This window comes from Thalassospira sp. MBR-102 (assembly GCF_040549275.1).
Taxonomy (GTDB): domain Bacteria; phylum Pseudomonadota; class Alphaproteobacteria; order Rhodospirillales; family Thalassospiraceae; genus Thalassospira; species Thalassospira xiamenensis.
Map to the genome: position 1 here is coordinate 112,221 of NZ_JBEPTC010000006.1, position 57,347 is coordinate 169,567.

General features: G+C 54.4%; 55 protein-coding genes (2 of these 55 cut by a window edge). 41 read left to right on the plus strand and 14 right to left on the minus strand.

Going from position 1 to position 57,347, the window contains the following annotated elements; translation table 11 throughout:
- Both ABIE64_RS12340 and ABIE64_RS12345 read left to right on the plus strand, forming a co-directional pair.
- Nucleotides 1-189, plus strand: the 3' portion of a protein-coding gene (locus ABIE64_RS12340) for a LysR substrate-binding domain-containing protein (RefSeq protein WP_063092219.1). Its footprint begins 729 nt before the window's first position; 189 of the gene's 918 nt are visible here — the last part of the coding sequence; the start codon falls outside the window, past its left edge; it ends in the stop codon at nt 187-189.
- Nucleotides 190-289: 100 nt separating this feature from the next.
- Nucleotides 290-823 (plus strand): MgtC/SapB family protein, encoded by a 534-nt coding sequence (locus ABIE64_RS12345; RefSeq protein ID WP_063092218.1) that lies wholly within the window; start codon nt 290-292, stop codon nt 821-823.
- Nucleotides 824-833: 10 nt separating this feature from the next.
- Here the strand turns inward: ABIE64_RS12345 and ABIE64_RS12350 are convergent, their stop codons facing one another.
- Both ABIE64_RS12350 and ABIE64_RS12355 read right to left on the minus strand, forming a co-directional pair.
- On the minus strand, nt 834-1,874 hold the full coding sequence (locus tag ABIE64_RS12350; RefSeq protein ID WP_063092217.1) for a LacI family DNA-binding transcriptional regulator: 1,041 nt from the start codon (nt 1,872-1,874) through the stop codon (nt 834-836).
- A 53-nt stretch (nt 1,875-1,927) separates the two neighbouring features.
- Complete coding sequence (locus ABIE64_RS12355; protein ID WP_063092354.1) at nt 1,928-3,259, minus strand: GH1 family beta-glucosidase; 1,332 nt, start codon at nt 3,257-3,259, stop codon at nt 1,928-1,930.
- A 229-nt stretch (nt 3,260-3,488) separates the two neighbouring features.
- On the opposite strand from ABIE64_RS12355, the gene ABIE64_RS12360 reads away from it, so the two are divergent.
- The 4 genes from ABIE64_RS12360 to ABIE64_RS12375 all read left to right on the plus strand — a co-directional run bounded on the left by ABIE64_RS12360 (nt 3,489) and on the right by ABIE64_RS12375 (nt 7,677).
- Complete coding sequence (locus ABIE64_RS12360) at nt 3,489-4,733, plus strand: ABC transporter substrate-binding protein (protein ID WP_354377592.1); 1,245 nt, start codon at nt 3,489-3,491, stop codon at nt 4,731-4,733.
- 156 nt (nt 4,734-4,889) lie between these two features.
- The gene (locus ABIE64_RS12365; RefSeq protein WP_063092353.1) at nt 4,890-5,741 is read left to right on the plus strand and encodes a carbohydrate ABC transporter permease; all 852 of its coding nucleotides are present in this window, start codon (nt 4,890-4,892) and stop codon (nt 5,739-5,741) included.
- Between the two features lie 2 nt (nt 5,742-5,743).
- Nucleotides 5,744-6,598 carry a carbohydrate ABC transporter permease gene (locus tag ABIE64_RS12370; protein WP_354377593.1) on the plus strand — a complete coding sequence of 285 codons (855 nt, stop codon included), beginning with the start codon at nt 5,744-5,746 and terminating at the stop codon, nt 6,596-6,598.
- 5 nt (nt 6,599-6,603) lie between these two features.
- On the plus strand, nt 6,604-7,677 hold the full coding sequence (locus ABIE64_RS12375) for an ABC transporter ATP-binding protein (protein WP_354377594.1): 1,074 nt from the start codon (nt 6,604-6,606) through the stop codon (nt 7,675-7,677).
- A gap of 58 nt (nt 7,678-7,735) precedes the next feature.
- Here ABIE64_RS12375 and ddpX read toward each other — a convergent pair whose 3' ends face one another.
- Entirely contained in the window at nt 7,736-8,293 is a 558-nt protein-coding gene (gene ddpX / locus ABIE64_RS12380; protein WP_007088442.1) for a D-alanyl-D-alanine dipeptidase, read from the minus strand.
- Nucleotides 8,294-8,312: 19 nt separating this feature from the next.
- Between ddpX and tsaB the strand changes: the two genes are divergently transcribed.
- Both tsaB and ABIE64_RS12390 read left to right on the plus strand, forming a co-directional pair.
- Entirely contained in the window at nt 8,313-9,131 is an 819-nt protein-coding gene (gene tsaB / locus ABIE64_RS12385) for a tRNA (adenosine(37)-N6)-threonylcarbamoyltransferase complex dimerization subunit type 1 TsaB (protein WP_341365255.1), read from the plus strand.
- Nucleotides 9,128-9,667 (plus strand): GNAT family N-acetyltransferase, encoded by a 540-nt coding sequence (locus tag ABIE64_RS12390; protein ID WP_354377595.1) that lies wholly within the window; start codon nt 9,128-9,130, stop codon nt 9,665-9,667. The genes tsaB and ABIE64_RS12390 overlap by 4 nt, the downstream gene beginning before the upstream one ends.
- 103 nt (nt 9,668-9,770) lie before the next feature.
- On the opposite strand, the gene ABIE64_RS12395 is transcribed toward ABIE64_RS12390, so the two are convergent.
- Entirely contained in the window at nt 9,771-10,016 is a 246-nt protein-coding gene (locus tag ABIE64_RS12395) for a sulfurtransferase TusA family protein (protein ID WP_007088439.1), read from the minus strand.
- A gap of 195 nt (nt 10,017-10,211) precedes the next feature.
- On the opposite strand from ABIE64_RS12395, the gene ABIE64_RS12400 reads away from it, so the two are divergent.
- From ABIE64_RS12400 to ABIE64_RS12545, 30 genes are all read left to right on the plus strand, one after another.
- On the plus strand, nt 10,212-10,634 hold the full coding sequence (locus ABIE64_RS12400; protein ID WP_007088438.1) for a Fur family transcriptional regulator: 423 nt from the start codon (nt 10,212-10,214) through the stop codon (nt 10,632-10,634).
- A 165-nt stretch (nt 10,635-10,799) separates the two neighbouring features.
- The gene (locus tag ABIE64_RS12405; RefSeq protein WP_007088437.1) at nt 10,800-11,591 is read left to right on the plus strand and encodes a GNAT family N-acetyltransferase; all 792 of its coding nucleotides are present in this window, start codon (nt 10,800-10,802) and stop codon (nt 11,589-11,591) included.
- On the plus strand, nt 11,588-12,490 hold the full coding sequence (locus tag ABIE64_RS12410; protein ID WP_063092211.1) for a lysophospholipid acyltransferase family protein: 903 nt from the start codon (nt 11,588-11,590) through the stop codon (nt 12,488-12,490). Before ABIE64_RS12405 ends, ABIE64_RS12410 begins: the two co-directional genes overlap by 4 nt.
- 144 nt (nt 12,491-12,634) lie before the next feature.
- Complete coding sequence (gene miaB, locus ABIE64_RS12415; RefSeq protein WP_354377623.1) at nt 12,635-14,020, plus strand: tRNA (N6-isopentenyl adenosine(37)-C2)-methylthiotransferase MiaB; 1,386 nt, start codon at nt 12,635-12,637, stop codon at nt 14,018-14,020.
- Complete coding sequence (locus tag ABIE64_RS12420; RefSeq protein ID WP_063092210.1) at nt 14,017-15,111, plus strand: PhoH family protein; 1,095 nt, start codon at nt 14,017-14,019, stop codon at nt 15,109-15,111. Before miaB ends, ABIE64_RS12420 begins: the two co-directional genes overlap by 4 nt.
- A complete protein-coding gene (gene ybeY / locus ABIE64_RS12425) occupies nt 15,095-15,697 on the plus strand; it encodes an rRNA maturation RNase YbeY (protein WP_341365258.1) in 603 nt (200 codons plus the stop codon). The genes ABIE64_RS12420 and ybeY overlap by 17 nt, the downstream gene beginning before the upstream one ends.
- On the plus strand, nt 15,694-16,674 hold the full coding sequence (locus ABIE64_RS12430; RefSeq protein ID WP_082242524.1) for a hemolysin family protein: 981 nt from the start codon (nt 15,694-15,696) through the stop codon (nt 16,672-16,674). Before ybeY ends, ABIE64_RS12430 begins: the two co-directional genes overlap by 4 nt.
- Entirely contained in the window at nt 16,667-18,247 is a 1,581-nt protein-coding gene (gene lnt, locus ABIE64_RS12435; protein ID WP_354377596.1) for an apolipoprotein N-acyltransferase, read from the plus strand. The genes ABIE64_RS12430 and lnt overlap by 8 nt, the downstream gene beginning before the upstream one ends.
- Before the next feature lie 99 nt (nt 18,248-18,346).
- Nucleotides 18,347-18,817 carry a helix-turn-helix domain-containing protein gene (locus tag ABIE64_RS12440; protein WP_037989098.1) on the plus strand — a complete coding sequence of 157 codons (471 nt, stop codon included), beginning with the start codon at nt 18,347-18,349 and terminating at the stop codon, nt 18,815-18,817.
- 310 nt (nt 18,818-19,127) lie between these two features.
- Nucleotides 19,128-20,300 carry a methionine adenosyltransferase gene (gene metK / locus ABIE64_RS12445; RefSeq protein WP_063092207.1) on the plus strand — a complete coding sequence of 391 codons (1,173 nt, stop codon included), beginning with the start codon at nt 19,128-19,130 and terminating at the stop codon, nt 20,298-20,300.
- Nucleotides 20,301-20,432: 132 nt separating this feature from the next.
- Nucleotides 20,433-21,149 carry a tRNA (guanosine(46)-N7)-methyltransferase TrmB gene (gene trmB, locus ABIE64_RS12450; protein WP_063092351.1) on the plus strand — a complete coding sequence of 239 codons (717 nt, stop codon included), beginning with the start codon at nt 20,433-20,435 and terminating at the stop codon, nt 21,147-21,149.
- Nucleotides 21,150-21,382: 233 nt separating this feature from the next.
- Nucleotides 21,383-21,892, plus strand: coding sequence for an RNA polymerase sigma factor (locus ABIE64_RS12455; protein WP_065701880.1), 510 nt, complete (start codon nt 21,383-21,385; stop codon nt 21,890-21,892).
- A 104-nt stretch (nt 21,893-21,996) separates the two neighbouring features.
- Entirely contained in the window at nt 21,997-22,923 is a 927-nt protein-coding gene (locus ABIE64_RS12460; protein ID WP_063092206.1) for a FecR family protein, read from the plus strand.
- A gap of 195 nt (nt 22,924-23,118) precedes the next feature.
- Nucleotides 23,119-25,845, plus strand: coding sequence for a TonB-dependent receptor (locus ABIE64_RS12465; protein WP_063092205.1), 2,727 nt, complete (start codon nt 23,119-23,121; stop codon nt 25,843-25,845).
- A gap of 182 nt (nt 25,846-26,027) precedes the next feature.
- Nucleotides 26,028-26,756, plus strand: a complete 729-nt coding sequence (locus ABIE64_RS12470; RefSeq protein WP_063092204.1) for a heme acquisition protein HasA — start codon at nt 26,028-26,030, stop codon at nt 26,754-26,756.
- A 116-nt stretch (nt 26,757-26,872) separates the two neighbouring features.
- Nucleotides 26,873-28,621 (plus strand): type I secretion system permease/ATPase, encoded by a 1,749-nt coding sequence (locus ABIE64_RS12475; protein WP_354377597.1) that lies wholly within the window; start codon nt 26,873-26,875, stop codon nt 28,619-28,621.
- The gene (locus ABIE64_RS12480) at nt 28,618-29,955 is read left to right on the plus strand and encodes an HlyD family type I secretion periplasmic adaptor subunit (RefSeq protein WP_037989103.1); all 1,338 of its coding nucleotides are present in this window, start codon (nt 28,618-28,620) and stop codon (nt 29,953-29,955) included. Before ABIE64_RS12475 ends, ABIE64_RS12480 begins: the two co-directional genes overlap by 4 nt.
- Nucleotides 29,956-30,055: 100 nt before the next feature.
- The gene (locus ABIE64_RS12485; RefSeq protein WP_354377598.1) at nt 30,056-30,658 is read left to right on the plus strand and encodes a biliverdin-producing heme oxygenase; all 603 of its coding nucleotides are present in this window, start codon (nt 30,056-30,058) and stop codon (nt 30,656-30,658) included.
- A gap of 156 nt (nt 30,659-30,814) precedes the next feature.
- The gene (gene rimP / locus ABIE64_RS12490) at nt 30,815-31,354 is read left to right on the plus strand and encodes a ribosome maturation factor RimP (RefSeq protein WP_082822658.1); all 540 of its coding nucleotides are present in this window, start codon (nt 30,815-30,817) and stop codon (nt 31,352-31,354) included.
- A 9-nt stretch (nt 31,355-31,363) separates the two neighbouring features.
- Entirely contained in the window at nt 31,364-32,923 is a 1,560-nt protein-coding gene (gene nusA / locus ABIE64_RS12495) for a transcription termination factor NusA (RefSeq protein ID WP_037989105.1), read from the plus strand.
- 19 nt (nt 32,924-32,942) lie between these two features.
- Nucleotides 32,943-33,533 carry an RNA-binding protein gene (locus tag ABIE64_RS12500; RefSeq protein WP_007088418.1) on the plus strand — a complete coding sequence of 197 codons (591 nt, stop codon included), beginning with the start codon at nt 32,943-32,945 and terminating at the stop codon, nt 33,531-33,533.
- An 80-nt stretch (nt 33,534-33,613) separates the two neighbouring features.
- On the plus strand, nt 33,614-36,274 hold the full coding sequence (gene infB, locus ABIE64_RS12505; protein ID WP_354377599.1) for a translation initiation factor IF-2: 2,661 nt from the start codon (nt 33,614-33,616) through the stop codon (nt 36,272-36,274).
- Between the two features lie 17 nt (nt 36,275-36,291).
- The gene (rbfA, locus tag ABIE64_RS12510) at nt 36,292-36,711 is read left to right on the plus strand and encodes a 30S ribosome-binding factor RbfA (protein ID WP_007088416.1); all 420 of its coding nucleotides are present in this window, start codon (nt 36,292-36,294) and stop codon (nt 36,709-36,711) included.
- Complete coding sequence (gene truB / locus ABIE64_RS12515; RefSeq protein ID WP_354377600.1) at nt 36,711-37,637, plus strand: tRNA pseudouridine(55) synthase TruB; 927 nt, start codon at nt 36,711-36,713, stop codon at nt 37,635-37,637. The genes rbfA and truB overlap by 1 nt, the downstream gene beginning before the upstream one ends.
- Nucleotides 37,638-37,654: 17 nt before the next feature.
- The gene (gene rpsO, locus ABIE64_RS12520; RefSeq protein WP_007088414.1) at nt 37,655-37,924 is read left to right on the plus strand and encodes a 30S ribosomal protein S15; all 270 of its coding nucleotides are present in this window, start codon (nt 37,655-37,657) and stop codon (nt 37,922-37,924) included.
- Nucleotides 37,925-38,146: 222 nt separating this feature from the next.
- Entirely contained in the window at nt 38,147-40,273 is a 2,127-nt protein-coding gene (pnp, locus tag ABIE64_RS12525) for a polyribonucleotide nucleotidyltransferase (RefSeq protein WP_354377601.1), read from the plus strand.
- A 106-nt stretch (nt 40,274-40,379) separates the two neighbouring features.
- Nucleotides 40,380-41,774 carry an NAD(P)H-dependent flavin oxidoreductase gene (locus tag ABIE64_RS12530; RefSeq protein WP_354377624.1) on the plus strand — a complete coding sequence of 465 codons (1,395 nt, stop codon included), beginning with the start codon at nt 40,380-40,382 and terminating at the stop codon, nt 41,772-41,774.
- 219 nt (nt 41,775-41,993) lie between these two features.
- Entirely contained in the window at nt 41,994-42,431 is a 438-nt protein-coding gene (gene irrA, locus ABIE64_RS12535) for an iron response transcriptional regulator IrrA (RefSeq protein WP_007088411.1), read from the plus strand.
- A 247-nt stretch (nt 42,432-42,678) separates the two neighbouring features.
- Entirely contained in the window at nt 42,679-43,116 is a 438-nt protein-coding gene (locus ABIE64_RS12540; RefSeq protein WP_063092199.1) for a rubrerythrin family protein, read from the plus strand.
- 62 nt (nt 43,117-43,178) lie between these two features.
- Nucleotides 43,179-44,147: a serine hydrolase domain-containing protein gene (locus tag ABIE64_RS12545; RefSeq protein WP_082822648.1), complete on the plus strand. Its 969-nt coding sequence runs from the start codon at nt 43,179-43,181 to the stop codon at nt 44,145-44,147.
- Nucleotides 44,148-44,165: 18 nt separating this feature from the next.
- Here ABIE64_RS12545 and ABIE64_RS12550 read toward each other — a convergent pair whose 3' ends face one another.
- The 3 genes from ABIE64_RS12550 to ABIE64_RS12560 are packed head-to-tail and all read right to left on the minus strand — an operon-like array spanning nt 44,166 to nt 47,157.
- A complete protein-coding gene (locus ABIE64_RS12550) occupies nt 44,166-44,972 on the minus strand; it encodes an ABC transporter ATP-binding protein (protein ID WP_063092198.1) in 807 nt (268 codons plus the stop codon).
- The gene (locus ABIE64_RS12555; protein ID WP_063092197.1) at nt 44,966-46,027 is read right to left on the minus strand and encodes a FecCD family ABC transporter permease; all 1,062 of its coding nucleotides are present in this window, start codon (nt 46,025-46,027) and stop codon (nt 44,966-44,968) included. Before ABIE64_RS12555 ends, ABIE64_RS12550 begins: the two co-directional genes overlap by 7 nt.
- Nucleotides 46,028-46,032: 5 nt before the next feature.
- The gene (locus tag ABIE64_RS12560; RefSeq protein ID WP_063092196.1) at nt 46,033-47,157 is read right to left on the minus strand and encodes an ABC transporter substrate-binding protein; all 1,125 of its coding nucleotides are present in this window, start codon (nt 47,155-47,157) and stop codon (nt 46,033-46,035) included.
- A gap of 188 nt (nt 47,158-47,345) precedes the next feature.
- Here ABIE64_RS12560 and ABIE64_RS12565 point away from each other — a divergent pair, with 188 nt between their 5' ends.
- On the plus strand, nt 47,346-48,134 hold the full coding sequence (locus tag ABIE64_RS12565; RefSeq protein WP_063092195.1) for a class I SAM-dependent methyltransferase: 789 nt from the start codon (nt 47,346-47,348) through the stop codon (nt 48,132-48,134).
- A 133-nt stretch (nt 48,135-48,267) separates the two neighbouring features.
- Here the strand turns inward: ABIE64_RS12565 and ABIE64_RS12570 are convergent, their stop codons facing one another.
- From ABIE64_RS12570 to ABIE64_RS12580, 3 genes are all read right to left on the minus strand, one after another.
- Nucleotides 48,268-48,723, minus strand: a complete 456-nt coding sequence (locus ABIE64_RS12570) for an OsmC family protein (protein WP_063092194.1) — start codon at nt 48,721-48,723, stop codon at nt 48,268-48,270.
- Nucleotides 48,720-49,352, minus strand: a complete 633-nt coding sequence (locus ABIE64_RS12575; protein ID WP_063092347.1) for a GntR family transcriptional regulator — start codon at nt 49,350-49,352, stop codon at nt 48,720-48,722. The genes ABIE64_RS12570 and ABIE64_RS12575 overlap by 4 nt, the downstream gene beginning before the upstream one ends.
- A gap of 221 nt (nt 49,353-49,573) precedes the next feature.
- A complete protein-coding gene (locus ABIE64_RS12580; RefSeq protein ID WP_065702165.1) occupies nt 49,574-51,925 on the minus strand; it encodes an alpha/beta fold hydrolase in 2,352 nt (783 codons plus the stop codon).
- Nucleotides 51,926-52,208: 283 nt separating this feature from the next.
- Between ABIE64_RS12580 and ABIE64_RS12585 the strand changes: the two genes are divergently transcribed.
- Complete coding sequence (locus ABIE64_RS12585; protein WP_063092192.1) at nt 52,209-53,486, plus strand: MFS transporter; 1,278 nt, start codon at nt 52,209-52,211, stop codon at nt 53,484-53,486.
- Nucleotides 53,487-53,576: 90 nt separating this feature from the next.
- The gene (locus ABIE64_RS12590) at nt 53,577-54,140 is read left to right on the plus strand and encodes a CHAP domain-containing protein (RefSeq protein WP_007088400.1); all 564 of its coding nucleotides are present in this window, start codon (nt 53,577-53,579) and stop codon (nt 54,138-54,140) included.
- 146 nt (nt 54,141-54,286) lie between these two features.
- Here the strand turns inward: ABIE64_RS12590 and bioB are convergent, their stop codons facing one another.
- The 4 genes from bioB to ABIE64_RS12610 form a co-directional block, all read right to left on the minus strand.
- A complete protein-coding gene (gene bioB / locus ABIE64_RS12595; protein WP_063092191.1) occupies nt 54,287-55,279 on the minus strand; it encodes a biotin synthase BioB in 993 nt (330 codons plus the stop codon).
- Nucleotides 55,279-55,854 (minus strand): biotin transporter BioY, encoded by a 576-nt coding sequence (locus ABIE64_RS12600; RefSeq protein ID WP_063092190.1) that lies wholly within the window; start codon nt 55,852-55,854, stop codon nt 55,279-55,281. The genes bioB and ABIE64_RS12600 overlap by 1 nt, the downstream gene beginning before the upstream one ends.
- A 287-nt stretch (nt 55,855-56,141) precedes the next feature.
- On the minus strand, nt 56,142-56,780 hold the full coding sequence (locus ABIE64_RS12605) for a GntR family transcriptional regulator (RefSeq protein ID WP_223304939.1): 639 nt from the start codon (nt 56,778-56,780) through the stop codon (nt 56,142-56,144).
- A gap of 99 nt (nt 56,781-56,879) precedes the next feature.
- Nucleotides 56,880-57,347, minus strand: partial view of a proteasome-type protease gene (locus ABIE64_RS12610; RefSeq protein ID WP_063092188.1) — the 3' portion only. Its footprint extends 279 nt past the window's final position; the window shows 468 of its 747 coding nt (coding positions 280-747); its start codon lies off the right edge, out of view — the gene reads right to left on this strand; its stop codon occupies nt 56,880-56,882.

Consider the following 57,347-nt stretch of genomic DNA (forward strand, 5'->3'; position numbering starts at 1 on the left):
TTGCCGCTGGTTTATGATGATCTCGTGGCTGGCCGATTGGTTGCGCCGCACGGTATGGCACCTACCGGCTATGACTATGTCCTGATTACATTGGATAGACCGGGGCGCGACCCGCGGATTTTGCGCTTCTTTGACTGGATGATGGTCGAAGCCAAGGGAATTGAAAGTGGAGTCGTGCCGCAAGACTGATTGATATCGGGCTGCCCGATTGACCGTTGGTGGAACAATGCACGAACAGGGTGCGTTTCGGTCTGTATATCAAACAGATTAAGCGCGAACTGGAAGCGGCATGACCAATCTTTCCTATCTTGCAACCGTCGAAGGCTATTTCGATATTGCGGTAATCGACATGATCCTGCGGCTGTGCGCGGCAACCGTCATTGGCATGCTGATCGGGTTAAACCGGGATGTGAATGGCAAGCCGACCGGCATGCGCACATTGGCATTGGTAGCACTTGGTGCGGCGGTTGTGTCGGTGGTTGCTGTACATTTCGAGGATTTGATCGATCACCCTGATGCACTATCGCGCGTCGTGCAGGGGATTTTGCAGGGCGTTTTAACCGGCATCGGCTTTATCGGGGCGGGTGTTATTCTGCGCCATCCAAAGGATATGTCAGTCAGCGGCCTGACGACGGCGGCAACCGTCTGGATCACGGCGGCACTTGGCATCGCATGCGCCCTTGCGGCCTGGCATATCGTGGTGATCGCGACGGTGTTGACGTTGATTGTCCTGATTGTTTTAAAACCGGTCGAACTGATGCTGGTTCGGCTTCTGGGTAGCGACGAAACGGTGGAAGATATCAGGAAAGACAACGAAGGCTGATTGCCATCGATCAGAAATCCTCCCCCTCCCGGAAGGCGGCGAGGTCATCAATCCGCCGATAAGGCAGCAGCGTTTGCAGTTCTTCGGCGGGTGTGCCGGTCATCAGGCTGTGCAAATGTTCTGACAGGACTTTTCCAACCTTGCGTTGCGGCTGGTAGTAATAGGCAAGTTTCTGTTTTGAAAGCATACGGAACGGCATGCCGCCAAAGCCGACAACACCAATTCCGTCACGGATCGTATCCATGTCCAGTTCCAGCAATGCTTCGAGTGCACCAATCATTGTCATCTGACTTGCGCAGACCACGGCAGTAGCATCGCGCTGATCAGTCAGCAGGCGGATGGTGGCTTCGCGGGCCGCGCGGACGGAAACATCCGAAGTCATCCAGATCAGGCTTTCTGGATCAAGTCCTGCCTCGATCATGGCGCGGCGCGCACCGCGTTTGCGATATCCGAAAAAGGTCAGGTCTTCAGGCGGATCAATCATGCCGATTTTGCGGTGGCCGTCATCAATCAGGCGTTTGACCGCATCATATGCCGCCTGTTCATCATCGTGATCGACAAAGGCATGCGGAGTTAAAAGTTCGGTACGGCCAAAGCTGACAAAGGGAAAGTCATGTTGCAGGCAGTATTTGGCGCGGCTGTCCTGCAATGTGGTGCGCGAAAAGACAACCGCATCGGCCATGTGTTGCGTATGTACGCGGCGAACGGGTTCAAGTGGATCTTCGCTGCTGGTCTGGGCCAGGACAACCAGTGAATAGTGATCGGCCTCCAAACCTTTTGCCAGGCTTTCAACCTGGGCCAGAAAGCCCGGGTCGCCATAATCACCAACTTCGGGGGAATACAGGATCGAACAGACCTGCATGGTTTTGCCGGTGCGCAGCATGACGCCACGGGCATCGGGGTGATAACCGATTTCGGCCGCCGCGGCTTTGACGCGTGCGACCGTATCAGGTTTGACCTCCGGCCCGTCTTTCAATGCACGAGAAACCGTTGTGACCGACAGGCCAAGACGGTCAGCAATAGTGCGAAGGTTCGGGCGGGAGGCTGACATACACAGGTCCGTTCATCTATTCTTTGGCGGACAATCTAATCGCCCGTTTGTGGTTAAGGCAATGCGTTGCTTTCGATCACGCGCCGCATGAAGTCATAAGACGCCTTTGGCGTCCGTTTCTGCGTGTTGTAATCGACATGCACCAACCCGAACCGCTTTTCATAGCCATATGCCCATTCGAAATTATCAAGCAGGGACCAGGGCATATATCCTTGCACATTTGCGCCTTCGTCAACGGCGCGCAAAAGAGCCGAGAGATATTCACTGTAGTAGGCAATGCGATCCTGATCTTCGATATAGCCGTCATGACCGGGAAGATCGATGAAGGCACCGCCATTCTCGGTCACGAAAACCGGCGGATTGCCGTAGTTCTCCTGCAGGATTTTCATGGTGCGATAGAAGCAGTCACCATCAATCGCCCACCCCATTTCTGTGCGACGGAAATATTTTGGCGGTTCGGCGTGTTTGAACGGCCATGCGCGTCCTTCAGTGGCTTCTATATAGCTTGGAAAATACTGGTTCAGGCCCTGAAAATCGACTTTGGTTTTGATCGCTTCAAGGTCTCCATCCTGAATATGGGGTTCCATGCGATCAATAATCAGCTCGGGATAGCGGCCGAAATAGACCGGATCAAGGAAGGTGCCATTCCATTTGGCTTCGAACAGATCGACCAGATGGGCGTCCTGTTCGCGCCGATGCGGCAATGTATAGGCCTTGTGCATCGGCAAAACGAATCCGACCGGTGCATCGGGATAATGATGCTTGATCACGCGGGTCGCCCGCGCATGGCACATATTCAGATGATGGGCGACGCGCATCGCCGCGCGTGGATCGGTAATGCCCGGTGCGTGGCGGCCTTCTTCGTGACCGACCCATGCAACCACGTTGGGTTCGTTAAATGTAACCCATGATTTGACCCGGTCGCCAAACCGCTTCACCAGCAATTCGGTGTAATCGCCAAACCAGTCAACGATATCGCGATTCGCCCAGCCCCCGCGATCCTGCAACGCCTGTGGCAAATCCCAGTGATAAAGACAAAGCCAAGGATCAAGACCGCGTTCGCACATTCCGTCAATCAGCCTGTCGTAAAACGCCATGCCGACTTCATTAACTTCGCCGGTGCCATTCGGTATGACACGCGGCCACATTACCGAAAATCGATAATGTTTCGCGCCAAGCCGGCGGATCAGGTCAAGATCCTCGGCCCAGCGATGGTAATGATCGCAGGCGACGCTGCCGTTGTCGCCATTGGCAACCCGGCCGGGTGTGGCGCAGTAGGTGTCCCAGATGCTGGCGCCGCGCCCGTCGTCGCTCGCGCCGCCTTCAATCTGATAGCTTGAGGTCGAGACACCCCAGCGGAAACCGTTGGGAAAAGGTTTAATCATGATTGCTTCCTTGCCCTGTCGCGGATCACATTCGTTGGCAGATCCAAAATCGTAACGTTTCGGAAATTTCGGCAAAAAAATAATGCCGGATCGATTTCGCCTTATTATGGCCGGGTTTTCTTGATTGACAAGAGTGAATAAAGCGCTTATCAAAAAAATCGAAACGTTACGAATTTTCGACCATTTAAGAAGTCGGGCGCGAACGTATCCATTAGGGAGGACATCCGTTATGAAGAAATTTTCAAGGGTTGCAGCACTTGCGACATTTCTGAGCGCCGGTGTTTCTGCCGGTGCGCTTCACGCCCAGACTGCCGAAGTTCTGCATTGGTGGACATCGGGCAGCGAGCAGGCTGCTTTGGGCGAAATCCGTACCGTTTTCGAAGCACAGGGCGGTAAATGGGTCGATACACCGATTGCGGGTGGCGGCAATGCCCGCGCGGCTGCGGTTAACCGCATGCTGGGCGGCGACCCGGCGACTGTTTTCCAGTTTTCCATCGGGCAGCAATTGCGTGAATTGGCCGATCAGGGGCTTCTGGCCGATGTAAATGCGGTGGCCGAGGAAGAAAACTGGGATGAAAAGCTGCCGCCACTTATCGTTCAGGCTGCAAAATATGATGGTGATTATATCGCCGCCCCGATCAACATCCATGGTGAAAACTGGATGTTCTACAACAAGGACGCGCTTGAAAAAGCCGGAATCGAGGTGCCGAAAAGCTGGCCGGAATTCGTTGATGCGGCGAAAAAGCTTGAAGATGCCGGTGTGATTCCGATCGGCCTTGGCGGGCAGCCGTGGCAGGAACGCATCCTGTTTAACAGTGTCCTTCTCGGCGTTGGCGGGCGTGAATTCTACGCCAAGCTATACAGCACGCTGGATGATGAACTTCTGGCATCCGACACCATGCGCAAGGTGTTTGAAACCTTTGCCGCACTCAAGCCCTTTGTCGATGAAGCGAGCCCGGGTCGTAACTGGAACGAAGCGACCAATATGGTCATCCGCGGCGACGCCGCGTTTCAGTTTATGGGTGACTGGGCCAAGGGTGAAATTATTGCGGCCGGTGTCGAACCGGGCACAACGGTCGGCTGTGCCTTCGCCCCGGCCATCGATACCGCCTATATCATGACGGTTGATGCCTTTGCCTTTTCCGCGATGGATAGCGAAGAAGCACAGGCGGCCCAGGAAAAAATGGCGCATGTGATGCTGGAGCCTGATGTCCAGATTGCGTTCAATAAGAAAAAGGGTTCGATCCCTGCCCTTCTTGATGTGCCGGGTGATAGTTTTGATGTCTGTGCACAAAAGGCCATGGCGACATTGCAGGACAAGAAAACCCATCTGGTCAGTACCGGTCTGTTTGGTGTTCCAAGTGCCGTTTCCGGGGCAATTGATGACAGTATCTCCAATTTCTGGAACAGTGCTGACATGAGTCCGGAACAGGGGCAGGAAGAATTCCGTCAGGCGATTTCCTACGCCAAGTAAGGCAGAGGGAATGACACGGCTTTGCAGGTGTGCCGCTGCTTGATGCAGCGGCACCTTTACAAAGAAGCGAGATTACTTATGGCCGAACCGGCACAGGGTGCGTTGAAAACTTCGCAGAACGGCAGACGGCGCTGGCGTCCGCAATGGACGGCAAGAATGGCGCTGATCCCTGCCATGACGATTACCATCGTCTGCTTTTATGGCTTTATTATCTGGACCTTTGTGATTTCGCTGACGCGGTCGCGTCTGTTGCCGGTCTATAAATTTACCGGCTTTGACCAATATGTGCGCCTGTTCGCCAATGAACGTTGGTGGACGGCAATGCAGAATATTGCCATTCATGGCTTCCTGTTTATAGGTGGATGTATCGTTTTCGGTTATTTGCTGGCGATTCTGATTGATCGCGGGATCAAGGCCGAGGGCATGTTTCGCACGGTTTTCATGCTGCCGCTTTCGATGTCTTTCATCGTGACAGGTGTCATCTGGCAATGGGTGATGAATCCGGGTTTGGGGCTTCAGGATGCTGTGCGCGAACTGGGCTGGACCACATTTGAATTCAACTGGATCGTGCGTCAGGACCGGGCGATCTATACCCTTGCCATTGCCGGAATCTGGCAGCAGGTCGGGCTGTGCATGGCGCTATTTCTAGCAGGGCTGCGTAATGTCGATCCCAATATCTGGAAGGCATCAAGGGTGGATGGCATTCCGGTCTGGCGGGTCTATCTGCATGTGATTACGCCGATGATGCGCACCGTATTCTTTACCGTATTCATCCTAATGAGCGCGATTGTCATGAAGGCCTATGACCTTGTCGTTGCCCTGACCGGCGGCGGGCCCGGCTTTTCATCGGATTTGCCGGCGAAATTTGTGGTCGATCATATCCTGAACCGGCAGGAACTTGGCCTTGGTGCGGCCGGTGCATTTGTATTGCTTTGTACCGTGATTGCAGTCATTTCGCCCTATATCCATTTTGAACTGCGCAAAGCACGCGACGGTGGGGGGCATTGACCATGCGATTTAACCGTCTTGCGCTTTATGGACTGCTCGGGATTGCTGCCCTGATGATTTTGGCGCCGGTTTTTATCATGGTGTCGACATCGCTTAAACCGATGGATGAAATTCGTGATGGCAGCATCTTTGCCCTGCCGGTGGAACCAAGTTTTGACGCGTGGCGCGAAGCATGGTCTGGCGATTGTAGCCAAACCGCAGGCGGAAATTGCGGTGGTCTGTCATCCTCCTTCCTGACATCAGTCAAAATCGTCATTCCGGCGCTTTTCCTTTCGGTCGGACTTGGTGCGGTTACCGGTTATGCCTTGGCAGCGTGGAAAATGCGCGGGGCCAATCTGATGTTTGCTGCCCTTCTGGTTGGCATGTTCATCCCGCCACAGGTAACACTTTATCCCCTGATCATCATGGTGCGCGAACTGGGAATATTCGGATCCATTCCGGGATTGGTTCTGGTGCATGTCATATGGGGCGTTGCCTTTACCACCATGATGTTTCGTAACTTTTTCAAAACCGTTCCACAAGATCTGCTGAAAGCCGCCCGCATTGACGGAGCCGGTTTCTGGCCCTTGTTCTGGCATGTCATGTTGCCCCTTTCGTTGCCGATACTCGGTGTCGCGATGATTTTGCAGTTCACATATATCTGGAACGATTTTCTGTTGGGCCTGACCTTTGGTGGGCGATCCGGACAACCGATGACGGTTGCGCTCAATAACCTTGTCGGATCGCAGTTCGGCGAGAAGGAATATAACGTGGATATGGCTGCCACCATGCTGACGGCGTTTCCGACATTGGCTGTTTATCTGCTGTCGGGGCGGTTGTTTGTTCGCGGAATTGCGGCTGGTGCAGTGAAAGGATAACGGACATGAACGGCGTTGAATTACGTGGTGTGACCAAGGCCTATGCCGGTCTGACTGTGATGAAGGATATCAATCTCGAAATCGAGGATGGTGCGTTTCTGGTCCTGTTAGGGCCGTCGGGGTGCGGCAAATCGACGATCTTGAACATGATTGCCGGTCTGGAACCCGTCACCGGCGGATCAATCCACATCGCCGGGCGGGATGTCACGGAACTGGAGCCTGATGAACGCGATATCGCGATGGTGTTTCAGTCCTATGCGCTCTATCCGACCATGTCGGTGCGCAGGAATATCGGTTTTGGCCTTAAAATGCGTGGCATGCCCAAGGCCGATATCGAAAAGCGTGTCGATGACATTGGTGAACTTCTGCAAATCACCACGCTTCTGGATCGCAAACCGTCGCAATTGTCCGGCGGGCAGCAGCAACGCGTGGCGATCGGCCGTGCGCTGGTGCGCGAACCATCGGTTTTCCTGTTTGACGAGCCTCTATCGAACCTTGATGCCAAATTGCGTGCCGATATGCGTGTCGAATTGAAACGTCTTCATGAACGGCTTGGCCGGACCATTGTCTATGTCACCCACGATCAGATCGAAGCCATGACGCTGGCAACCAAGGTTGTGGTGCTGGACAAAGGGTCTATCCAGCAGGCTGATACACCGGAAAATGTTTATCGCCGACCGGCCAACCGGTTTGTCGCCAGCTTCGTTGGTGCCCCGACCATGAATTTCATTGATGGCAAACTGGTTCAGGTGGGTGACGGAATTGCGTTTGACGGGGGATCGGGCCAATTGCCATTGGTAGATTTGCCCGGCCGCGCCCGTGAACTTATCAGCTGCCCCATGACATTGGGCGCGCGGCCGGAACATCTTGTATTTGATGATTTTGGTGCAAATGCCCGGGTCCTTCTGGCAGAGCCGACCGGGCCTGATCAATATGTCCGTCTTGCCGTCGCCGGGGCAGAGGTTACGGCCCGTACAGGCCCCGAACAGCATTTCAGTTCCGGCAGTGATGCCCGGATCATGATTGATGGTGCGCGTGTATCGCTGTTTGATCCGGAAAGTGGTCAGGCCGTACTATAGAAACCGGGCCGACCGCGTGCTTATTACGGTTGGTCCGGCAACTTTGTTGCCCAATCAATTATTTCATCATGCTTTGCGGCAGGGAACTGTCGGAAAACAGGGGATAATTGCTGCGTGCGTTAGGCAGTTGATAATGCCACCATTCGTGGCTGTAATATTCGAAACCCGCACTAACCATTATGCCCAGAAGCAGCAAACGGTTGGCCTCGGCGTCTTTTGAAAGCCCGTCCGCTCCATGATAGGACCGGATATGCATTTCATCAAACCCTGCCCCCATATCCAGTTCCTTGCCGTTTGCGTCCAACAGCGTTAGATCAATGGCAACACCACGGCCATGTGGCGATCCAAGATCGGGATTGGCGATGAAATCGGGATTGGGTGTATGGTTCCAAAGAGCCCGCTGGGCTTCTTGTGGGCGGAAGGCATCCAGAATACGAATGCGTTTACCGTGACGTCGCGCCATGGCGACAGCCTTTTTCAGGCAGTCCGCCGCATCACGATGAAGATAGCAGGCAGGCCGTGAATAAATCGGTGCCCCGGTGAAATTGCGATCCGTGGCATAAACAATATCAATTTCGACATCATATTCTTGTGGCGTAATTTCGACCAGCGCCATTGCCGGAGGCCCCCTGTTCTTGTCGTTTACCGATTACATCAAAAAAATGCTGACCGGTCAGTTGCGTAACAATCCCCATAGCGCAGATCAGATCGCACCGCAAACGTCATCCGGGGCCATTGAAAAAACGGGCCCAACGCTTTTGGCTATCGACACCGCGTCAACGTCACTTTCAACTGCCGTGCTGGTCAATGGCGAGGTCAAGGGCGAGCTTTATGAGGATATGGAACGCGGGCAGGCAGAAAACCTGATGAGGTTTATTGCCGAAAGTCTGGATCAGGCGGGAATCACCTTTGACGAGGTTGATGGTGTCGCCGTCACCGTCGGACCGGGCGCTTTTACCGGTATGCGGATCGGCCTTGCGACCGCGCGTGCGCTTGGGCTAGCACGTAAAATTCCGGTGGTTGGTGTCAGTTCGCTTGAGGCGGTGGCCTATGGCGTTTCCGAACGTGATCAGCAGGGACGAAATATTCTGGTGGCACTCGACAGCAAGCGGAACGAAATTTTTGCCCAGGCCTTTGATGGCAAGAAGCGCCCGCTCAGTGCGCCGGAATGTGTCGCACCCCGACAGGCTCTGATGATGGCCCCACCGGGCGATACGCTTCTGGCCGGCGATGCTACTCCACGCCTTTTGACTGCGGCTGCCCACGCGCCGGATGCGTTTTATGACTGCACGGCGCCGGGGCTACCGCGAGCCGGAAATGTGGCGCGTATTGCCGCGGCGCGCTGGGGAACGGATGAAAACCTGCCGCCTGTGCCAATGTATCTGCGTGCACCCGATGCGCGCCGTATCGAGGATCAGGGACCGGCAAAAAACAAGCCGGTACATGAGGAATGAGTGCTTCATCCCACCAGCCGGAAGTTGAAGACGGGATTGAAGTCGTTCCCCTGACTGCGGCGTTTTGCAATGTTGCAAGTGCGCTTCATGCTGAAGGGTTCGAAGATCAGGATTGCTGGTCGGCGGATGAGATGATCGCACTGCTTGATGTGCCTGGGGCCTTTGGGTTTCTGGCCTTTGCACCGGGGAATGAGGCGGAAAACCGCCTTGATATCCCACTTGGTTTTATCCAGATGCAGGCAGTGCTGGACGAGGCGGAAATCAACACCATCGTTGTCGCCAAGGAAGCGCGTAAACGCGGCGTTGCGAGAAAGCTGCTGTCTGCGACCTTTGATCGCTTGCGCGAAACCGGTGTCGGGCGGATTTTACTGGAAGTGGCCGATGATAACGCACCGGCGATTGCGCTTTATCGTGATTGCGGCTTTGTCGAGATCGGGCGGCGCAAGAGATACTATCGCCGGAAGTCCGGGCGTGAGGTCGATGCGCTGGTTATGGAGCGTGATCTTGGTGCTTGTGTTTTGGGCTGGGGCGATTAATGCAAGCTGGATGCATTCTATTTCGCTATATCCACATCAAATGTGTGGTTTTGACCGTCAAGCTGTTATAGTCTAGACCTTGATGACGACGCGCGGGATTTGTTCAACCTTTTCGTATCGTTAAACGGTATGTGTTCGGTGCGTCGGCAAGTTCGACAAGGTCAATGACGGTGTCGCCCATTTCGGTGACAGAACGCGGAACGTTTTTTAACGGTTCGCCAGCGCCTAGTGTTACTTCGAGAACCTGACCCTGTGTCATGGTTTCAAGTTTCAGTCGGGTGCGAACAAATGTCATCGGGCAGACATCCTTTGTGATGTCGATCTTATGATCGGGCGTGATGTCGTCCATATGCTGTCTCCTGATTGGGCACCGGAAACGTGAAGTAGCGTTTCATCGGGCTGGAGGCAAGCTGGAGAGAACAAATTATCGCTATTTGTACCTTGCGATATGTGACAGTTTTCTCGATATTTAGCCCACATGAGAGCAAAAGCCTGGGAGCATCCTGGCTGGGGACAGGCGGAACCGGAAACGAGAAACAAGACTATGCTTACAGAATCAACCATCGAGCAGAAGTGCATCGACGCGGGTTTGAAAATGACCGGCCAACGCCGGGTGATTGCCCGGGTCCTGTCGGAATCAGAAGATCATCCCGATGTGGAGCTCGTTTATCGCCGGGCGACCGAAATTGACCCGAAGATTTCGATTGCAACCGTTTATCGGACCGTTCGCCTGTTTGAAGAGGCGGATATTCTTGAAAAACACGATTTCGGTGATGGCCGTGCACGTTACGAGGAATTGACCGAGGAACACCACGACCACCTGATTGATATGCGATCAGGTAACGTGATCGAGTTTTCGAACGAAAAAATCGAAAAGTTGCAGGAAGAGATCGCCAGAGAGCTTGGTTACAAGCTTGTCGGTCATCGACTGGAGCTTTACGGCGTTCCGATGAAGGACGAAAAGTAACCGATTTCTGACAATACGATTGCGAAAATCGCAGATTTCAAGCCACCCGTTCATGCCGAGCGGGTGGTTTTTCATATTCCTGTTACGCGTTCTTAACAAAGCCTTCACTCGCCCCTGACGCGAAACTTGCGCAAAATCTGCGCAGATGAACGAAAGGGAGTTGCGATGAGCGACGATCGACAGCAGCGGTTAGAGGTGCGCCTCGCCGAAACCGAGGACGAAATCCTCGCCAGTCAGAAACTTCGCTACAAGGTGTTCTATGAGGAACGCGGGGCAAAGCCCAGCGCGGAAATGGCTGCGGCCGAGCGCGACTTTGACAATTATGATCCTTTATGTGACCACCTGCTGGTAATCGATCACAATCGCGGTCAGGGACCAGACGGTGTTGTCGGAACCTATCGCCTGCTGCGTCAGTCGGTTGCCAATCAGCACGGCGGCTTTTACAGCGCTGATGAATACCACATCCAGTCAATGCTTGATGCGGCACAAGGCAGCGGCGAGATCATGGAACTTGGTCGTTCCTGCGTTGAAGAAGCCTATCGGACGATGCCGACCCTGCAACTTCTTTGGCAGGGAATTGCTGCCTATGTTTTCAAATACGATATCAAGCTGATGTTTGGCTGCGCATCTTTCCATGGCACCGATCCGGATGCCTTTGGCGATGTTCTGACCTATCTGCATCACAATCATCTGGCACCCGAAGAAATGCGACCACGCGCAGTCGAAGGCCGGTACGAGCCGATGGCGCGCACGACGATTGATGCAATTGATGCACGACAGGCGCTTCGCGATCTGCCGCCATTGATCAAGGGCTATCTGCGATTGGGTGGTTTCGTCGGTGACGGTGCGGTGGTTGATCATCAGTTTAATACCACCGACATTTGCATCGTGTTACCGACGGAAAAGGTAACGGATCGTTACTACAAGCATTATGAGCGGACCGCGAGGGTATCGTGAACTGTTATGCGTGTGCAGCCATCCGGCTGTTGGCCTATGCCCTGCTGACTTTGATCCTGATCCCGGTTCAGGTGATGGCAATTGCATTTCGACTGCGATTGGCCGATGATCTGCCGCGGTTTTATCATGCGCTTTGCCTGAAAATCCTTCATATTGAGCTTCGCGTTTCCGGGGCAGAGTTGATGGACGGTCCGGGTATTATTGTGGCCAACCACGCGTCCTATCTCGATATTCCGGTGCTGGGGGCCTTGGTTCGCGGTAGTTTCATTGCCAAGACCGAGGTCGCCAGCTGGCCGATCTTCGGAACGCTTGCCAAGTTGCAGCGATCCACTTTTGTCGAGCGTCGCCCGGCCCGCGCTCGCGAGCAGAATGACCAGATTTCCCGGCGTCTTGCTGATGGGCACAAACTGATCCTGTTCCCGGAAGGCACCAGCAACGACGGCAACCGTGTGCTGCCGTTCAAATCGACTTTGTTCGGTGTTGCCGAACGCACCCTGCCCGATGGATCGCAGGTAAAAGTCCAGCCGGTTTCGATTGCGGCTACCCGTCTTGATGGAGCACCGATCGGACGCGATTTGCGTGCTTTCTATTCCTGGTACGGTGATATGGACTTGGCGCCGCATTTGTGGCAGTTTCTGGCTCTTGGCAAAGTAACGGTTGAGCTGGTTGTTCATCCGCCTGTGACCTTGGCCGATGCCGGGTCGCGCAAGGAACTTTCCCGGATGTGTGAAACAGCTGTTGCGCGTGGACATCATGCAGCACTGACCGGCATGCATCAGGGGGTTCCGGTTCCGCTGATTGATAATGGACGTACCGGTGATCTGATTGGCTTTTCGCCGCTGGCCATTGTTTCCGAAGATTTTCGTCTGTTCGGACCGGATCGTCAGTTCGGCTCCTGACCGTTTTGCCGTATGATCCGATTGCGTGAATTGGGTTTCATGTAACCGGAATTTCAGATATCGAAGATGTCCGGTCTGCGGTGTGAGCTTTCACACCGCTTTTCGGCGTATTCGAGAAAGCAGAAAACGGATCCAGAAGTGAGTGTGACGAAAAAGCTTTTTGTAAAAACCTATGGCTGTCAGATGAATGTTTATGACAGCCAGCGCATGCAGGACGTATTGGCGCCGCTGGGTTACCAGCCGGTCGACGATGCCGCAGGTGCCGATATGGTTATCCTCAATACTTGCCACATCCGCGAAAAGGCTGCTGAGAAGGTCTTTTCTGATCTTGGCCGTATTCGTAAACACAAAAAAGCCAAGGAAGCCAATGGCACGGACAAGATGATTGTCGCTGTTGCCGGTTGTGTTGCGCAGGCCGAAGGTGCGGAATTGATGCGTCGCGAACCGATGGTCGATATGGTGTTCGGGCCGCAGACCTATCATCGTTTGCCGGAAATGGTAGCGCGCGCCAATCGCGCAGTCGGGCGTGATCGCATCATTGATACCGATTTCCCGGCCGAGGAAAAGTTTGACCACCTACCCCAACAGGTTTCAAGACGGGGTTATTCGGCCTTTCTGGCGATTCAGGAAGGTTGCGATAAATTCTGTACCTTCTGTGTTGTGCCTTATACCCGCGGTGCCGAATATTCCCGACCGGGCATGGATATCATCAATGAAGCCCGCCAGCTCGTTGAAAAGGGCACCCGTGAAATCACTTTGTTGGGTCAGAACGTCAATGCGTATCACGGGGACGGCCAGAATGGCGGCGAATGGACGCTTGGTCGTCTGTTGCGCGAATTGTCCGAGATTGATGGACTTGATCGCATTCGTTACACAACCTCGCACCCGCGCGATGTTGATGATGACCTGATTGCAGCCCATCGTGACCTTCCCAAACTGATGCCGTTTTTGCATCTTCCCATTCAGGCAGGGTCGGATCGTGTGTTGCAGGCGATGAACCGCAAGCATGATGGCGCATCTTATCGCGAAATCGTTACAAAACTCAAAGATGCCTGCCCTGATCTTGCGCTGTCGTCTGATTTTATCGTGGGTTTCCCCGGCGAATCCGACAAGGATTTCGAAGACACGATGCAAATGGTGCGCGATATCACCTTCATTCAGGCGTTCAGCTTTAAATACAGCCCGCGCCCCGGCACTCCGGCATCGGCCATGGAACTGCAGGTTCCCGAGCCGGTAAAGACCGAACGGATCATGCGTCTTCAGGCGCTTCTCGCCGAGCAGCAGCTTGAATTCAACCGAAACTGTCTTGGTCGGGAAATGGATGTCCTGCTGGAACGCCACGGCAAACTTGAAGGACAGCTTGTCGGAAAAAGCCCTTATATGCAGCCGGTTCACGTCAGCGGTTTACCAGAATCCGCATTGGGACAGATCGTAAGGTTGAAAATCACCGAAGCACTGCCTAATTCCCTTGGCGGTGAACTGGTCGATGCCCCGGTTCAAAACCGGGATTCTGAAAGGAAAATTGCGTGACTGCCACTTCAGCCAAGGCAAAAAACACGGCAAAAGCCAAGTCTTCGACCAAAGACACCGACCAGATCGAATTTGCAGATAATGCACTTGCCCAGCTTTTATATGGGCCGCAGGCCGAAAACCTGACCCGCCTTTCCGAAGGTACCGGCGTTCAGGTTTCCAGTCGTGGATCGGTTGTGACCCTAGCCGGGCAAGGTCCCAAAGTAGCCCAGGCCAAAAAGGTTCTTGGTCAGCTTTATGCGCGCTTGCGCGACAAGGAAATAGATCATGTCGATGTCGAAACGGTTGATGGTGCCATCCGTTTGTCCGAACCCGACGAAGCTGACCCCTGGACCGGGCAGACCAAAGATATGTTTGGCGGGTCGCGTCTGACCATCCAGACCAAAAAACGGCGGATTTCGCCGAGATCCAAACGCCAGAAGGATTATGTAGAGGCAATGCTTGATCACGAGCTGGTCTTTGGCATTGGTCCGGCCGGAACCGGCAAGACCTATCTGGCGGTCGCCATGGCGGTTCAATCGCTTATTCAGGGACAGGTTGATCGTATCGTCCTGTCACGTCCTGCGGTCGAGGCCGGCGAACGGCTTGGTTTCCTGCCGGGTGATCTGAAGGACAAGGTCGATCCGTATCTGCGTCCGCTTTATGATGCGCTGCATGACACCTTGCCTGGCGACGTCGTGATCAAGCGAATGGAAAGTGGTGAGATCGAAGTTGCCCCGCTTGCCTTTATGCGTGGCCGTACTTTGGCACATGCCTTTGTCATTCTGGACGAAGCACAGAACACGACAGCCATGCAGATGAAAATGTTCCTGACCCGTCTCGGCGAAGGATCGCGGATGGTGGTGACGGGTGACCTGACTCAGGTCGATTTGCCCGATGGCACCAAATCGGGTCTGCGGGATGCGCTTGAAACCATCGCGGATGTCAAAGGTGTCGCGACGATCAAGTTTGATCAGCGCGACGTTGTTCGCCATGCGCTTGTCACCAAGATTGTTCAGGCTTATGACGCGGCAGATGCATTGCGGGACAGACTGAAAAAAGGCTATCGCGGAATCAAGGACGAGGATCAGGGCGATGACAGCACCGCTTGATCTGGACCTTGATGTTGAAGCGGGCAATTGGACCAAGGCCGACATTGATGCGATTGAAAATGCTGTGCGTGCCGCCCTTGATGGCGCTGTGCGTGACGGTGCGCTTTGGGAAGAAGATGCGGCTCCAGCCGATGGCACACCCGACCAAGGAGATGGTGCATCGCTTTTAAGTATTGCGCCGGTGGTTGAGGTCGGTGTTCGGTTATCCGATGATGCGTCTGTCCGGATATTGAACCGTGATTATCGCGGCAAGGATAGTCCGACCAACGTTTTATCGTTCGCAGCCCTCGAAAGTGCGGATGATACAGCAGCTTTCATGATGTCATCCGATATGCCCCTGATGCTGGGTGATATCGTCATTGCACGTGAAACATGCGAACGTGAAGCCTCGGAACAGAATAAGACACTGATAAATCATCTTGTTCATCTGACTGTACATGGCACGCTGCATCTTGTCGGCTATGATCATATGGTTGATGATGAAGCCGAAGAGATGGAAGAACTTGAACGGCAAATTCTTGCCGCACTGGGGATCGATGATCCCTATGAACCGATTGAAGATCAAGATATCGAAACAGGACAATGAACGAGAATAGTCAGCGCGACGACGACCACGAGAGTACGAGCCCTCGCCAGGGCGGGGAGAATGGTCAGGATTCCGATAACGGATCCTTGTGGGGAAATGTCGCATCGGCATTAGGCCTTAAGCGCGGCAAGCCAAGGAATGGCGAGGCATCGCTTTCCGACACACTTGAAGAACTTGCCGAGCGCAGTGAAGAGGATGACGAGCCCGTCTCGCTTCACGAACGGTCACTTTTTGAAAATATCATCGCACTCCGCGATATGACGGCCGAGGATGTGATGATCCCGCGGGCCGATATCGTTGCGGTCGAAAAAAGCATCACGCTTGACGAGCTTGTTGACGTGATGGTGAAAAAAGCTCATTCACGCCTACCGGTTTATGGCGAGTCCCTCGATGAAATTGCCGGTATGGTTCATATCAAGGATGTGCTGGGCTGTGTTGCTGCCGGCAAGGAATTCAAGCTGCAATCCCTTTTGCGTCGGGTGTTGTTCGTATCGCCCGCCATTCGGGTGCTTGATCTTCTGTCCGAAATGCGTTTGTCGCGAACGCATATGGCATTGGTCGTCGACGAGTTTGGCGGCATTGACGGGCTGATCACTATCGAGGATCTGGTCGAGGAAATCGTTGGCGAGATTGATGACGAACATGACATTGATCAGACACCGAAACTGATCCGGCTTTCCGATGGCTGTTATATCGCCGATGCCCGCTACGAGGTCGAAGACCTTGAGGAAAAGCTGGGATTCGGCCTGTTGGATGAAGACGAGGACGAAGATATCGATACATTGGGCGGGCTGGTCTTCTCGCTTGCGGGGCGTGTGCCTGCGCGCGGGGAACTGATCGAACATCCGTCCGGTATCCAGTTCGAAGTCCTTGATGCCGACCCGCGCCGAATTCGGCGTTTGCGTATTCATCTGGTCCGGACCGAACCGGCCGAGATTAGTGACGAAAGTTCCAAACAGGGATCATCGAATGATTGACAGACTGGCGGCGCGCCTCGCCAACCTTTCGGGTTGGCGCAGGCGCTTCCTGTGGTTGGTGTCTGGGGCGGTTGCGGTTTTGGCGTTACCGCCTTTCTTCTTTTTGCCGGCCTTGCCAGTGGCTTTTGCCATACTGCTCTGGTCGCTTGAGGGGGTTAAGTGCAACAAGGGGGCGCTGTCCGCCGGTTGGTGGTTTGGTACCGGGCATTTTGCCGCTGGGTTCTATTGGATCAGTCATGCGTTTCTGGTTCAGCCGGAAATCTATGGATGGATGATTCCATTTGCTCTTTTGGGGCTAGGCGGCGGGCTGGCAATTTTCCCGATGGTCGCCGTTTGGGCAAGCTGGCGGTTGACGCGGCAAATCATTGGTCGTGCCATAATGCTGGCAACTCTTTGGGCTGTGGCGGAATTCCTGCGGGGCCATGTATTGACCGGATTTCCTTGGAATTTGCTGGCGCATGTCTGGGCTTTTGATCCAGCACCAATGCAGTTTGCCTCGATTGTCGGTGTTTACGGTCTATCCGTGTTCACGGCTTTGTTTGCGACCCTGCCGGCAACGTTTATTGCCGGGCGCGTGGGCAGAATAAGTGCCATTGCTGGCATTATGATTGCAGTTCTGCTGTGGGGCGGTGGTGCCATTCGTTTGTCGCTGGTTGGTCCCGCGACAGCCGACGCAACGGTTTCTGATGATCTGCCCGTCATTCAGGTTGTTCAACCCAATATTCCTCAACGTGAAAAGTGGATTCCCGAACTTCAGGATCAGCATTTCGCAAAATTGCTGAGATTGTCGCGTCGCCCGGTTGATATGGCGCCAGATCTAAAACGTATCGTGATTTGGCCAGAAACGGCTGCAACATTCTTTGTGGAAGCCCAACCTGTTCGTAGGTTGCAAATGGCATCGGTTCTTGGACCTGATGATATCCTGATTACCGGGGCACCTAGGACCTATCCGCGGGATACGAATGAATTCAAGGTTTGGAACGCCGTTCAGGTTCTTGACAGCAACGGGGAAATTGTTGCGAGTTTTGACAAGTTTCATCTTGTGCCATTTGGCGAATATGTACCTCTCAGAGAATGGATTCCGATCCCTAAGCTGACTGCTGGCCGCACAGATTTTTCATTTGGTGAAGGGCCACAGACCCTTGAAGTGGCCGGGATGCCAAGCTTCTCGCCGTTGATATGCTACGAGGTCATTTTCCCGGGCGCTGTTATTGACGATGCAAATCAGCCTGACTGGCTGCTCAATGTTACCAATGACGGGTGGTTTGGCAAAAGTGCTGGTCCGTATCAGCATCTGGCAGCAGCACGGTTCCGCAGCATCGAAGAAGGCCGACCGCTGGTGCGCGCGGCCTATACAGGCGTATCGGGAATGTATGACGCCTATGGTCGGGAACTGGCAAAACTCCCCTTAAGAACAGAGGAGATCATGGTTCACCCCCTTTCGGGGGTGTATAACCATACCACAGTATATTATTTGTGGCGCGATATTCTATTTTACGGTATTGTAACCTTTCTAGCCGTTCTCGTTTTGGGATATAGTAGGTCATTCAAATCCCTTAAAGCGGCTGTGTGAAGCACCGAACCGCTCCCTGATTGTCCCACCAAAAATAAGAGCGGGTAGGTCGGAGTGAGAGAAGGACAACACAAAATGTCGCCTAAGGATGAAAACACGATGGTCAAGAATACTCGTGGTAGAGGTCGGGGCCGGACCGCAAATGGCAAGCCTAACCCCGTCGACATTCATGTCGGTGCACGTGTTCGGTTGCGCAGAACCCTTCTTGGTATGAGCCAGGAAAAACTGGGTGAGGCCATTGGGCTGACATTCCAGCAGGTCCAGAAATACGAACGCGGTGCAAACCGTGTCGGGGCTTCGCGCCTTTATGATTTGTCGCGCGTTCTGGAAGTACCGGTTTCATTCTTCTTTGATGATATGCCTGACGAGATTTCGACGAAATCCGTGCATGAGCGTCGCGAAATGTCGGAAAGCCCGGATCCGTTCGATAATGATCCGATGAACCGCCGTGAAACCCTTGAACTGGTACGTGCATATTATCGGATCACCGATCCGACCCAGCGCAAGCGTGTTTTCGAGCTGGTTAAATCGATGGGCATTCTTGTTGCCGATAACGAAAATGCGAAATAGAAGACACCCGAAATTATGATTTCAAAAAGCGCATTTGCCAGAAAGTTGCAGATGCGCTTTTTCTTTGTTTCCTTCGAGTTTCTGGCCGAAATGCGTCAGGCGCGTTACGCTTATGCGTCGATCTTTCTTGACCCTAAAATGTCATTGGGGCAAAACCGCAGCTTGGGTGATAAGCCCGATTGAATACGTGGACGGATTTGGACCGCTTGCCACCACGTTAAAAAAGGCTAAGTGGGCGCAATTGGTGCAAACTTGTACCGATGCCCTCCGGTCCAGTTTTGGAACTCCTTTTTTACCGGAGAAGGTTTTAATGTCTCTTTCCGAATATCTTTTTACCAGTGAGTCGGTTTCCGAGGGTCACCCGGACAAGGTCTGTGACCGCATTTCCGATTCCATCGTTGATGCGTTTCTGGCCGCCGATGAAGATTCGCGCGTTGCCGTTGAGACTCTGGCAACCACCAATCGTGTGGTTCTGGCTGGCGAAGTTCGCGGTCCTGAAAGCGTTTCCAAGGAAGTCATGGTCGAAGCTGCACGCGAAGCCATTCGCGCCATTGGCTACGAGCAGGAAGGTTTTCACTGGAAGACTGCTGAGATTGAGTGCCACGTCCACGAACAGTCTGCAGATATCGCTCAGGGTGTCGACTCCGCTGGTGAAAAAGACCTCGGCGCGGGAGATCAGGGCATTATGTTCGGTTATGCTTGCAACGAGACGGACGAGCTGATGCCGGCTCCGATCCAGTTCTCGCACCGTATCCTGCGCAAAATGGCCGAAGACCGCCATTCTGGAAAATCAGCCGAGTTCGGTCCGGATGCAAAAAGCCAGGTTACCTTGCGCTATGTAGATGGCAAGCCGGTTGGGGCGACGTCGGTTGTTGTTTCGACCCAGCACGCAGATGGCCTTAATCAGGCCGATGTGCGCTCGCTTGTTATGCCCTATATCCAGAACATTCTGCCGGAAGGCTGGATGCCAGCCGAAGACGAGATTTACATCAACCCAACGGGTCGTTTTGTTATTGGTGGCCCTGATGGCGACGCCGGTCTGACCGGTCGTAAAATCATCGTTGATACCTATGGTGGCGCTGCACCGCATGGCGGTGGTGCATTCTCGGGTAAAGATCCGACCAAGGTTGACCGCTCGGCTGCTTATGCTGCTCGTTATCTCGCGAAAAACGTTGTTGCCGCTGGTCTTGCTGAACGTTGCACCATTCAGGTTGCCTATGCGATCGGTATTTCCAAGCCGCTGGCTCTTTATGTGAATAACCATGGCACCGGTAATGTGGATGAAATCAAGCTGGGCAGTGTGCTGCGTCAGTTGATGGATCTCAGCCCACGTGGCATTCGCGAACATCTTTCGCTGTGTCGTCCGATTTACACCCCGACTTCTGCGTACGGTCATTTTGGTCGTCAGCCGCAGGAAGATGGTCACTTCTCTTGGGAACGTACCGATCTGGTGGGTGATCTTAAGTCGGCATTCGGTGCCTGATTGGCTGAAAAGCCAACGCGCGAATTGCCAAAATCGTGTGGCATGATATGAGGCGGGCGGCCCCGATACAGTTCCGGGGCCGCTCGTTTGATTTTGGACCCCTTTTTCGAACCCGTCCTGACAGATAAGACAATGCGCAACAGCAACCGCCCGCTACCAACTCCGGATCGTCCAAATTTTTATGGCCGTCGTGGCAGCCGTCCTCTTAAGGATTCGCGCCGGGCGCTGGTCGACGAACTGTTGCCGAAAATCGGGATTACCTATCCCGATCAGGCTGATGTCGATCCGAATGGCTATTTCGCGGAGAAACCGGAACAGCTTTGGCTCGAGATCGGCTTTGGCGGGGGGGAACATCTGGCGGGCCAGGCTCAGGCCAACCCGCAGACGGGGATTATCGGGGCTGAACCGTTTATGGACGGGGTTGGCAGCCTGTTGCGCCATATCGATGAGCGCGGACTGACCAATGTTCGGGTCATTGCGGACGATTCCCGACCACTGCTTTATAAGCTGGTTGATGCCTGCTTTGATCGGGCATTCCTGCTGTTCCCGGATCCGTGGCCGAAAAAGCGTCATGCTGAACGTCGATTCATTGGCCCCAAAAACCTTGCATTGCTGGCGCGTCTTCTCAAAGATGGGGCCGAGTTCCGGGTGGCCAGCGACGATATGCAGTATATTTCCTGGACACTGCAACATCTGCACAATCATCCGGATTTCGAATGGCTTGCTGAAAGCCCCGAAGACTGGCGCAATCCGCCCGTTGATTGGGTCAAAACCCGTTATGAACAAAAAGCACTCCGTCAGGGCAAAAAGTGCAACTATTTGCGGTTTCGTCGTAAAAAGCGTTCCTGATCTGCACGGTTTTCTATTGTTATCTGACCCGCACCAAAGGCTTTTCGTTGTGTGCGGGTTTTCTTTTGCGTGAACAACATAACGACACAATTTCAATAAGTTGAAATTTTAATTGAGAATGATTGTCATGTGCGATATTTTATGTTGTTCCACTGATATGACATTGTCGCAAAATCGCTTGTGCCAAATGCCGGTAACAACAATTTCTGCGCATAATTCCAAAGGTCCGAACCGTGACACACTGGGATGTCAACATACTGTTCCGAACCTATCGCTCCCGGTTGCTGCATTTTGTGCAGCGGCGGAAGTTGTCGTGGCACATGGCCGACGACATCGTGCAGGATACCTTCCTTCGGGTTGTGACCACACCATCGCTACCCGATCCGCAATTTGCCCAGTCCTATCTTTTTAGGACGGCCCAAAATCTGGTGATCGATCATTTCCGGCGGGAACGAATACTGACCTTCGTTCAGGAACCCGATAAAGCATTTGAATTCGTTGCCGATGACGCTCCGTCCCCCGAACAGATCGCATGGTCTCGGCAGGAATTGCGCCATCTACAGGCTTCACTGAATGCTTTGCCAAAAAACCTTCGGACTGTTTTCATTCTTGCCCGGCTTGAAGGCAAAACATACGTCGAAATCGGTGAACAACTTGGCATTCCAACACAAACCGCGTTTAGCCGCATGGTCCGTGCCCTGACACTTGTCAAAGAGGCAATGGATAAATCGGAAAAAATTTGAATGTCAGATCAGAAATATGCGCTTCAGGTTCGTCCCAATAGTGAGGGTGTTTGTGTGATACGCCCAAACACCATCTGATCAATGACGCACGGAACCCGGCATTCATGGCTATGACAGGTGAAAATCACCTTGCAAATCTGCCCGATACGGTTTCGGAGCAGGCGATCTATTGGTTTGCACTGTTGCTTGATGGCAGTGAAACCGAAGAAGACCGTCGGGCATTCGCCCGCTGGGTCGAGGCTGATGCGGCGCATCTTGAGGCCTTTGGAGAGATAGAAAGGCTTTGGAGTGGCAGTACTAGCCTTAATCTTTCAACAGGCAATAAGGTCGGTCGACGTGCCTTTATGACGGGAACGGCGGCAGCGCTTGTCATCAGTGCGGGTTGGGCATTCTCCCCGCGTCACCCTTTTGCCGATATCCGGACTGTAACCGGCGAACGGCATAGTTTTTCCCTTCCCGGCGGTGTTGAGGCCGAACTGGCGAGCGATACCGTTATGTCCTACGTCGCGCGTGACGGGATAAACGGTGTCGAACTCCATAGCGGCGAAGCATGGTTCAATCATTCGGCAACAGGCAACGCCTTTTTTGTTGCTGCTGCCCATGGCGCAAGCTGGTCGTGGGGCGGAAGGCTCGACGTGGCTGCTTATGATGGGGGTGTCACGGTAATCGCCGAACAAAATCCGTTGATTGTTCGTGTTGGCGGCGCGCAAACCCAAGTGGCTGCGGGAAATGCCGTGCGCTATCGAGATGTGCAAATCGGGCGGCCTTACGAGGTTGATCTTTCGGCAGAGCTGGCCTGGCGGAACGGCCAGCTCGTCTTTATGGGGAGGCCGCTCGGCGAAGTCGTTCGCGTTTTGCAGCGCTGGCAGAACGGCAAGATCATGATCATCGGCGAAGAACTCAAATCCCGCCCGGTAACCCTTGTGGTCGACCTTGAACGGTTAAAGGATGTTCTGCCGGTTCTGGCTCGTGTTCTGTCGATCAATGTGCATCGGTTTACAGATTACCTGACGGTCATTCGCGCCGCCTGACCCTCTCAAACTCCAAAATCACCAATCGATATGATCCTTCGGTTCGGTCAGAATATTTTGATAATAAAAATTATTATCAAAAAATGCAATGAATATCAGATATCTGAATTTCAGCCTCGTCTAACTGAGTAACGAAATAATGAATGAGACGCAATCTCATTCATATATGCATTCGTGACTCAGGAGACAAAAAGAATGCTCTCGAACGGGGTGGGTCGCATTGTCGACACCAACAAAATAATTCGTAAATCCAGTACACCTATTGGGGGTGTTCGCACAATTGCCCTGACAGCCGTTGGCAGTGGCATGATTGCTTTGATGCCGCTTGCCGTGGGGGCTCAAACCCGGGGCGCAGAAATATTGCAACAGGCTAACAAGGCTGAAATTGCGCAGGTCGCTGAAGAGGGCGTGACCTTGTCAAATGATATGCTCTCATTTGATATATCCGCACAACCGCTTGCCATGGCATTGGTCAATTTTTCGCGTGTATCGGGGATCGATGTTGCCGTGGACGGGACATTGCCCGACGGTACACAAAGCGTTGCCGTCCAGGGGAATATGACGGCTGGCGCAGCCCTTGATCGCATGTTGTCGCAAAGCGGTTTGATCTGGAATGCCGTCAATCCGACAACCATTTCCATCATTGATCCTGTACGGGAAGATGCCGGTAACGCCTCAATCATAACTGTTCCGGTCACCGTAACGGCGACTGAAAGGGCGCTTGGTCCTAATGGGGTACCGGACAAAGTGTATGAAACGCCGGGCTCGGTAGCGGTAATTACCCAGGAAAGTATGCGAAAGTCGCCCGTACGCGAAGCGCGCGAGATTTTCAACAATGTTGCCGGTGTGGATATTTCCAATGACGCGCGTGACCCCGGTTTGACAGTCAACGTTCGCGGTCAGCAGGAAATGGGGCGTGTGAACGTCAATATCGACGGCGCGCGTCAGAACTATAATCAGATGACACATGGCACATCTTCTCGTGTGTATCTGGACCCTGCTTTGTTGGCAGAAGTGGAGATCGAGAAATCCAATCTCAACCAGAATGGTGGTGCCGGGTCTTCTGCAGGTATCGTCACAATGCGTACCCTCAATACACAAGACATTCTTGATGATGGCGAAAAATGGGGCGGCAAGGTAAATGTCAGCCACGGCACGAATGATTACGAATTTGCGGGCGATGCTGCTGGAGGTGTTAGGCTTGCGCCAAGGTTTGACATCTCAGCCGCGGTAAGCCGGAAGGTCATTGGTGACTATAGTCCGGGGAAACGCAATCCAGCCCTGTTTACTGACGGAAACGGCAATTATCACGATGTACACAGTTCCAGACCTGAATACACTTTCCTTCGCCAGACATCCGGTTTGGTGAAAGCCAATGTCCATCTTACAGATGATCAGGAACTGAATCTTGGGTATGTTGGCTCAAAAAGCAATTACACCAAAACCAACGACGTCACGAATACAAGACCGGATCTGAACGAAACCAAAACCCATACCCTGACCGCCAAGCACAACTGGAATCCGTCGACTGATTTGGTCGATCTGGATACGCACGTTTATTGGACCCGAACAGAAAGTAACCAATACAGGCCAACCAGATTTAACACCAGTGGATCAGTTAGCCAGAACCCCTACGACACGGACTATACGCTTGATACGACAGGGCTTGATTTGGCCAACAGTAGCAAGTTCGAGCTATATTCAGTGGGTGATGGCCTGAGCAAGGTTAGCTTTGACTATGGTACCGAGTTCTTTCACGACAGGGCAAAGACAACCTCTGAGGTCGAGGACCTTGGAGGATCAGGTTCTGCCTATCAGGCAGAAGGAACAACCCCATCCGGGGAGCGTGATGTTTATGGTGGACATGTAACGGCGACGTATGGCTGGAACGACGTGTTTCAAATCAGTGGTGGTTTTCGCTACGACCGTTACGAATTGACAGGTGACTCGTATTGGTGTGAAGCGTTACCCGGTGGTTTTACATCACAGCAGTGCGGAAGCGGCAATGACGTACCTTTGGACGTTGATTTGTCGGAGGACCGGGTTTCGCCGTCTTTTGGTGCAAGCGTGACGCCATTCCCCGGTCTGCAATTCTTTGCCAACTATCGCGAAAACCTGCGGGCGCCGACAGTTATGGAAGCCATGTTCAAGGGCATGCATATCGGTGATCAGCCGGTTACCTATTTTTCGAACGCCAATCTCAAGGCTGAGGAAGTTGAAACCAAGGAAGTTGGTGTCAACTTCATGTTCGATAACGTCATAAAGCAGGGCGATGGATTCAGAGCCAAACTGTCCTACTACCGTTCAACAATCGATAATTATACGACTGTTGGTTTCGTGCCTTTGCCCTCACTGCCGTCAGTGAACTGGCCATCGGTTGGGGCGGGCATGGTCAACCTTAGTGACCCTGTCTATATGACCGGTACGGAGCTTGAGGCCTTCTATGATGCTGGTGAGTACTATTTTGGCGGTACGTTGACGACATCGGACATTGATCTGATCGGGAATTATAATCAGTTCATTCTTGATACCACCTATTCTACTGCAGCGCAGAACGCAGCTACTTACGGTACAGTTGGCGGATTGTTTGGCATTTATGCGCCGCCCAAACGCAAATACACGCTTGACGGCGGGTTCCGTCTTTTCGATCAGGATCTTGTCTTGGGAATGCGGGCGACATTCGTTTATCCGGAAGAAAACTATGGTTCCCAGGTCGGGTCGGTAAGTCTCTCGACCGTTGGTGGCGAATATTACAAGTACCGCGTATTCGACTTTTACAGTTCCTATGACATCAACGATGCCGTGAAACTGCGGTTCGCCGTCAATAACCTGTTCGATGAGGGATATGTTCAAGGAAGCGGGGGAACGTATGCTCCGGCACCGGGACGTACCGCGATCATCAGTCTCAGCGGCAACTTCTAGGCCGCTTAAAAGGAAAAATGCCAATCACCGGTCAGGTCATCGACCTGACCGGATAGGTTTGTCTTTCTTTCAACTAAGTATTTGATTTTAAACATTATTTTGTTGACTCATGATGATAATAATAGTCATCCTCATCATGTTGCTCCAATGGTTGGGGCGGAAACAAACCAGGAGATGTCTAAATGACTATTACAATTGATCTGAACGCAGATGGTTCCGGAAACGGTGTTGATCTGCATGGTCTGTTGGAAGATTTCGACGCCAACTTTTCCAAGGGATTGTTCAACTACGGCGAGTTTCTGAATGGTGGGCTCTTTGACGGTCCGCAATACTATCTCAGCGATGAAGACAGTTCATCAAGCTACACCGATGGCTTCCTTGCAACGACCGGTGGCGGAGATGACTTCACCTATGACATCAGCACCCATCAGATTGTCGGAAATCTTGATCAGCTTTCATTCGGGGAAACGTTGGTTCAGGATTCTAGCGGCGACTACAATCTTAGCGACTCGTCGGTCGATATTTCTGGCCTTGACCTCAGCAGCAGCAAGACTGGTATGGTCCTGACCGCGCTTTTTGGTGGTGACAGTTCAGAATTGCAGTCTGTTTTTGCCTCCGAAGGTGTCGAAATCAACGGCAGTTCCGGCGCGGATGTGATCGGCGGTTTTGCAGGTGACGACGTCCTGACTGGCAATGGCGGGGCAGACACTTTCGAGTTCGATACTTCGGCATCGTTCGGTGATGACACCGTTACCGACTTCACCGATGGCACCGATCTTCTCGATATCGATTACAACTCGGTCACGATTGGAGATGATGGTGCTGGCAATGCGCTCATTACCCATGCCAACGGCACCATCACCCTGACTGGTGTTGACTTCAACGACCTTGACGCAAGCGACTTCGTTTAACGAAGACGGCCCGCTCCGCAGGCGGCGGAACGGGCACAAGGTCTTTGATTGCAGGGCACCGCGGAACAGCGGTGCCCACCTCATCCTATCTTTTTCTTTTCCGGAATGGAAACAGCGTGTTCGAACAGGTCCATTCGCAACATTTGTCCAAATCGTCCGTATTCTCGCCGTTGGCGGCCGCCATTCGATCCGTGCGCGGAGCGTTCCTGTCGGTCGCGGCGTTAAGCGGCGTGTCAAATATCCTGATGCTGACTGGGCCGCTTTTCATGCTGCAGGTTTATGATCGGGTTCTGGCGAGCCGCAGTGTGCCGACGCTGGTCGCGCTCGTTGTTCTGATGCTGGCGCTATACATGTTTCTGGGAACTGTCGATGCGCTTCGGGCGCGGATGCTGGTGCGGATTGGCTGGCGGGTGGATGAGCAAGTTGTGCCGATGGCACTGGCAACTACCCTCGATCAGGCGCTGCGAAATGATAATGCAACCTTAAGGCCGCTCAACGATCTTGATCAAATCCGACAGTTTCTGGGTGGTGCGGGTCCTATTGCGATTTGCGATATGCCTTGGATGCCGCTGTTTCTGGGGATCGTTTTTGCTTTTCATCCCTGGCTTGGTTTTCTTGCCCTTATTGGCGGTATCATTCTGGTGATTTTGACATTGATCAGCGAGCTTGCCACCCGTCGCCAGGTTGAACGGATGAACCGCCAAGCCGTTTCACGTGCAAATCTTGTCGAAGCTGGGCGTCGAAATGCCGAAGCCATTCGCGCGATGGGCATGCTGGCGAGTTTCACGGACTATTGGGCACGTCTGAATGACAGGTATTTACGCGACAATACCGGTGTCGGTGACGTCAATTCGACCTTCTCGGCCTATATCAAGGTCATTCGCCTTGCGATGCAGTCCGGCGTTCTGGCACTTGGTGCGTATCTGGCGATCCTGCAGGAAGTCACACCGGGTGTGATGGTTGCCGCCTCAATCCTGACAGCACGAGCATTGTCCCCGGTCGAACAGGCGATTGGCAACTGGCGCGGATTTGTTGGTGCCCGTCAATCGCGACAACGTCTTGAACGCTGCTTTGCCGACACACAAAAAACGTCTGAACGCCTCGAACTGCCTGCCCCGCAACAAAGCCTGCATGTTTCCAATCTGATCGTTCGGGCCCCTGCAAAGCGGGTGGAAGGAAAGCTGGCCGCACCGGGGCGCGTATTGCTGCGCATCAACGACGTGCTCCTGAAAGCAGGCGACGGGCTTGGCATTATTGGGCCAAGCGGATCGGGGAAATCGACATTCGGTCGCGCACTGGTCGGGATTGGTGCGATCCATAATGGCACCATCCGCCTGGATGGGGCGGAGCTTGATCACTGGGAGCCGGATCGGCTGGGGGCGCATGTCGGTTATTTGCCGCAGGACGTCGATCTGTTTGACGATACTGTTGCCCGCAATATTGCGAGGCTACGTAGCGATGTGGACTCTGCGGCAATCGTTAAGGCCGCGCAATTGGCCGGGGTGCATGACATGGTCCTGTCTCTGCCCAAGGGATATGACACGCCGATCGGAAGTGGCGGGCTTATTTTGTCGGGTGGGCAACGCCAACGGATCGGGCTGGCGCGTGCCCTGTTTGGTGATCCGTTCCTGATTGTCCTTGATGAACCCAATTCCAGTCTCGACAGTGCCGGGGAACAGGCCCTGATCGAAGCGGTCCGTCTGGCCCGGCAACGCGGGGCGATTGTTGTCATGATTGCCCATCGCCCCGGCGCACTGGCAACGGTCAATCTGGCGATGGTTATTAAGGATGGACGCCAGATTGCCTTTGGTGCGCGTGACGACATTCTGCGCAAAACCATGCGTCAGGTCGGAGAAAGCGCATGAGCCGAAAAAAGTCGCACACGTCGTCAAAAACTCCATTCGCCAGCCCTGCAATGCATAGTTTGCGTCGACATACCCTGTTTGGCGTATCCGTGATGCTGGCATTGTTTGCTGGTCTGGGAAGCTGGATGGCGTTGGCCAATCTTTCCGGGGCGGTGGTTGCCACCGGCAAACTGGTGGTCGAAAGCAATGTCAAGGATGTGCAGCACCCTGACGGAGGCATTATTGGTGAAATCCACGTGCGTGACGGGGATCGGGTGCAGGCCGGTGATCTTCTGATCCGGCTGGACGATACGATGGCACGCGCAAGCCTTGGCATTGTCGATAGCCAGATCGATGCCTTGCGGGCGCGCAAAATGCGTCTGGTTGCTGAACGGAACGAAGCGAAAATCGTTGCCGTGCCCGATTTGTTCGCGGCCCGTATGCAGGACCTGGCAATCGTTGAGCTGGTTGCGGCCGAGACAAAACTATTCGAAGCAAGGCGTAAAAGTCTGGAGGGTGAAAAGGCCCAGCTTGAGCAAAAACTGTTGCAGCTTTCGGAGACGATCATCGGGCTTGAGGCCCAGAAAGCTGCCAATGAAGAAGAAAGCCGCCATATTCGCGATGAACTTGACGGGCTTGAAATGCTTTACAAAAAGCAGCTTGTACCGATTACCCGTGTTGCGGCATTGCGTCGTGAACGCGCCAGTCTGAGGGGCAAACACGGGGAGTTGACGGCACAGATTGCCGCGACCGGCATGCAAATCTCGGAAACAGAAATGTCGATCCTGCAGCTTGACCGGAACCGCCAAACCGAAGTCCTGACGGAACTGGGTGACATTGATCAACAATTGGCTGAATTGATGCAAAAGCAGGTTGCGTTGCGCGATCAACTGCGTCGTGTCGACATCCGTGCCCCCTATGACGGGACGGTCTATCAGATGACGGTACATACGATTGGCGGCGTGGTTGCGGGCGGGGACCGGATCATGGGGATTGTGCCTGATCAGGATGAGCTGGTGATCGAAGCCCGAACCAACCCGCGCGATATTGACCAGGTCCATCCAGGGCAAAAGGCGATGCTGCGTTTTACTGCCTTTAATCAGCGCACAACGCCGGAACTTTCCGGGACGGTGTCCTTTGTGGCAGCGGACCTGTCACGCGATGAACTGACAGGCGAAACCTACTATAATGTCCGGGTGAAAATTGCCGGTGGCGAGATGGAAAAACTTGATGGGCAAGGTCTGATGCCCGGCATGCCGGTTGAAACCTTTATCGCAACGGGGGATCGCACCGCACTTAGCTATCTTGCCAAACCGCTTACCGATCAGTTTGCCCGCGCGTTCCGCGAAGAATAATTTTTCACCGGTTTCGGATATCGAACGCCCCGAATCGTTTCTGCTTTGAAGGGCTGCGAATTCATGCGGCATTTGCGGACAGGGACGAAAGGTAATCGGGATGGCTTTGGATATAACAGCAGACGGTGTGATAAAAACCCGCCTTCAGAACCTCAAACAGGCAACAACCGGCGACCATCAGCACATCGATGACATGGTGATGGAAATGGCACCGTTTGAAAGCCGAGATAACTACGCCCGGTTTGTCGGGATGCAGTATGTGTTTCACCGCGCTGTAAAACCGCTTTATGACGCCAGTGACCTGAACGACCTGATACCCGGGCTTTCGATGCGCAGTCGGTTCAATCATGTCTGTGCAGATCTTGCAGACCTGCAATGCAGCCTACCTGAAAATACCAAACCATTTCCTGTTCCCCAAACCGGAATGGGTCGTCTGGGATGGTTATATGTTTGTGAAGGTTCGTCGCTTGGGGCGGCATTTTTGCTGAAAGCAGCCGGAAATATCGGGCTGAATGCCGAGTTTGGTGCCCGTCATCTGGCTGGGCACGAAGACGGTCGCGGCAAGCATTGGCGCGAATTTGTTGATCAGGTCAATGGCTTGGCTTTAAGCGCTAAACAAGAACAGGAAGTGATTGATGGTGCTATTGCTGCCTTTGACTTTTTCCGAACCCTTTTGATCGAAGATCGCAAGCTTGCCGCATAGGCGCAAATCCCTTGGTTGAAAGGCTTGCAGAGACAGGATCGTGACTTGATTTCTGGCAAAGTCGGCTGTATAAAGCCGCCAAGCTTTTTGTAAATTCTGACAAAGAGTGGGCCCTTCGCCCGCTCTTTTGTGCTTTTTGGGGTATGGCATCGCTATATGGCTGAGCTGATCGGACAACAGTTGAAAGACCCGCTGATGATGCGGATCACGGAGATTATCGAGCCGTCGATCAATGCGCTGGGTTTCGAACTGGTACGTGTGTCCATGATGGGCAAGGACAGCAATGTCTTGCAGATCATGGCAGATCGTGCGGATGGCAACGGCAGCATCAATGTTGAAGATTGCGCCGAAATCAGCCGTACCGTCTCTGCCCTGATGGATGTCGAGGATCCGATTTCCGGGGCTTATCACCTTGAAGTCAGTTCACCGGGTATTGACCGCCCGCTGACCCGTGCCAAGGACTTTGATGTCTGGCGCGGGTTCGAGGCAAAGGTCGAGCTGGTGATGGCCCAGAATGGCCGTCGCCGTTTCAGCGGAAAGCTGGATGGAGTTGAGGATGATGCGGTCGCCCTGATTGTCGATGGCGAACGTGAATTGTTGCCGTTGGCCGATATCGCAAAGTCGAAATTGGTGCTGACGGATGAATTGATCGCGCATGTCACCGGCAAGGGCCGGTCTGACGAAAACGCAGAATAGAGGTTGGATATGGAAGCAACTTCGGGAATGCCGCGGCCAGAACTTTTGCAGGTTGCAGATGCCGTTGCCCGTGAAAAGGGCATTGATCGTGATGAAGTTCTTGGCGCAATGGAACAGGCCATCCAAAAGGCCGGCCGTTCCAGATATGGCCACGAGCATGACATCCGTGCCCATATCGACCGTAAAACCGGTGAAATCAAGCTGGCCCGTTTCATCGAGGTCACGGATGATATCGAAAACGACTTCACCCAGATGTCGCTGGAACAGGCGCGTATTCGCAACGAAAATATCCAGCTTGGTGAATTCCTGATTGATCCGCTGCCGCCGATCGATTTCGGACGTATTGCTGCACAGACCGCAAAACAGGTTATCGTGCAGAAGGTTCGTGATGCGGAACGTGAACGTCAGTTCGAAGAATATAAAGACCGTGCCGGTGAAGTGATCAACGGCGTCGTCAAACGAGTCGAGTTTGGTAATGTTCTGGTCGATATGGGCCGTGCAGAAGCCATTCTGCGCCGCGAAGAACTGATCCCGCGTGAAACTGTCCGTCAGGGTGATCGCGTTCGTGCGCTGATCCTTGATGTGCGTCGCGAACAGCGTGGGCCGCAGATCTTCCTGTCGCGTACCCATCCGACTTTCATGGCAAAACTGTTTGCCCAGGAAGTCCCGGAAATCTACGATGGTATTATCGAAATCAAATCGGTTGCCCGTGATCCGGGGTCGCGCGCCAAGATTTCCGTTCAGTCGTCGGATAACTCGATCGACCCGGTCGGGGCATGTGTCGGTATGCGTGGTTCGCGCGTGCAGGCTGTTGTTGGCGAACTTCAGGGCGAAAAAATCGACATCATCCAGTGGTCGGAAGACCCGGCAACCTTCGTTGTGAACGCATTGGCTCCGGCTGAGGTCACCAAGGTTGTTCTTGATGAAGAAACCAATCGTATCGAGGTTGTCGTTCCCGACGATCAACTGAGCCTGGCCATTGGCCGTCGTGGTCAGAATGTGCGTCTGGCGTCCCAGCTGACCGGATGGGATATTGATATCCTGACCGAGGAAGACGAAAGCGAACGTCGCCAGGAAGAAGCCCGTAAACGGGCGGAGATGTTCATCAAGGCACTTGATGTTGATGAAGTCATTGCCCATCTTCTGGTCGCCGAAGGCTTTACCTCGATCGAGGAAGTCGGTTACGTGCCGTTGGCCGAACTGGCAGAGATCGAAGGTTTCGAAGAAGAAATCGCCGAAGAGCTGCGCACGCGCGCTCGTAACTTCCTTGCCGAAGAAGCCGAACGCCTTCAGAAGCGTCGTGAAGAGCTTAAGGTTGCCGATGACCTCGTCGAATTTGGCGGACTGTCGCTGGCCGTTGTTGTTCGCCTGGGCGAGAACGATGTCAAAACCCTTGAGGACTTCGCGGATCTCGCAAGCGACGAGCTGATCGAATATGTCGGTGATGCGGACAACATGACCATGGATCAGGCCAATGACCTGATCATGGACGCGCGTCGTCAGCTTGGCTGGTTCGAAGGACTTGAAGAAGAAGTTTCCGAAGATGCCGAAGAAGGCGAAGACGCCTGAGGGCTGATCGGAGGACGCCATGTCGCACCGTAAAGGCGGCAAGGTAGCCGAGGTTCCGGAACGCCGGTGTATCGTCACCGGCGAAGTCCGGCCTAAGGAAGACCTTCTCAGGGTTGTGATCGGACCGGATGATTCGGTTGTTCCCGACCTTGAGGAACGGTTGCCTGGACGGGGATTATGGTTGTGCCCGTCGCGGGATGTGATAAATACCGCCTGTGCAAAAAATGCCTTTGCCAAGGCGGCGCGGCAAAAAGTCGTGATTGATCCTGCGCTGGCAGACCGGATCGAGAAGCTTTTGCTTCAGAAAAGCCTCGATCTGCTGTCGCTTGCGCGCAGAGCCGGTCAGGCGGTTGCCGGTTATGAAAAAGTCCGGGCCCAGATTGACGAGGGCGCGGCAATGATATTGGCAGCCCGAGATGGTGCTGCGGACGGAAAATCCAAGATCGAGGCGAAAGCCCGGGATCTGCCGATTTATACCGTTCTGGATGCTGCCGAGATTGGCGCGGCCTTTGGCCGCGAAAAAGCAGTACATGTGGCTGTTGCGCCAGGTGGACTGGCAAAACAGTTAAGTCGCTCGCTTAGGCGGCTAGAAGGATTTCGCGCGGTCTGAAGGCAGGCTTGCGCAGGACGGACAGGACAGGACAGGCAAAGGATGCCGGTCCCGCAGGAAATGAGGAAGTTGGACGGATTATGAGTGATCGCGATCAGGAGAAGAAACCGCTGAGCCTCAACAGATCGAAACTTGAACTGAGCAAGACGGTCGAGGCTGGGCAGGTACGGCAAAGCTTCTCGCATGGACGGTCCAAATCTGTGACTGTCGAAGTGCGCAAGAAGCGGACTTTCGAAAAGAACGAATCCGGCCGCTTCCGTGAAGTGAAGAAGGATGCGGTTGCTGAACAGCAGCAGCAACCTGCCGCACCGGCGCCGGCAGCAAAACCCGAACCGGTTGCCAAACCGGAACCGGTTGAAGACCACGGCAATCTTACCGATAGCGAGCGTGCAGCACGCATGGCTGCCCTGAAAGCAGCCGAAGAGCGCCGCAAGCAGGAAGAAGCCGAAGCAGCCCTACGTGCCGCTGAGGAAAGCAAGCGCAAGGCAGAAGAAGCCGAACGTCGTAAACAGGAAGAGGACGAAGCAGCAAAAGCTGCTGCGGCAGAAACCCCTGTGCTGGAAAAGGATGCCCCGGTTTCTGTAGAAGAAGTCGAGAAAGCCCTTGAAGCATCGACGACCAAAGGCAAATCCAAACCGAAGCCTGCTGCTGTTGCCAAGAAACAGGAAGAAATCATTCCTGGCGAACCGGCAGAACCGCTGGTTCCAGAAGAACGCCGTCGTGCCGATCCGTCCACCGTCAAGCCGAAAAGCCGCAAGGAACTGGACGAGGAAGAAGCCCGTACCGCAGCCGCACGCAAACGCGCCGAAGAAGAAGCTCTTGGCCGTGCCGCGCGTACGAAGGGTGACGAAGGTCGCCGTCGTGGTAAGCTTTCGATCAATAATGCGATGACCGGCGACGAAGGTGGCCGTCGTCGTTCGATGGCCTCGATCAAGCGTCAGCAGGCAAAAGCAAAGGCCCGTATGCAGGGTCAGCAGAAGCCGAAAGAGAAAATCGTGCGTGATGTTATCGTTCCGGACGTTATTACCGTTCAGGAACTTGCCAACCGTATGGCTGAACGTGCTGCCGACGTCATCAAGTGCCTGATGGGCCTTGGCGTTATGGCAACCATTAACCAAAGCCTTGATCCCGATACCGCACAGCTGGTTGTCGAGGAATTCGGCCATAAGATGAAACGCGTTTCGGATGCCGATGTTGAAGAAGCGCTGGTCAGTGCCGTTGACAATGAAGATCAGCTGATCGGTCGTCCGCCGGTTGTGACCGTCATGGGTCACGTTGACCATGGTAAAACCTCGTTGCTCGATGCCCTGCGAAAAACGGACGTTGTCAGTGGCGAAGCTGGCGGCATCACCCAGCATATCGGTGCCTATCAGGTGACGATGGAAACCGGATCGAAGATTACCTTCATCGATACCCCGGGCCACGCTGCCTTCACGGAAATGCGTTCGCGCGGTGCCAAGGTTACCGACATCGTCGTTCTGGTTGTTGCTGCTGACGACTCGGTCATGCCGCAGACGATCGAAGCCATCAGCCATGCGAAAGCAGCCGGTGTGCCGATGATCATTGCGATCAACAAGATCGACAAACCGGGTGCAAACCCGTCGAAGGTTAAAACCGAACTGCTTCAGCACGAAGTCGTCGTGGAGGAAATGGGCGGTGAAGTTCAGTGTCTTGAAGTTTCCGCCAAACAGGGCCTTGGCCTGACCGAGCTGGAAGAAGCCATTCTGCTTCAGGCCGAGGTTCTTGACCTTAAAGCCAACCCGGCACGTGTTGCTGACGGTGTTGTCGTTGAAGCCCGCATGGAAAAAGGTCGCGGCCCGGTTGCCACGGTTCTGGTTCAGCGCGGTACGCTTAAAAACGGTGATATCTTTGTTACGGGTGCCGAGTGGGGCCGCGTTCGTGCGTTGGTCAACGATCATGGCGTTCGCATCGAAGAAGCCATTCCGGGCATGCCGGTCGAAGTAACCGGTCTGAACGGTGTGCCGTCTGCCGGTGATGACTTCGTCGTTGTCGAAAACGAAGCCAAAGCGCGTGAGATTTCCGACTATCGTCAGCGTCGCATCCGTGAAACGCAGGCTGCTGCGATGAAGAAATCGGCACTTGAGAACATGTTCTCAAGCTCGGGCGACGTCAAGGAACTGCCGATCCTTATCAAAGGTGACGTGCAGGGTTCTGTCGAAGCGCTTATCGGTACCCTGCAGAAGCTGGGTAACGAGGAAGTCAGTGTACGCGTCCTGCATAGCGGCGTTGGCGGAATCAACGAGTCCGATGTCACGCTGGCGCGTGCGTCGAATGCGCTGATCATCGGCTTTAACGTGCGTGCCAATCAGCAGGCCCGTGAACAGTCCCGTCGCGACAATGTCGACATTCGTTATTATTCGATCATCTATGATGTTGCAGACGACATCAAAAAGATGCTGTCGGGCATGCTGTCGCCGGAAGTTCGCGAGAAGTTCCTGGGGTACGCAGAAATACGCGACATCTTTACCATCTCGGGCAACAAGATTGCCGGTTGTATGGTTACCGAGGGTACCGTCAAGCGTGGTGCGGGCGTTCGCCTGCTTCGCGACAACGTCGTGATCCATTCGGGCGAGCTGTCGACACTGCGTCGCTTCAAGGATGAAGTAAAAGAAGTCCGCGAGGGCTATGAATGTGGCATGTCATTCGCCAAGTATAATGACCTGCAGGTCGGCGATATGATCGAGTGCTTCGAGCAGGAGGAAATCGCCGTCGAACTTTAAGACGGTGGATTGACGATATGGCGAAGCAACCGGCCAAAGCACCAAGTCAGCGACAGTTGCGCGTGGCGGAGGAAATCCGCCAAGCCCTGTCGCAGGCACTTGAGCGCGGAGATATTTATGACCCGGACCTGACCCGGCGCCCGGTAACCATTACCGGCGTCAGTTTGAGCCCGGATATGCGCAATGCCATGGTATCCTTTACGCCGCTTGGCGGGGGCGAGGCGGAAACCTCGCTTAAGGCGCTAACGCGGCAGAAGGGCCATTTGCGTACCCATGTGGCGCGTACGGTTCATATGAAATACGTACCGGCGTTGCGTTTTGTGGAAGACAAAAGTTTCGATGTCGCCGACCATATCGGTGCCCTCCTGCGTGACCCGCATGTCGCACAGGATCTTGCGGCGGACCGGTCGGACGACCATGAGAATGAGGACGACTGATGGCGCGTCGGCGTCGCGGTAGAAGCATCAATGGCTGGCTGGCAGTCGACAAGCCCTTGGAAATCACCTCTTCGACGGTGGTCAATCAGGTGCGTCGTCTGCTTGATGCGGCAAAGGCCGGTCACGGCGGGACACTTGACCCATTGGCGAGTGGTGTCCTGCCTATTGCATTTGGCGAGGCGACAAAAACGGTTGCCTATGTCATGGATGGCAGCAAAAGTTATCGTGTGACGCTTAAATTCGGCGAAGCACGCAGCACCGACGATGCAGAGGGCGAGGTTACGGCCACCTCGGATCATCGTCCGGATGCAGACGAAATAAAGGCCGTGCTGAGTGAGTTTATTGGCGAAATCCAGCAGGTGCCGCCAAAGTTTTCGGCGATCAAGGTTAATGGCAAGCGTGCCTATGATCTTGCCCGTCGCGATGAAGACGTGGTGCTTAAACCGCGTCCGATTCTGATCAAGGATCTTCGACTGGTCGATATGCCGGATCGCGATCATGCCGTTCTCGAAGTTGTTTCGGGCAAAGGGGCATATATGCGGTCTTTGGCGCGCGATATTGCGCTGCGCCTGGGTTCTGTCGGCCATATATCCGCCCTTCGCCGCACGTCGGCGGGGCCGTTTCCTGAAACGAGTTCCATTCCGCTTGCGGAGTTGCTTGAAATGGATCCGGATGCGGTGTTGGAGAAATTGCTTCCGGTCGAGACCGCGCTGGACGACATCCCGGCGCTGGCCCTGACCGAAGTCGAGGCGCAGCGGCTATCGAGTGGGCAACCTGTCGGGTTGTTGCCGGTGGCAAAACGCAGTGCCCTCGAAACCCCCGTCGTGCAGGACGATATCGTCTGCGCCATGCTCCATGACCGCGCGGTTGCGTTGGCGGAGATAAGTGGCGGCGAAATCCGGCCTGTACGTGTTTTTAATCTCTAAAGGCGAAAGGATGCCTGATGTCGATTACTGCTGAACGCAAAGCTGAGCTGATCAAAGAATACGCTCAGAAAGACGGTGACACCGGTTCCCCCGAAGTCCAGGTTGCAATCCTGACCGAGCGGATCAAGAACCTGACCGAACACATGAAAGAACATAACCACGACTTCCATAGCCGTCGTGGTCTTCTTATGATGGTTGGCCAGCGCCGTCGTCTGCTGAAGTACCTGCAGCGCAAAGACCAGTCGCGTTACGAGACCGTTATCGAACGCCTCGGTATTCGCCGCTGATATCGAACTGCGGCGGAGGTGGTTGATCCCCTCCGCCGTCGTTTTTTTAATGTCCCGAGCGGATCGGGAAACACGGGGAAGCAGGGTCGGATGGGCCGACCTCTTTGCTTGGTCCGGACCCATTAATTATGCAGCTTTTATGAAAGCCTCATAATTAATGTGTTCGGAACTCGTGTATGACTATCCGGGTCCGCTGAAGGTTTGTAAGAGGAAGAGAAAATAATGTTTAATGTCGTCCGCAAGGAAATGCAGTGGGGCAATGCCAAGCTGGTTCTCGAAACCGGTAAGGTCGCGCGCCAGGCCGATGGTGCCGTCATGGTCACCTACGGCGAGACCGTTGTGCTTTGTACCGCTGTTGGCGCGAAATCACCGCGCCCGGATATCGACTTTTTCCCGCTGACCGTGAACTATCAGGAAAAAGCATTTGCTGCCGGTAAAATCCCGGGTGGTTTCTTCAAGCGTGAAGGCCGTCCTTCGGAAAAGGAAACCCTGGTTTCGCGTCTGATCGACCGTCCGATCCGTCCGCTGTTCCACCCGCTTTATCGTAACGAAACCCAGATCGTTTGTACCGTTCTGTCCCATGACATGGAAAATGATCCGGACGTGGTTGCGATGATCGGTGCGTCTGCGGCGCTGACCATTTCCGGTCTGCCGTTCCTCGGCCCGATCGGTGCTGCGCGCGTCGGTTACAAAGATGGCGAATATATCCTGAACCCGGCAACCGAGTCGGTTAAGGAAAGCGACCTTGATCTGGTTGTTGCCGGTACCCGTGACGGTGTGATGATGGTTGAATCCGAAGCCAGCGAGCTTTCGGAAGAAATCATGCTTGGTGCCGTTAAATTCGGTCACGAGCAGTTCCAGTCGGTTCTTGATCTGATCATTTCGCTGGCCGAAGACGCCGCGAAAGAGCCGCGCGACATCGCAGAACTGCCGGAAGGCTATGATGCGCTGGTCGAAAAAGTCGCTGCCCTTGGCACCGACGGACTGACCAAAGCATACAGCCATGTCGTCAAGCAGGAGCGTTCGGCTGCTGTTTCTGACGCCAAAGCTGCGATTGCGGAAAAACTGGTCGAAGAAGAAATTGCTGATGCCCTCAAAGGCAAGGTTTCGTCGATCATCAAGGATCTGGAAAAAGACATCGTTCGCGGTGCGATCCTGAAAACCGGCAAACGTATTGATGGCCGTACAGGTGCTGACGTTCGCCCTATCCTTGGCGAAGTTTCGGTTCTGCCGCGTGCGCACGGTTCGGCGATTTTCACCCGTGGTGAAACCCAGGCACTTGCCGTTGCCACCCTTGGCACCGGTCAGGATGAACAGATCGTTGACGCGCTTGACGGCGAATATCGCGAAAACTTCATGCTGCACTATAACTTCCCGCCCTACTCGGTTGGTGAAGCTGGTCGTATGGGTTCGCCAGGCCGTCGTGAAATCGGTCATGGTAAACTGGCATGGCGTGCCCTGCACCCGCTTATGCCGGGCAAGGACGCGTTCCCTTACACCATTCGTATCGTTTCTGAAGTAACCGAATCGAATGGTTCGTCCTCGATGGCGACCGTTTGCGCAACCTCGCTTGCGATGATGGATGCCGGTGTTCCGCTGGCACGTCCGGTTGCCGGTATTGCCATGGGTCTGATCAAGGAAGGCGATGATTTTGCCGTTCTGTCCGACATCATGGGTGATGAAGATCACCTTGGCGATATGGACTTCAAGGTTGCCGGTACCGAAAAAGGTATCACCTCGCTGCAGATGGATATCAAGATCACCTCGGTGACCCCGGATATCATGCAGATCGCACTGGGCCAGGCCCGTGACGGCCGTCTGCACATCCTTGGCGAAATGTCCAAAGCGCTTCCGGAAGCACGTGGTGAAGTTTCGGGCAATGCACCGACCATCACCCAGTTCTCGATCCCGCGTGACAAAATCCGTGACGTTATCGGGTCGGGCGGCAAGGTCATTCGCGAAATCTGCGAAGAAACCGGTGCGAAGGTCGATATCGAAGACGATGGCTCGATCACTGTTGCACATACCGACGGTGCAAAAGGTAAACAGGCAGTCGATTGGATCAAATCGATCGTTGCGGAACCTGAATTGAACCATATCTATGATGGTAAGGTTGTTAAGGCTGTCGACTTTGGCGCATTCGTCAATTTCTTTGGCGCGCGCGACGGTCTGGTCCATATCTCCGAACTGGCGCAGGAACGCGTCAAACAGGTTTCGGATATCGTCAAGGAAGGCGACGCGGTCAAGGTCAAGGTCATTGGCTTTGATGATCGCGGCAAGATCAAATTGTCGATGAAACGCGTTGACCAGGAAACCGGTGCCGATCTCGACGCCGGCGACGCTGAATAATCCGATCTGATAGACCGGACGGCGATAACAACAACACGCCGTCCGGTTTTCCAAATGCGATGCCGGGGCATCGCTGGCGATGAAAAGCCGAATGGGAGAGACGAATTTGAAAGCCCTTAAACCGCTCGTCATGTCTGGAAAAGAGGTCTTGCCACTGATTGAAGGTGGCAAAGGTATCGCTGTTTCGACGGGTAAAAGTTCCGGCGCATGGGCAGCTGCTGGTGGCATCGGGACGTTTTCCGCCGTCAATGCCGATTCTTATGACGAAAATGGCAATCTGGTTCCGGTCGAATATGCCGGAAAAACCCGCGGTGAGCGCCATCAGGAACTGATCGCCTATGGCATCCGCGGCGGTATCGCCCAGGCACAGATCGCACACGAAATGCGCGGCGGTGAAGGCCGACTGCACATGAACGTTCTGTGGGAAATGGGCGGTGCGGAAGAAATTCTGCGTGGTGTGCTTGAGGGCACCAAGGGTCTTGTCCATGGTGTGACCTGTGGTGCGGGTATGCCTTATAAGGTATCGCAGATCGCAGCCCAGTATGGCGTGCATTATTACCCGATCGTCTCGTCGGCGCGCGCATTCCGTGCCTTGTGGCTGCGGTCGTATAAAAACACCCCGGAATGGCTTGGCGGCGTGGTCTACGAAGATCCATGGCGTGCCGGTGGCCACAATGGCCTGTCAAATTCCGAAGACCCGCTTGTGCCCGAAGACCCGTTCCCGCGGGTTGCAGCCCTTCGCGAATACATGAATTCGGTCGGCCTGAATGAAGTTCCGATCATTATGGCGGGTGGCGTCTGGTTCCTGCGTGACTACGAAGACTGGCTTGATAATCCGGAAGTTGCCCCGGTGGCGTTCCAGTTTGGAACCCGTCCGCTGCTGACCAAGGAAAGCGAAATTTCCGAAGAATGGAAAAACCGTCTTCTGACGCTGCAGAACGGCGACGTGTCGTTGCATAAATTCAGCCCGACCGGTTTTTACAGCTCGGCTGTTCGGAACGACTTCCTTGAAGATCTTCATCAGCGTTCCGATCGTCAGGTCCGTTATTCGCGCACCGCAGAGGCTGATCTGCATGTCGGTATTCCGCTGGGTCGTCGCGGTCGTCCAATCTATGTCCGCGAAGATGATGCCGACAAGGTTCGGGCATGGTTTGATGCTGGTTATACTGAAGGCATGCCGACACCCGATGAAACCATGGTGTTTGTCACGCCTGACAGTGCGCTGACGATCAAGAAAGATCAGATCGATTGCATGGGGTGCCTGTCACAGTGCCAGTTCTCGAACTGGGAACAGCATAGCGGCACCACCGGCAAGCGTGCCGATCCGCGTTCATTCTGCATCCAGAAAACGCTTCAGAACATTGCACATGGTGCGATGGTTGAAAACGAGCTGATGTTTGCCGGTCATAATGCCTATAAATTTGGTGAAGATCCGTTCTACGCCAACGGCTTTGTCCCGACGGTCAAACAGTTGGTCGACCGGATCGCCACGGGCGATTAGGTTAGACAACAAATCAGACACTGGACTTTTACGGATCAAGAAGGGGTCGGGTTTCCGACCCCTTCTTGTTGTTTGATCCCCTATAGGCCATTGAAAATCGGTATGATTGGAGTTGATCAAAATCAAAGAAAGGTGCGTCTTGGTTCCTTAATATACGCTTGGATTTGATCGGGAACCGGGCATTGGCCGGTCCTGAAAAGCGTATGAAGGGACAATTTCATGACGACGAACCCGCGTCCTTACACCCATGCCCTGAACCGCCTGAAAGAGGCCGGGTTGCGCCCGACCCGTCAGCGCTTGGCATTGGCCCGCCTGCTGTTTGATAATGGTCATCGGCACATCACCGCCGAACAGCTTCATTCCGAAGCCATGAGCCAGAATATCAAGGTATCCTTGGCGACCGTATACAATACGTTGCACCAGTTCACCGAGGCAGCGCTTCTGAATGAAATCGTGATCGATTCCGGTCGATCCTATTTCGATACCAATACCGCCCCGCATTACCACTTCTATTGCGAAGAAGACGGCATGCTTAGCGACATACCCGCTGATGCGGTGCAGCTTGCACGCGTCCCCAATATGCCCCGTGGTACGGAATTGGCGTCGGTTGATCTGGTGTTTCGTTTGCGGCGCCAGTCGGCCCGCAACGCTGCCTGATTGCTATTGGGTCGGTTTATTCGGCAGGGCTGTGTCGCAAATATAGCGGTGCGGTGACAGCGAAATGACGCGTCGATGAAAACCGCCTGAAATGGCGCGAAACGTCCCTTCAGTGCTTGACGGGCAGGGTTTTCAAGACAAATACAGAGGCGACGGTTCCACATGGAACGGTCGCCCTTTTTATACCTATGTGTGTGACAGCAACACCGCATATTTCAGACTTCAATGACAAAAAAGGAAGCCCGTAATGGTGCTCAAGGGAACACGGACCGAGGAACTTCTGCGTGCGGCATTCGCATCTGAAGCACAGGTCAATCGTCGTTATCTTTATTTTGCGCAGCAGGCCGATATCGAAGGCCATCCGGAAATTGCCGAAATGTTCCGCGCCACCGCCGAAGCCGAAACCGGCCATGCCTTTGGCCATCTCGAATTTCTTGAAGAGGTCGGCGACCCTGCAACCGGGCAGCCGATTGGTACCACTAGGCTTAATCTTGAAGCCGCATTTGCCGATGAACAGAACGATGCCAGATCCCGATATCCCGAAATGGCCCGTATTGCGCGCGAAGAAGGTTTTAACGATATTGCCGACTGGTTTGAGAGCCTTGCGCGTGTCGAAGATGCCCATGCCGCCCGAATGGAACGCGCCCTGGCATCTTTTGGGACTGTTTCCGAACCGGTGGAATAAGGTTGAAGACAATCCGACGATGCTTTTACAGATATAGCGCCTTTCTGCTTCTGGTGATGTTAATGGCACCGCTTGCGGCCAAGGCACAATCGTCGGTGGACCTTGACGATATCCTGACCCATGCGGGGCGTTTGGAGCCCTTGCAGGCCGTGATGATCGCCCACCGTGGTGACGTGATCGCGACGCAGGGCTACCATGGTAGTTCCCCCGATCAGGCGGCCAATATCAAATCCGCATCGAAATCGATTATTTCGGCATTGGTTGGCATTGCCATAGAACGTGGTGTTTTGACCGGTACGGATCAGAAAATCGCCCCCTTGCTGCGGGATCAGTTACCTGCCGATCCCGACCCCCGACTGTTTGATATTACCATCGGGCATCTTTTGTCGATGCAGGCCGGCCTGGGGCGGACATCGGGGCAATATTACGGTCAGTGGGTCGCGCAATCGAACTGGGTGCGTGCTGCTCTTGCCCGCCCGTTTGCCGACGATCCGGGTGGTGACATGCTGTATTCGACCGGCTCAAGCCACCTGCTGTCGGCCATCCTGACACGCCAAACCGGAAAATCGACGCTGGAACTGGCGCGTGAATGGCTGGGGCCATTGGACGGTTTTGCTATTACCGCTTGGGATCGCGACCCTCAGGGTATTTACTTTGGTGGGAATCAGATGGCGATGAGCACCAGATCGCTTCTGGCTTTTGGCGAACTTTACCGGAATGGCGGGCGTACCGCGGATGGCAGACAGATCATCACGCAAAGCTGGATCGATCAAAGCTGGCAGCATCGGACAAATTCACGCTTTACCGGCGATGAATACGGTTATGGTTGGTTTATGCGCGATCTTGCCGGGCAGGATGTGGTCTATGCGTGGGGATATGGTGGGCAGATGCTTTACATCGTTCCTAGCCTTGAATTAACCGTGGCGATGACATCGGACGAAACAAAACCCTCGGCCCGAACCGGATACCGCGATCAGCTGCATGGCTTAATGGCCGATATCATCGACAGGATAGAAGCAGATGCAGGCTGATCGGGGTGAGCGGACTTTTTATTGAGCCGCAATCCGTTCTGAAAGGTATTCGGCGGTGTGGCTATTGCCGGTGATCGGTCCGCGCAAAACAACATGCGGATGACCAAGCGAATTGCGTTCGACATGCCCATCAACCTGGTACACATCACGCAAAAGATCACGATCAATCACATTGGCGCATTCGCCAAATGCCACCATGCGGCCATCGCGAATCGCCATGGCGTGATCGCAATATTGCAGCGCATGGTTAAGGTCGTGGATCGCGATCAGGATGATTATTTTCTGGCGCTTGGCGATATCGCGCATGAAAGACAGGACCTCCATCTGACGATGCAGATCAAGGGCTGAGGTCGGCTCGTCCATCAGCAGGATTTCGGGTTCACGCACCAGCGTCTGGGCAATGGCAACCAGTTGGCGTTGACCACCACTAAGTTCGCCCAGATTGCGGGCGGCCAGATCAGAAATCCTAAGGGCGGCCAGAATATCGTCAATCCGGGCCAGTTCATCGGTCTGAACGCGCAATGACGATCCCTGTTTGGCGGCAAGGATAACCGACTCGTAAACAGAAAGAACCGCGTTTGATCCGGTGTCCTGCGGCATGTAGCAAATCGTGTTGCGGCTATAATTCGCCGTTTCGACATGCACTTTTCCGCCACCCTTGGCAAGACCGGCGACCCGTTTGAACAGGCTTGATTTGCCCGCTGCATTCGGGCCGATGACGGCAATTACGTCGCCCCCCATCAGAACCGGCGTACTAACACCGGAAACCACCTCGGCGCGGCCATAACGGGTGCCAATGTCTTCAAGACGAAGTGTTGTTACCATGATTTCCTCCGGCTTGCGAAAATCAGCGAGAAGAAGAACGGTACGCCGACAAGCGCGGTAATTACCCCAATGGGCAGGATTGCGCCGGGGACCAGAAGTTTTGACAGAACCGACGTCGCCGACAGGATCAACGCCCCGCACAGGACGGATGCCGGCAGGAAGAAACGCTGATCCTCGCCCACCAGCATGCGGGCGATATGCGGCCCGACCAGACCGATGAACCCGATGGTCCCGACAAAGGAAACCGGGATTGCCGCCAGCATACTGACCAGCAACATCGTCTTCAGGCGCAACGACTGGACATTTACCCCGAAACTTTCCGCTTTGGCATCTCCCAGCCGAAGGGCGGTGAGTGCCCAGGCCTGGCGGGTAAACAGCGGAAGGGCGATGGCAACCGCTATGGCCGTGATGGCAACCTTGGACCAGGTTGCCTTGACCAGACTGCCCATGGTCCAGAATACGACCGCGGCCAATGCCTGTTCGCTGGCGAGATATTGCAGCAACGCCAGAAGCGCGTTGAAGGTAAAGACCAGCGCGATCCCCAAAAGGACGATGGTTTCAACCGTGACACCGCGCATCCGGCTGAAGAAATGAATGATCAACGCGGTCGCCATCGCCATGAGAAAGGCATTGATCGGAATAATGAATTCGACAAAAGCCGGCAGGATCGCGACCCCGAGAACCAGTGCCAAGGCTGCACCGAAACCGGCCGCAGCCGAGATACCCAGCGTAAACGGGCTGGCGAGCGGGTTGGCCAGTATGGTTTGCATTTGCGCGCCCGCGGTCGAAAGGGCCGCACCCACGGTCAGCGCCATCAGGGCGACCGGCATGCGAATTTCCCAGATCACGACGCGCAACTGATCGCTGGCATCCGACGGGTTCAGCAGTGCGAAAATCACATCAGCCAGCGGATAATTGGCCGGGCCGGTTGCCAGATCAACAGCAAATGACAGGAACAGCGTAATTGTCATGCCGCTCAGGATCAGGATACGACGCAGGGAACGCGCCTTGTAATGCGCGCTCCCTGCCATAACGGTGGTTTGATCGGAGATCATGGAAATCAGTTCTGATCGCTGATGGAAATGAAGTAACCCGGCTGATAATCGATCGGTAGAAATCTTTCATGCAGTTCGCGGAATGATGACTCCGGTTCGATATCGGCAAACAAATCCGGGTGGAACCATTTTGCCATTTGTTCGATCACCACGAACTGATAGGGGCTGTTATAGAATTGATGCCAAACGATGTGGATATTGTTGTTTTTGGTCGCCTTGATATCCCGGAATGCCGGGCGTTCTGTCAGGCCAATCAATTTGCGTTTGGCTTCTTTCATGTCAGCTCCGGGACCAACAGGAACCCAGCCCATGCCGGGTGCATATGCTTCCCAGTCACCGCCAGTACCGACAAACTGGTCGGGGTTGCTGGCAACAACCTGTTCCGGGTTAATTGTGCCGAAAGTGCCCGGAATGATATCGGCTGCAATGTTTTTGCCACCGGCAAGTTCAACCATTTTACCGAAATTCTCATTACCAAACGACATGCAGCATTCGTCGGAATAACCGGCAGCACGTTCGATGAAGACGTCGGGTATTTTGGGGTTGGCCTTGGCAAGGCGATCAGTGACCCGTTTGATATGATCGGCGCGGAATTTGATGAATTCCTCGGCGCGCGTTTCCAGACCGGTTAACTGACCAAGAATGCGCATACTGGTTTCCGTGTTCTTCATCGGTGATTCACGGAAGTCGATATAGACCAGCGGAATACCTACAGCAGCGAGTTTTTTGTCAAGGCTGGCATCATCGGTCGCACCCTTTGCTTCAAGGTTCATCACAATGACATCAGGTTTAAGCGATATGGCCTGTTCGACATCGAATGTTCCATCCTTGATACCGCCAAACGTCGGCAAGCTATCAATTTCCGGATACTTTGCTGCATATATGCCGTAACCTTGCGGATCGGCTTTTTTAAGATCATCGCGCCAGCCAACGACTCGCTTGAACGGCGCGTCGGTATCAAGCGTCGCGAGGCCATAAATCAGACGACCTTCGCCAAGAATAAGCTTTTCTGCCGGAACTTTGACCGAAACTTCGCGGCCTGCCACATCGGTAATCGTGACGGTTTCTGCTGCGTGAACGGTCCCCGCGACCATTAACGCAACGGCAGCAATAGCGCCAAAAATTTTCATCCCCGTACCCTTATTTAGGATTGCCTGACCGCGGCATTATCATTTATTGAGAATGCAAATCAATACTTTTCGCAATAATTGATTTTTTTATGGATTTGGTGATATTTGGCGCGGTATCTGCCGCCGTGTGATCCCCGCAAGATCGCGCGGCCTTTTGCAGAGACAGGCTATTGGGGATTCTTCGAACGATGACGACGCATTCAAGCAATTTCAATCTGCGTGACGAGATCAAGGAATACTGGTCAATGCGCGCCGACACGTTCGATCAACAGCCTGGGCACGAGATTTTTTCAGATCAGGAACGTCTGGCGTGGCACGACCTGTTTCGCCGTCATCTGGGCGACGGGACCGGCAAACATGCGCTTGACCTTGCCAGTGGCACCGGCGTTATCAGCCATTTGATGCATGACATCGGGTTTGAGGTTACCGGGCTTGATTGGTCCGAAGCGATGCTGGAAAAGGCGCGCGCCAAATCGAAACAGCGTCAGTCCAATATCCGTTTCCTTCTGGGCGATGCGGAAAACACGCTTGAAGACGATAACAGCTATGACGTCATCGTCACCCGGCATCTGGTCTGGACGCTTGTTGATCCGACAGTAGCCTTTACCGAATGGTTCCGGGTTTTGAAACCGGGGGGTAAGCTTCTGGTGGTTGATGGTGATTTTGTTTCCCCGACCTGGATCAGCAGCTTAAACAAGGTGATGGCAGGTTTCCTGAAATCCCTTGGTTTGAAGCGCGAAGCAGCCGAAATACCGCAACTGAAAACCCATCAAGATATTCTGTCGCGCGTTCATTTTTCGCAAGGCGCGCGGGCCGATGAAGTGACATCGATGTTGAAAACCGCCGGATTTGATCCGGTTGTTGCCGATTTCAACATGCGCCAGATTCACCGCGCCCAGTCAAAACACCTTACGCTTGCCAAGGGCTTGGAACGGGGAGCCCAGCACCGTTATGCCATCTGCGCGACCAAGCCGTAGAAGGTCACACAGAATTGGCTGATTGCAGGCGACCGGAAAACATTGCGATGTCGTGGCGCATCGCATCCAGCAACGGGTGAAGTAGCGCAAGTTGCGCATCTTCCGTGCCCAGCTTAACCGTCAGGTAATTACCCTAATCAAGTTTGATGCTGATTTCGGTTTTGACCGAATTGGCAAGAAAGCAGGCCTCGTGGGCCGCGTGATGCAGTTCGGCCTCGACCTCGGCCGTCGGCGCTGCAGCGGCATAGGTGACCTTGGGGTAAAGTTCGACCCGGGTGATGACGGTTTTGCCGTCCTGCTTTTCCATGACACCGGTTGCAGCATCGACATAACTGTCGACGACGATTTTCCGGCGTGATGCGAAGTCAAGGAAGAACAGCATGTGGCAGCTTGAAAGGGCCGCCACATAGGCTTCTTCGGGGTCGACATTTTCGGCGACGGAATAGGGCAGTGGCACGACATGCGGGGATGAGGATGCGGGGACTTCGACCCCGCCGTCAAATCGCCAGAGATGACCACGGCTATAGCGGCGGTCGGCAAAGTTTGCGCCGTCGCGTTGCCATGTGACTTCTGCACCGAAACTGCTCATTGAGGGGCTCCGCTTTCGGGGTGGACGACAAGTTGTCGTGATGTGATGCCGATGTGTTTTTCAATGATTTCGACGGCTTTGTTGACATCGCCAAGGCTGCATACGGCTAGCAAGTCATTATGTTCTTCATAAAACGCTTTGCGCGCCTGCGATCCTGCGGGTTGCCGGTGATAGGAACGGCGCGCTTCGCCGCGTAATTCGTCAATCATCTGCAACAGGCGACCATTACCACACGGGGCATACAGGGTCCGGTGAAAGGCGATATCGAGTTCCTCAATGATCTCCGGGTCTTCTTCTTCAAAAAGTTCGTCGTTCAGGCGGATCCCCTTGCGCAGGTCGCGTTGTGTCAGATGCGGGATCGAGAGGATAAGAGCGGTTGATTCAAGTGAAATACGAATTTGCGACAGTTCGTGGGCCTCGTTGGCGCTTAAACCGTTTACCGCGAGGCTGCGGTCGGAACGTTTGGTTAGTAATCCGTTTGCCAGCAAGCGTTCCAGCGCTTGACGCACCGGCTGGCGGCTGACGCCAAATCGTTCGGCCAGCCGTTCCTGTTTCAGGATTGTGCCGGGCGAAAGGGTGCCGTTTTCTATTTCGCTTTGAAGCGTTTCAGTGATTTTATTTGGATCCATGGATCCAAAGTCATGCAAATTTGCCAAAGAGTCAAGTGGGTTCCGTTGGGATGAATTCACCCAAAATTAAATGCGACAGCGTCGAAAATCCTGGCCGCGGTTTATTTGTATGAGGGTTTAACTCGCGGTGTTGTGGAGGGGGCGTGGGCGTTGGGCGTTTGCCCGAGGGATGCTCAAGGGCTCCGGGGGCTCAGGGGGGATTCGTCGGGCATTCTCTCAGGTTATTGGGCCGGGATGGCTGCGGTCAAGGTGCTGTTGGTCGGGGCGGTTTTGGAGATGAAGTCGATCACGCGATTGACCGCATTGTCGATATCCTCGTTCAGGATGCCGTGCCGGTCGGATGCCAGCATCTGGATATCCAGTTTGCTGCATCCTGTGGCGTGGCGTTTGATCAGGGTGGCACTGGCGGGGTCAACCACCTGATCGCCGTCGCCCTGCAAAATCAGGATCGGACAGGCGATATCGGGCAGACGGTTTTGCATTTCGGCAACCGCCAGGCGCAGGTTGTGCAGGCCGCCAATCGGGATGTTGCGGTAATTGATATCGGGATGTTCGGATTCGTTAAGCCGGAAACTGAGCATTTCCTGTGCCGAAGGTACCCAGCCCATCAGTTTGTTGGCACCATAAAGCAACGGCACAAACATCAGGTTGCGGTTTCGGAATTTAAGCGGTGTTGATGCCACGACGAGCCCGGCCAGTTTTTCGGGCCGGTCGGCTGCCAGAATAGCCGACAGCGCCCCGCCGGTTGAAAAACCGACAACAATGATGTTGTCGCAAAAGGCCGACATGATTTCATAGCCGCGCCGAACCGATGCCAGCCAGTCACCCCATGTGCGTTTTTGCAATTCATGCGGTGATGTGCCGTGCCCGGCAAGGCGCACCCCCATTACGGCATAATCGCGCGCGGCCAGCCGATCCCCAAGATTGCGAAGTTCGGCCGGAGAGGCAAGGAAGCCATGCACGACCAGAACGCCGGTGGTAAAATGTTCGTTGCCATTGGGCAGCAATAGATAGGGGCGGCTATCGGCGGTGGCGGTTTCCTGATCGTTGATTGAGGCATATTTCGGTTTTTGATATTTCGCGCGGTTCCATTGCCATGCGCGGATTTCATCATCAAACCGGCGTTTGGCAAAATCGCGCGGTGTCAGGTGATCGACTTCGTCCCGCGCCTTTTCAAGCGCAGTCCAGGCCGCATTGATCGGGGCCATTTCATTGGCATAGACCATCACCGGATTGTCCATGCGGATCTGGTCAAAAGTGGCTTCTTCCTGCAATTTCGGCAGGAAGCAATATTTGCCATCAGCGCGTTCGATCAGGCCAAGTTGTACGGCGGCATCGATATATTCGCGGATCTGCGGGCATTTCAGATCAAAGATGCCAATATAATCTGCCGGGTTGCGCATGCCGCGATGCAGATGAACGCCTTCGGCCTGCTGGACATTTTTGATCGCCAGATAAAGGGTGCGGTCGAAATGGGCGATATCGACCTCGGTCACGCCATCGGCCAGCCACATCATGATCAGGCGCGATGCCAGATGACTGACATTGAGCGTGAGGTTCGAATACATCACCGCCATGCAATGATCGCGAAGCGGGCTGATATGGCGGGTAATGGCGTATTGCGTGATGCGATCAGGAATCTTTTCAAGCGTCTTGGCCGGGCGGAACAGATCATCGATGCAGGTCGCGGTTTCAACCCGATGGGCCAGCATACGCCGATCAATCCAGTTGAATTGATGGCGTGGATCAACCGGATCGCCAAGCCGGATATCCATATCTGTGCGTTTAAACAGAAGATTGCCTTCGATAATCAGTTCTTCGGCCATCTTGGGGCTAAGCCCGCCGGCGAAAAGATCGGCACCGCGCGCCAGCAGGTTCTGATCAACGCGGAGCGGATGGAAGGTGATGTTGGCGGGAAACATCAGGGTCGGCTTGGCAAGGGCGGCTTTGAGAATTTCGGGCGTGGTATCAATCGCAGTTGCCCAGCGATCAAGTTCATCGTGTTTGCCTTTGTCCAGCAGCATCGACAAACCGGTTTTAAAACCATCGATGCAAAGTGCGAGCAGGGCCGCGCCGCTATGATGGGCGCGCCGTTGATCGGCGGAGCGGGAATAGATGCTGTAATCCGGGCGTTTGGGATGCGGGCGTTCGGCGGCCAGAACGCGCCGGTCCTTGACCATGCCGCCTTCGGGAAAGATTACGACCTTACCGCCGCGCAGGATTTCTTCGGCAAGGAACGGCAGCAGACGTTCGTAATCATTGGGTACACCGCCAAGAGCCCGCAAGTACCGAGAAAATTTGTTGTCTTCGACGAAAAACTCGCCCGACGCGATGGACCGGCAAAACACCCCGGTTTCAAGCGCGATCAGATATTGCGGGATAAAGGTTTCAAACCGGGCGAAATGGTTGAACATGAAAATGTCGCCCTGGGCCAGATGATCGCGGTCGCCATGCATCTTGATGTTGATGTCGACCTTGGCGCGCAGTGCGGTCATGGCCCTGAGGGTCCATTCGCAAGTCTGGTTGCGGATCGCGAATTGTTCGCGTTCGATTTCCCGGAAATTCTGATGCATGGGTGATTTCGCCCCGAAGGCCTGAATGCCAAATTGATCGGCGTTATGATTAACTGGTGTCGTTTCCTTTAGGTCCTGATGCCTGAAACAGATATGTGTTTTCCCAATGGGTTTGAGAAGGCCAGCTACACGCATCAGGCGAACAATCTGTGGCACGCATCTTTGCGTATCCCTATAATCGTTACGATACGTTAAATTACTGTTCTGTCCGGATAGCAGGCCATTTCGCCCCAAATATGGCCGTCAAATGCAACCGTCCGGTGCAACATGATCCCGCCCCGTCATGAAAACTGGAAAATCCGTGCTGCCACCAACCGCCGAGCCATCCCGGAAATCGATCTTTCAGGATCGCAACTTTGTCCTGTTTCTGATCGGGCAATGCATCACCACACAAGGACTTTGGGTGCAGAAAATCGCCATGTCGTGGTTGGCATGGTCATTGACCGGGTCGGCATTCTGGACAGGGTTGATTGCGGCACTTAATTTCGCCCCGGCTTTTATTCTGGGGCCGGTTTTCGGCGTGATGGCGGATCGGGTCAATCTACGCAAAACGGCGGTGACATTGAACCTTATGATGGCGGCGACGGCATTTCTGTTGATGATGCTGTCGATGGCAGGGCAAATCAATCTGTTCTGGATGGTGGTTCTGGCCGGGGCGAACGGGGTTTTGGCCAGTGCGATGACGCCCATTCGGCTTTCACTGGTGCCGGTGATTGTTCAACGCGAATTCATGAGCCGGGCGGTGGCCTATGCCGCGATGAATTTCAATATTTCACGTCTGGTCGGCCCAGCGGTGGGTGGTGTCGTGATCGCGACATGGGGAACCGGGGCGGCATTCATGATCAATGCGGCATCCTATATCCCGATGATCTTTGTTCTGGCGACTGTCAAAATCCATGTTGAACGGGCACCCGATGCCAAAAGCAAACGGGTGCTGGCGGCCCTTGTCGACGGGGCCAACTACGCCCTTCATCACCCGATGATCCGGTCTGTTCTGGCGCTATCGTGTTTTGTCGCACTGGTCGGAACCGGGATGGTCGAACTGATGCCGGTCTTCGCCGAGGCGGTTTATGACCGCGGCGTCACCGGGCTTGGCATGCTGGCATCGGCAAGCGGGGTTGGCGCAGTTGCATCGACATTCATGTTGTCGCGGGTCAGATCCGATCCGGCCGCCTTTCAGCGGGTGACGGTTATCGGGGCCTTTGCCGCCGGATGCGGCATGCTGGGGCTTGGTTTTGCACCGTGGTACGAGCTTGCCGTGGTTCTGGTTGCGATTACCGGTTTTGGTTTGACGGCGGTCGGGGTTGGGTCGCAAACCGCATTGCAATTGACGGTGGATAACAAGCTGCGCGGTCGGGTGATGAGCTTCTGGAGTGCGACAAGCTTTGGCGGGATTGCCTTGGGCGGCACGATGCTGGGTGCGATATCGGAGGCCGGACACATTCAATATACCGCACGTGGATCAGGGATATTGATTTTGTGCGCGGCGGTTTTCGGGTTTTGGCGCTTGTATCGCATTGCGACAAATAGTTCGAAACCTGCCACAGAAACGGCAAAATGATCTTGTTTTTCGGGGCTCTTTGTAAACGCTTGTTTAAAACTCGTCGGGTTAGGGTGACGGATCATTTTGCATTTCTTGGGGGAATATCGCATGCGGCTGGCGGTCGTTATCGGATTTTGTATGCTTGTATCGGGATGCTTTGCATCTGCAAGTACGCCAAAACCCAATAGCGGCCTTGAAAGTGACGGCGTTTCGACCGTGACCAATGTCAGCTTGCCGTCATCGCGTCTGTTGCCCTTTGCCCCCACCGACGAATTTTTGCAATGCGTGCCTTATGCGCGTGCTGTGTCGGGCATTGAAATTTATGGCGATGCCTGGACATGGTGGGATCAGGCGAAAAATACCTATAACCGGGGCAAAAAACCCGAAGTCGGTGCGGTTCTGGCGCTGAAGAAGACATCGCGGTTGAGATACGGGCATGTGGCGGTGGTTGCCGCCATCCTCGACAGTCGCAAGATCATGGTCAATCATGCCAACTGGGGCAGCGATTCGCGTACGCGGGGCAAGGTGCATTATCGCCAGCCGGTTGTGGATGTTTCGCCCAATAATGACTGGTCCGAAGTGCGGATGATGAACACGATCGGCACATTCGGTCGGGTTTATCCGGCACATGGCTTTATCTATCAGCCACACGAAACCGCCGAAGCCCACTAGATTTTCCGTCCTTTTCCTGCCTGCTTCCCTCTTCCTGCTTTCCTGACCCGTTTATAAAAAAGGCGAAGGCCCAACTGAGGGGCGCTTCGCCAAGGGGAACCTTGCGCGGGTGGGGCGCACAAGTTCGGGGGTTGATGTGGATATTTTCAGGCCGCCGATGTCGGAACCGGACCAAGCGCTGTAAACAGGGCGGTATCGCTATCTTCTTCCGGGTTTGGTGTGGTCAAAAGTTTTTCGCCGTAGAACACCGAATTGGCCCCGGCCATCAGGCACATGATCTGGGCTTCGCGGGTAAGGTCGGTACGCCCGGCCGAAAGGCGGACGGTGGATTTCGGCATGGTGATGCGGGCGGTTGCGACCATGCGAACCAGTTCAAGGGCATCGACGGGCTCGCGGTCGGCAAGCGGTGTTCCGGCCACTGGTACCAGTGCGTTGATTGGTACACTTTCGGGATGTGGCGCGAAACCGGCGAGGACATGGAGCATTGATGCGCGGTCGCGGATGCTTTCGCCCATGCCGATGATCCCGCCGCAACACAGGTCAATCCCGGCACCGCGCACGGCAGCCAGCGTATCGAGCCGGTCCTGATAGGTCCGGGTGGAGATGATCTGGCTGTAATATTCCGGACTGGTATCAAGATTGTGGTTATAGGCGGTGAGGCCAGCCCCGGCGAGGCGTTCGGCATGGCGGGTTTCGAGCATGCCAAGGGTAACGCAGGCCTCCATGCCGAGATTGCGGACACCGCGCACCATTTCGATCACGGCATCAAAGGCCGCACCATCGCGCACGCGTCGCCATGCGGCCCCCATGCAGAAACGATCCGCCCCGGCGGCCTTGGCACGCGCCGCCATTTTCAAAACCATACCGGGGTCCATCAACTGTTCCCTGCCCAGCTTGACCTCGCGGTGGTGGGCTGATTGCGGGCAATAGGCGCAATCTTCGGGGCAGCCGCCGGTTTTGATCGACAGCAGGCTGGCCTTTTGCACGGCATTGGGATCGTGATGGGTGCGATGGACCGCGCTGGCGCGGCCCATCAGTTCAAGCAGGGGCAGGCGATAGATCGCCTCGATCTCGTCCACCGTCCAGTCGTGACGGATGGTTTGATCAATTGCCGGGTTTTGTGCGGGAAGGCTGTTCATCAGGCGGTGCCGCCTTTGTTGCGTTTGATGAAGCGGGTGCAGGCGGCGCTGCCAAGGGCAACGAGGGAGATTTTGATGGTGTCGCCCAGAATGAACGGGGTGAAGCCGTATTCAGCAACCTTTTCAAGCGGCACAAAGGCGGCAAGCCATGCCAGACCCAGAACATAGACCGGGATCATACCGGCCATCATGATGCCAAAACGCGCCAGCGTACCGCGCCCCTGTGCCAGTGCGCCGACCAGCCATGAGGCAATCAGATAACCCAGCAGATAGCCGCCGGTCGGCCCGGCCATATAGGCAAGCCCGATGCCACGTTCCGGCGTTCCGGCAAAGACCGGCAAGCCAGCCGCACCCGCCGCCAGATAACCCAGCATGGTGGCACAGGCGACGCGTGGGCCGGTGGCGAGTGCAATAGCCATGATCGCCATGGTTTGCAGGGTCATTGGCACCGGCCAGAAGGGAACGGTGATTTTGGCGCTGGCGGTCAGGATGGCGACACCGGCCAGAACCATCAGGCTATATTTCATTCCTATCGAGATGCGGGTTTCGGCCGGTTTAGAGACTGCATTGCTCATGGTGATTTCATCCTCCTCTGGATCGCATTCAAAATTATAGATAAAAAACGAATCTCATCTATTAATTACGCCGTGATCGGAGGGTGAAATCAATCCCCAAAATAGATAATCGGATGAAATTGGCCGATATTTGCGGAAATGTATCGTTAGTATATTGATTTATATGTTATATTTTTATCTATAAAATTGGAGATTTGCACATAAACAGGCGTCCTGCATTGCCAAAACGCAGGCAGGAACAGGTTCGAACCGTGGATTTTGGGTTCGGGAGACAGTTCTGGAAGGGGTCAGGAAAGGGTTTGCGGGCGGATTTTAGGCCCCGGTTTGGTGCCGATCCATTTGACGTGACGCGCAAGGGTGGCGGCAGAAATGTCAAACTGCCGTTCGCGGAGCGCCTTCAGGATGGCGCGGTGATCCTGATCGGTCGGGGCTTCCCATTCCATGCGGAAGCCGGAAAACAGGAAGCGGGCACTTGCGGCATGCAGATCGTCAATGGTTGCCAGCAGGCGGGGCATGCCGCACGGGGTCAGGATGAGGCGGTGGAAGGCGCGATTGGCTTCTTCCCATGCCCGGACATCGGGGGCATTTTCGCCCGCACGGTTGATCGCCTCTGCCTCGTCGAGAATGGCGCTGGTCAGGTGCGGGGCGGCATGGCGAAGGGCGAGGACTTCGAGGGATGCGCGCATTTCAGCGACTTCGCGGACTTCTGCGATATCAAAGCTGGCAACCCGCACACCGCGGCGCGGTTCGCTGACGACCAGCCCCTGTGCTTCGAGGCGGCGAAAGGCTTCGCGCACTGGCACGTGGCTTGCGCCGAATTCCTCGGCAAAATGGTCTTGGCGCAACTTCGTACCCGGTGCGATATGCCCGGCGATGATGCGGTCAGCCAGTTCGCGGGTGATCCTGCCTGTAACGGTATTGTCCATGTCGCTTTTCATGATTTTATAGATAATTTGCGCGCCCGATTTTGTCGAGCACGCATATCCGTAACCGGTAAATTAATCGCGCGATATCAGAAGGTTTGTTTAGCAGTCCGGTGCACAATGTTCGTCAGGCATATCGGCGAATGCTTCGCGCAATGCCTGCGACCATGCGTCCGAAAGGGCTTTGAACCCGGCATCTTCGGCATCAATCCGGCGATGTTCGGAGAAATGGCACGATCCTTCGGGTAGGACGGCAAGATCAAGCGGCATGCCGACCGACAGGTTGGATCGCAATGTTGAATCCATCGACAGCAATGCGGCTTTGACGCCGTCGGCAATCGGCGTTTCCGGGGTGATCACGCGATCAAGGATCGGTTTGCCGTATTTATGTTCGCCGATCTGAAGGTAAGGCGTGTCTTCGGTGGCCTCTATAAAGTTGCCCGCCGCATAGACCAGAAACAGGCGTTGTGCCCCGCCCTTGCGCTGCCCGCCGACCATGATCGAGGCCGAGCTGCTTTCCTTGCGTTGTTCGAGCGTGTCCTGATATTTGTGCTGCACTTTCTGCATCGC

What these genes read in the sequence shown, in the direction of transcription:
- ABIE64_RS12545 (WP_082822648.1), top strand. Translation starts at nt 43,179, where the DNA reads ATGGCACCGCTTGCGGCCAAGGCACAATCGTCGGTGGACCTTGACGAT.
- ABIE64_RS12465 (WP_063092205.1), top strand. Translation starts at nt 23,119, where the DNA reads ATGCTCTCGAACGGGGTGGGTCGCATTGTCGACACCAACAAAATAATT.
- ABIE64_RS12390 (WP_354377595.1), top strand. Translation starts at nt 9,128, where the DNA reads ATGAGTGCTTCATCCCACCAGCCGGAAGTTGAAGACGGGATTGAAGTC.
- ABIE64_RS12360 (WP_354377592.1), top strand. Translation starts at nt 3,489, where the DNA reads ATGAAGAAATTTTCAAGGGTTGCAGCACTTGCGACATTTCTGAGCGCC.
- ABIE64_RS12470 (WP_063092204.1), top strand. Translation starts at nt 26,028, where the DNA reads ATGACTATTACAATTGATCTGAACGCAGATGGTTCCGGAAACGGTGTT.
- ABIE64_RS12350 (WP_063092217.1), bottom strand. Translation starts at nt 1,874, where the DNA reads ATGTCAGCCTCCCGCCCGAACCTTCGCACTATTGCTGACCGTCTTGGC.
- ABIE64_RS12480 (WP_037989103.1), top strand. Translation starts at nt 28,618, where the DNA reads ATGAGCCGAAAAAAGTCGCACACGTCGTCAAAAACTCCATTCGCCAGC.
- ABIE64_RS12605 (WP_223304939.1), bottom strand. Translation starts at nt 56,780, where the DNA reads ATGGACAATACCGTTACAGGCAGGATCACCCGCGAACTGGCTGACCGC.
- rimP (WP_082822658.1), top strand. Translation starts at nt 30,815, where the DNA reads ATGGCTGAGCTGATCGGACAACAGTTGAAAGACCCGCTGATGATGCGG.
- ABIE64_RS12395 (WP_007088439.1), bottom strand. Translation starts at nt 10,016, where the DNA reads ATGGACGACATCACGCCCGATCATAAGATCGACATCACAAAGGATGTC.
- ABIE64_RS12560 (WP_063092196.1), bottom strand. Translation starts at nt 47,157, where the DNA reads ATGAAAATTTTTGGCGCTATTGCTGCCGTTGCGTTAATGGTCGCGGGG.
- ABIE64_RS12580 (WP_065702165.1), bottom strand. Translation starts at nt 51,925, where the DNA reads ATGCATCAGAATTTCCGGGAAATCGAACGCGAACAATTCGCGATCCGC.
- ABIE64_RS12400 (WP_007088438.1), top strand. Translation starts at nt 10,212, where the DNA reads ATGCTTACAGAATCAACCATCGAGCAGAAGTGCATCGACGCGGGTTTG.
- ddpX (WP_007088442.1), bottom strand. Translation starts at nt 8,293, where the DNA reads ATGGCGCTGGTCGAAATTACGCCACAAGAATATGATGTCGAAATTGAT.
- irrA (WP_007088411.1), top strand. Translation starts at nt 41,994, where the DNA reads ATGACGACGAACCCGCGTCCTTACACCCATGCCCTGAACCGCCTGAAA.
- ABIE64_RS12345 (WP_063092218.1), top strand. Translation starts at nt 290, where the DNA reads ATGACCAATCTTTCCTATCTTGCAACCGTCGAAGGCTATTTCGATATT.
- ABIE64_RS12585 (WP_063092192.1), top strand. Translation starts at nt 52,209, where the DNA reads ATGAAAACTGGAAAATCCGTGCTGCCACCAACCGCCGAGCCATCCCGG.
- nusA (WP_037989105.1), top strand. Translation starts at nt 31,364, where the DNA reads ATGGAAGCAACTTCGGGAATGCCGCGGCCAGAACTTTTGCAGGTTGCA.
- ABIE64_RS12500 (WP_007088418.1), top strand. Translation starts at nt 32,943, where the DNA reads ATGTCGCACCGTAAAGGCGGCAAGGTAGCCGAGGTTCCGGAACGCCGG.
- truB (WP_354377600.1), top strand. Translation starts at nt 36,711, where the DNA reads ATGGCGCGTCGGCGTCGCGGTAGAAGCATCAATGGCTGGCTGGCAGTC.
- ABIE64_RS12460 (WP_063092206.1), top strand. Translation starts at nt 21,997, where the DNA reads ATGGCTATGACAGGTGAAAATCACCTTGCAAATCTGCCCGATACGGTT.
- trmB (WP_063092351.1), top strand. Translation starts at nt 20,433, where the DNA reads ATGCGCAACAGCAACCGCCCGCTACCAACTCCGGATCGTCCAAATTTT.
- ABIE64_RS12485 (WP_354377598.1), top strand. Translation starts at nt 30,056, where the DNA reads ATGGCTTTGGATATAACAGCAGACGGTGTGATAAAAACCCGCCTTCAG.
- ABIE64_RS12370 (WP_354377593.1), top strand. Translation starts at nt 5,744, where the DNA reads ATGCGATTTAACCGTCTTGCGCTTTATGGACTGCTCGGGATTGCTGCC.
- ABIE64_RS12570 (WP_063092194.1), bottom strand. Translation starts at nt 48,723, where the DNA reads ATGAGCAGTTTCGGTGCAGAAGTCACATGGCAACGCGACGGCGCAAAC.
- ABIE64_RS12565 (WP_063092195.1), top strand. Translation starts at nt 47,346, where the DNA reads ATGACGACGCATTCAAGCAATTTCAATCTGCGTGACGAGATCAAGGAA.
- ABIE64_RS12600 (WP_063092190.1), bottom strand. Translation starts at nt 55,854, where the DNA reads ATGAGCAATGCAGTCTCTAAACCGGCCGAAACCCGCATCTCGATAGGA.
- ABIE64_RS12430 (WP_082242524.1), top strand. Translation starts at nt 15,694, where the DNA reads ATGAACGAGAATAGTCAGCGCGACGACGACCACGAGAGTACGAGCCCT.
- lnt (WP_354377596.1), top strand. Translation starts at nt 16,667, where the DNA reads ATGATTGACAGACTGGCGGCGCGCCTCGCCAACCTTTCGGGTTGGCGC.
- ABIE64_RS12440 (WP_037989098.1), top strand. Translation starts at nt 18,347, where the DNA reads ATGGTCAAGAATACTCGTGGTAGAGGTCGGGGCCGGACCGCAAATGGC.
- rbfA (WP_007088416.1), top strand. Translation starts at nt 36,292, where the DNA reads ATGGCGAAGCAACCGGCCAAAGCACCAAGTCAGCGACAGTTGCGCGTG.
- ABIE64_RS12550 (WP_063092198.1), bottom strand. Translation starts at nt 44,972, where the DNA reads ATGGTAACAACACTTCGTCTTGAAGACATTGGCACCCGTTATGGCCGC.
- bioB (WP_063092191.1), bottom strand. Translation starts at nt 55,279, where the DNA reads ATGAACAGCCTTCCCGCACAAAACCCGGCAATTGATCAAACCATCCGT.
- ybeY (WP_341365258.1), top strand. Translation starts at nt 15,095, where the DNA reads ATGACAGCACCGCTTGATCTGGACCTTGATGTTGAAGCGGGCAATTGG.
- infB (WP_354377599.1), top strand. Translation starts at nt 33,614, where the DNA reads ATGAGTGATCGCGATCAGGAGAAGAAACCGCTGAGCCTCAACAGATCG.
- ABIE64_RS12575 (WP_063092347.1), bottom strand. Translation starts at nt 49,352, where the DNA reads ATGGATCCAAATAAAATCACTGAAACGCTTCAAAGCGAAATAGAAAAC.
- metK (WP_063092207.1), top strand. Translation starts at nt 19,128, where the DNA reads ATGTCTCTTTCCGAATATCTTTTTACCAGTGAGTCGGTTTCCGAGGGT.
- ABIE64_RS12590 (WP_007088400.1), top strand. Translation starts at nt 53,577, where the DNA reads ATGCGGCTGGCGGTCGTTATCGGATTTTGTATGCTTGTATCGGGATGC.
- ABIE64_RS12540 (WP_063092199.1), top strand. Translation starts at nt 42,679, where the DNA reads ATGGTGCTCAAGGGAACACGGACCGAGGAACTTCTGCGTGCGGCATTC.
- ABIE64_RS12555 (WP_063092197.1), bottom strand. Translation starts at nt 46,027, where the DNA reads ATGATCTCCGATCAAACCACCGTTATGGCAGGGAGCGCGCATTACAAG.
- ABIE64_RS12355 (WP_063092354.1), bottom strand. Translation starts at nt 3,259, where the DNA reads ATGATTAAACCTTTTCCCAACGGTTTCCGCTGGGGTGTCTCGACCTCA.
- pnp (WP_354377601.1), top strand. Translation starts at nt 38,147, where the DNA reads ATGTTTAATGTCGTCCGCAAGGAAATGCAGTGGGGCAATGCCAAGCTG.
- rpsO (WP_007088414.1), top strand. Translation starts at nt 37,655, where the DNA reads ATGTCGATTACTGCTGAACGCAAAGCTGAGCTGATCAAAGAATACGCT.
- ABIE64_RS12405 (WP_007088437.1), top strand. Translation starts at nt 10,800, where the DNA reads ATGAGCGACGATCGACAGCAGCGGTTAGAGGTGCGCCTCGCCGAAACC.
- ABIE64_RS12365 (WP_063092353.1), top strand. Translation starts at nt 4,890, where the DNA reads ATGGCGCTGATCCCTGCCATGACGATTACCATCGTCTGCTTTTATGGC.
- ABIE64_RS12375 (WP_354377594.1), top strand. Translation starts at nt 6,604, where the DNA reads ATGAACGGCGTTGAATTACGTGGTGTGACCAAGGCCTATGCCGGTCTG.